This is a genomic window from Paenibacillus favisporus (genome assembly GCF_040545415.1).
Taxonomy (GTDB): Bacteria; Bacillota; Bacilli; order Paenibacillales; family Paenibacillaceae; genus Paenibacillus_AQ; species Paenibacillus_AQ favisporus.
In genome coordinates this window covers 1-57,671 of record NZ_JBEPLV010000007.1, presented here as the reverse complement: position 1 = coordinate 57,671, position 57,671 = coordinate 1, and the positions used below count along the sequence as shown (strand labels likewise).

53 protein-coding genes, 1 rRNA gene and 2 other annotated features (1 of these 56 running past the window's edge) are annotated in these 57,671 nt (G+C 53.7%); all 54 genes read left to right on the top strand.

Annotated features, from left to right (window positions below):
* A protein-coding gene (locus ABID47_RS26575; protein ID WP_354501941.1) for a hypothetical protein crosses the window boundary here: on the top strand, window positions 1-851 show its 3' portion. It extends 91 nt beyond the left edge of the window; 851 of the gene's 942 nt are visible here — the last part of the coding sequence; its start codon lies beyond the left edge, outside the window; its stop codon occupies window positions 849-851.
* A 141-nt stretch (window positions 852-992) separates the two neighbouring features.
* Window positions 993-2,321, top strand: coding sequence for a trigger factor (tig, locus tag ABID47_RS26570; protein WP_354501299.1), 1,329 nt, complete (start codon window positions 993-995; stop codon window positions 2,319-2,321).
* A gap of 334 nt (window positions 2,322-2,655) precedes the next feature.
* Window positions 2,656-3,246 carry an ATP-dependent Clp endopeptidase proteolytic subunit ClpP gene (clpP, locus tag ABID47_RS26565; protein WP_076174335.1) on the top strand — a complete coding sequence of 197 codons (591 nt, stop codon included), beginning with the start codon at window positions 2,656-2,658 and terminating at the stop codon, window positions 3,244-3,246.
* A gap of 12 nt (window positions 3,247-3,258) precedes the next feature.
* A complete protein-coding gene (gene clpX, locus ABID47_RS26560; RefSeq protein ID WP_076174338.1) occupies window positions 3,259-4,515 on the top strand; it encodes an ATP-dependent protease ATP-binding subunit ClpX in 1,257 nt (418 codons plus the stop codon).
* Window positions 4,516-4,631: 116 nt separating this feature from the next.
* On the top strand, window positions 4,632-5,729 hold the full coding sequence (gene ispG, locus ABID47_RS26555; protein ID WP_076174340.1) for a flavodoxin-dependent (E)-4-hydroxy-3-methylbut-2-enyl-diphosphate synthase: 1,098 nt from the start codon (window positions 4,632-4,634) through the stop codon (window positions 5,727-5,729).
* A gap of 235 nt (window positions 5,730-5,964) precedes the next feature.
* The gene (lonB, locus tag ABID47_RS26550) at window positions 5,965-7,719 is read left to right on the top strand and encodes an ATP-dependent protease LonB (protein WP_354501296.1); all 1,755 of its coding nucleotides are present in this window, start codon (window positions 5,965-5,967) and stop codon (window positions 7,717-7,719) included.
* A gap of 90 nt (window positions 7,720-7,809) precedes the next feature.
* Window positions 7,810-10,146: an endopeptidase La gene (gene lon, locus ABID47_RS26545; RefSeq protein WP_354501294.1), complete on the top strand. Its 2,337-nt coding sequence runs from the start codon at window positions 7,810-7,812 to the stop codon at window positions 10,144-10,146.
* A gap of 17 nt (window positions 10,147-10,163) precedes the next feature.
* Window positions 10,164-10,808 carry a ribosome biogenesis GTP-binding protein YihA/YsxC gene (gene yihA / locus ABID47_RS26540; RefSeq protein WP_354501292.1) on the top strand — a complete coding sequence of 215 codons (645 nt, stop codon included), beginning with the start codon at window positions 10,164-10,166 and terminating at the stop codon, window positions 10,806-10,808.
* 334 nt (window positions 10,809-11,142) lie between these two features.
* A complete protein-coding gene (locus ABID47_RS26535) occupies window positions 11,143-11,730 on the top strand; it encodes a non-ribosomal peptide synthetase module (RefSeq protein WP_076174350.1) in 588 nt (195 codons plus the stop codon).
* Window positions 11,731-12,038: 308 nt separating this feature from the next.
* Complete coding sequence (gene speD, locus ABID47_RS26530) at window positions 12,039-12,437, top strand: adenosylmethionine decarboxylase (RefSeq protein WP_089548381.1); 399 nt, start codon at window positions 12,039-12,041, stop codon at window positions 12,435-12,437.
* A gap of 118 nt (window positions 12,438-12,555) precedes the next feature.
* The gene (locus ABID47_RS26525) at window positions 12,556-13,083 is read left to right on the top strand and encodes a hypothetical protein (protein WP_147306314.1); all 528 of its coding nucleotides are present in this window, start codon (window positions 12,556-12,558) and stop codon (window positions 13,081-13,083) included.
* Window positions 13,084-13,383: 300 nt separating this feature from the next.
* Window positions 13,384-14,772: a glutamyl-tRNA reductase gene (gene hemA, locus ABID47_RS26520; RefSeq protein WP_076174358.1), complete on the top strand. Its 1,389-nt coding sequence runs from the start codon at window positions 13,384-13,386 to the stop codon at window positions 14,770-14,772.
* A 119-nt stretch (window positions 14,773-14,891) separates the two neighbouring features.
* Window positions 14,892-15,614, top strand: a complete 723-nt coding sequence (gene ccsA, locus ABID47_RS26515; protein WP_145141996.1) for a cytochrome c biogenesis protein CcsA — start codon at window positions 14,892-14,894, stop codon at window positions 15,612-15,614.
* Between the two features lie 5 nt (window positions 15,615-15,619).
* On the top strand, window positions 15,620-16,270 hold the full coding sequence (locus ABID47_RS26510) for a precorrin-2 dehydrogenase/sirohydrochlorin ferrochelatase family protein (RefSeq protein ID WP_435530671.1): 651 nt from the start codon (window positions 15,620-15,622) through the stop codon (window positions 16,268-16,270).
* Window positions 16,270-17,226 (top strand): hydroxymethylbilane synthase, encoded by a 957-nt coding sequence (hemC, locus tag ABID47_RS26505; RefSeq protein ID WP_354501938.1) that lies wholly within the window; start codon window positions 16,270-16,272, stop codon window positions 17,224-17,226. The genes ABID47_RS26510 and hemC overlap by 1 nt, the downstream gene beginning before the upstream one ends.
* Window positions 17,227-17,237: 11 nt before the next feature.
* Window positions 17,238-18,791, top strand: a complete 1,554-nt coding sequence (gene cobA, locus ABID47_RS26500) for a uroporphyrinogen-III C-methyltransferase (protein WP_354501287.1) — start codon at window positions 17,238-17,240, stop codon at window positions 18,789-18,791.
* Window positions 18,792-18,847: 56 nt separating this feature from the next.
* Window positions 18,848-19,846 (top strand): porphobilinogen synthase, encoded by a 999-nt coding sequence (gene hemB, locus ABID47_RS26495; RefSeq protein ID WP_105446159.1) that lies wholly within the window; start codon window positions 18,848-18,850, stop codon window positions 19,844-19,846.
* Window positions 19,847-19,912: 66 nt separating this feature from the next.
* Window positions 19,913-21,214 carry a glutamate-1-semialdehyde 2,1-aminomutase gene (gene hemL / locus ABID47_RS26490; protein WP_354501285.1) on the top strand — a complete coding sequence of 434 codons (1,302 nt, stop codon included), beginning with the start codon at window positions 19,913-19,915 and terminating at the stop codon, window positions 21,212-21,214.
* Window positions 21,211-22,107: an RluA family pseudouridine synthase gene (locus ABID47_RS26485; RefSeq protein WP_354501283.1), complete on the top strand. Its 897-nt coding sequence runs from the start codon at window positions 21,211-21,213 to the stop codon at window positions 22,105-22,107. The genes hemL and ABID47_RS26485 overlap by 4 nt, the downstream gene beginning before the upstream one ends.
* A gap of 129 nt (window positions 22,108-22,236) precedes the next feature.
* Window positions 22,237-23,685: a LysM peptidoglycan-binding domain-containing protein gene (locus tag ABID47_RS26480; protein ID WP_354501281.1), complete on the top strand. Its 1,449-nt coding sequence runs from the start codon at window positions 22,237-22,239 to the stop codon at window positions 23,683-23,685.
* Window positions 23,686-23,961: 276 nt separating this feature from the next.
* Window positions 23,962-24,219, top strand: a binding site (T-box leader).
* Window positions 24,220-24,277: 58 nt separating this feature from the next.
* Window positions 24,278-26,944 (top strand): valine--tRNA ligase, encoded by a 2,667-nt coding sequence (locus ABID47_RS26475; RefSeq protein WP_354501279.1) that lies wholly within the window; start codon window positions 24,278-24,280, stop codon window positions 26,942-26,944.
* 45 nt (window positions 26,945-26,989) lie between these two features.
* Window positions 26,990-28,366: a bifunctional folylpolyglutamate synthase/dihydrofolate synthase gene (locus ABID47_RS26470; RefSeq protein ID WP_354501277.1), complete on the top strand. Its 1,377-nt coding sequence runs from the start codon at window positions 26,990-26,992 to the stop codon at window positions 28,364-28,366.
* 4 nt (window positions 28,367-28,370) lie between these two features.
* Complete coding sequence (murC, locus tag ABID47_RS26465; protein ID WP_105446197.1) at window positions 28,371-29,735, top strand: UDP-N-acetylmuramate--L-alanine ligase; 1,365 nt, start codon at window positions 28,371-28,373, stop codon at window positions 29,733-29,735.
* Between the two features lie 183 nt (window positions 29,736-29,918).
* Window positions 29,919-31,220 carry an SPOR domain-containing protein gene (locus ABID47_RS26460; RefSeq protein ID WP_354501275.1) on the top strand — a complete coding sequence of 434 codons (1,302 nt, stop codon included), beginning with the start codon at window positions 29,919-29,921 and terminating at the stop codon, window positions 31,218-31,220.
* Window positions 31,221-31,338: 118 nt separating this feature from the next.
* Window positions 31,339-31,581: a DUF4321 domain-containing protein gene (locus tag ABID47_RS26455; RefSeq protein WP_076174380.1), complete on the top strand. Its 243-nt coding sequence runs from the start codon at window positions 31,339-31,341 to the stop codon at window positions 31,579-31,581.
* Window positions 31,582-31,606: 25 nt separating this feature from the next.
* The gene (locus ABID47_RS26450; protein WP_354501273.1) at window positions 31,607-32,209 is read left to right on the top strand and encodes a Maf family protein; all 603 of its coding nucleotides are present in this window, start codon (window positions 31,607-31,609) and stop codon (window positions 32,207-32,209) included.
* Window positions 32,210-32,252: 43 nt separating this feature from the next.
* Window positions 32,253-32,942, top strand: a complete 690-nt coding sequence (radC, locus tag ABID47_RS26445) for a RadC family protein (protein WP_076174385.1) — start codon at window positions 32,253-32,255, stop codon at window positions 32,940-32,942.
* A gap of 39 nt (window positions 32,943-32,981) precedes the next feature.
* A complete protein-coding gene (locus ABID47_RS26440) occupies window positions 32,982-34,016 on the top strand; it encodes a rod shape-determining protein (protein ID WP_076174388.1) in 1,035 nt (344 codons plus the stop codon).
* Between the two features lie 55 nt (window positions 34,017-34,071).
* Entirely contained in the window at window positions 34,072-34,944 is an 873-nt protein-coding gene (gene mreC / locus ABID47_RS26435; RefSeq protein WP_163881402.1) for a rod shape-determining protein MreC, read from the top strand.
* Window positions 34,941-35,471, top strand: coding sequence for a rod shape-determining protein MreD (mreD, locus tag ABID47_RS26430; protein ID WP_435530678.1), 531 nt, complete (start codon window positions 34,941-34,943; stop codon window positions 35,469-35,471). Before mreC ends, mreD begins: the two co-directional genes overlap by 4 nt.
* A gap of 78 nt (window positions 35,472-35,549) precedes the next feature.
* On the top strand, window positions 35,550-36,212 hold the full coding sequence (gene minC / locus ABID47_RS26425; protein WP_076174394.1) for a septum site-determining protein MinC: 663 nt from the start codon (window positions 35,550-35,552) through the stop codon (window positions 36,210-36,212).
* A gap of 3 nt (window positions 36,213-36,215) precedes the next feature.
* A complete protein-coding gene (minD, locus tag ABID47_RS26420; RefSeq protein ID WP_076174396.1) occupies window positions 36,216-37,010 on the top strand; it encodes a septum site-determining protein MinD in 795 nt (264 codons plus the stop codon).
* A 216-nt stretch (window positions 37,011-37,226) separates the two neighbouring features.
* The gene (locus ABID47_RS26415; RefSeq protein WP_076174398.1) at window positions 37,227-37,742 is read left to right on the top strand and encodes a DUF2179 domain-containing protein; all 516 of its coding nucleotides are present in this window, start codon (window positions 37,227-37,229) and stop codon (window positions 37,740-37,742) included.
* 543 nt (window positions 37,743-38,285) lie between these two features.
* A complete protein-coding gene (locus ABID47_RS26410) occupies window positions 38,286-39,455 on the top strand; it encodes an ABC transporter ATP-binding protein (RefSeq protein ID WP_354501267.1) in 1,170 nt (389 codons plus the stop codon).
* Window positions 39,452-40,111 (top strand): ABC transporter permease, encoded by a 660-nt coding sequence (locus tag ABID47_RS26405; protein ID WP_116234231.1) that lies wholly within the window; start codon window positions 39,452-39,454, stop codon window positions 40,109-40,111. The genes ABID47_RS26410 and ABID47_RS26405 overlap by 4 nt, the downstream gene beginning before the upstream one ends.
* 41 nt (window positions 40,112-40,152) lie before the next feature.
* Window positions 40,153-41,055, top strand: coding sequence for a glycine betaine ABC transporter substrate-binding protein (locus ABID47_RS26400; RefSeq protein WP_152398596.1), 903 nt, complete (start codon window positions 40,153-40,155; stop codon window positions 41,053-41,055).
* Window positions 41,056-41,067: 12 nt separating this feature from the next.
* Window positions 41,068-41,766: an ABC transporter permease gene (locus ABID47_RS26395; protein ID WP_354501265.1), complete on the top strand. Its 699-nt coding sequence runs from the start codon at window positions 41,068-41,070 to the stop codon at window positions 41,764-41,766.
* A gap of 213 nt (window positions 41,767-41,979) precedes the next feature.
* On the top strand, window positions 41,980-42,843 hold the full coding sequence (locus ABID47_RS26390; RefSeq protein ID WP_354501934.1) for a M23 family metallopeptidase: 864 nt from the start codon (window positions 41,980-41,982) through the stop codon (window positions 42,841-42,843).
* Window positions 42,836-43,699: a M50 family metallopeptidase gene (locus ABID47_RS26385; RefSeq protein ID WP_089548367.1), complete on the top strand. Its 864-nt coding sequence runs from the start codon at window positions 42,836-42,838 to the stop codon at window positions 43,697-43,699. Before ABID47_RS26390 ends, ABID47_RS26385 begins: the two co-directional genes overlap by 8 nt.
* Window positions 43,700-43,826: 127 nt before the next feature.
* Window positions 43,827-45,071 carry an Rne/Rng family ribonuclease gene (locus ABID47_RS26380; RefSeq protein ID WP_076174413.1) on the top strand — a complete coding sequence of 415 codons (1,245 nt, stop codon included), beginning with the start codon at window positions 43,827-43,829 and terminating at the stop codon, window positions 45,069-45,071.
* A 58-nt stretch (window positions 45,072-45,129) separates the two neighbouring features.
* Window positions 45,130-45,216: a sequence feature (ribosomal protein L21 leader region), on the top strand.
* 13 nt (window positions 45,217-45,229) lie between these two features.
* Entirely contained in the window at window positions 45,230-45,541 is a 312-nt protein-coding gene (gene rplU, locus ABID47_RS26375; RefSeq protein WP_076174416.1) for a 50S ribosomal protein L21, read from the top strand.
* Between the two features lie 13 nt (window positions 45,542-45,554).
* Window positions 45,555-45,887, top strand: coding sequence for a ribosomal-processing cysteine protease Prp (locus ABID47_RS26370; protein ID WP_076174419.1), 333 nt, complete (start codon window positions 45,555-45,557; stop codon window positions 45,885-45,887).
* A 17-nt stretch (window positions 45,888-45,904) separates the two neighbouring features.
* Window positions 45,905-46,216, top strand: a complete 312-nt coding sequence (rpmA, locus tag ABID47_RS26365) for a 50S ribosomal protein L27 (RefSeq protein ID WP_076174421.1) — start codon at window positions 45,905-45,907, stop codon at window positions 46,214-46,216.
* Between the two features lie 246 nt (window positions 46,217-46,462).
* Window positions 46,463-46,714 (top strand): hypothetical protein, encoded by a 252-nt coding sequence (locus tag ABID47_RS26360; protein ID WP_354501261.1) that lies wholly within the window; start codon window positions 46,463-46,465, stop codon window positions 46,712-46,714.
* A gap of 51 nt (window positions 46,715-46,765) precedes the next feature.
* The gene (locus ABID47_RS26355) at window positions 46,766-47,203 is read left to right on the top strand and encodes a hypothetical protein (RefSeq protein WP_354501259.1); all 438 of its coding nucleotides are present in this window, start codon (window positions 46,766-46,768) and stop codon (window positions 47,201-47,203) included.
* A gap of 13 nt (window positions 47,204-47,216) precedes the next feature.
* Complete coding sequence (gene obgE, locus ABID47_RS26350; RefSeq protein WP_354501257.1) at window positions 47,217-48,527, top strand: GTPase ObgE; 1,311 nt, start codon at window positions 47,217-47,219, stop codon at window positions 48,525-48,527.
* Between the two features lie 206 nt (window positions 48,528-48,733).
* A complete protein-coding gene (locus tag ABID47_RS26345; RefSeq protein ID WP_076174428.1) occupies window positions 48,734-49,171 on the top strand; it encodes an ACT domain-containing protein in 438 nt (145 codons plus the stop codon).
* A 62-nt stretch (window positions 49,172-49,233) separates the two neighbouring features.
* A complete protein-coding gene (locus tag ABID47_RS26340) occupies window positions 49,234-50,520 on the top strand; it encodes a homoserine dehydrogenase (RefSeq protein ID WP_076174430.1) in 1,287 nt (428 codons plus the stop codon).
* A gap of 48 nt (window positions 50,521-50,568) precedes the next feature.
* Window positions 50,569-51,639, top strand: coding sequence for a threonine synthase (gene thrC, locus ABID47_RS26335; RefSeq protein ID WP_354501254.1), 1,071 nt, complete (start codon window positions 50,569-50,571; stop codon window positions 51,637-51,639).
* Complete coding sequence (gene thrB, locus ABID47_RS26330) at window positions 51,636-52,595, top strand: homoserine kinase (protein ID WP_354501252.1); 960 nt, start codon at window positions 51,636-51,638, stop codon at window positions 52,593-52,595. Before thrC ends, thrB begins: the two co-directional genes overlap by 4 nt.
* 4 nt (window positions 52,596-52,599) lie before the next feature.
* On the top strand, window positions 52,600-53,496 hold the full coding sequence (gene pheA / locus ABID47_RS26325; RefSeq protein ID WP_145029081.1) for a prephenate dehydratase: 897 nt from the start codon (window positions 52,600-52,602) through the stop codon (window positions 53,494-53,496).
* A gap of 3 nt (window positions 53,497-53,499) precedes the next feature.
* Window positions 53,500-54,384: a branched-chain-amino-acid transaminase gene (gene ilvE / locus ABID47_RS26320; protein WP_354501250.1), complete on the top strand. Its 885-nt coding sequence runs from the start codon at window positions 53,500-53,502 to the stop codon at window positions 54,382-54,384.
* A 168-nt stretch (window positions 54,385-54,552) separates the two neighbouring features.
* On the top strand, window positions 54,553-56,514 hold the full coding sequence (locus ABID47_RS26315; RefSeq protein WP_354501248.1) for a LysM peptidoglycan-binding domain-containing protein: 1,962 nt from the start codon (window positions 54,553-54,555) through the stop codon (window positions 56,512-56,514).
* 593 nt (window positions 56,515-57,107) lie between these two features.
* Window positions 57,108-57,671, top strand: a 16S ribosomal RNA gene (locus ABID47_RS26310); the annotation flags it as partial.

Below are 57,671 nucleotides of genomic sequence, written 5' to 3'. Positions count from 1 at the left end.
TGCTGGAAAATGAACGGTACGGGGAAGCGATGGAGCTTTTGCGTTTCCTGCTGCAGTGCCAAGGGCAGGATGAGAGGCATTATGAAGAATGGCAGGCGCTTCTGGAATGGCTGGAAGCCGCTTTTCCACAATATATGAATCACGGCGGCGGGCAGGGTGCAGGCTTGGACTCTTATGAGCATGAGGAGGAGCCCGACGAGGAAGAAATGAAACGGCAGAACGTGCGGGCCAAGCTGGCCGAAGACCAGCATTACGCAGACAAGCTGTTGCACACCGCCATGGAAGAGCCTTTATCGGAGCAGACCATGCTCGCTCTCGAGCAGCTGTCCTATCTGGAAGGCTCGGATATCGACGACAAGCTGGTGGGGTGGCTGATGCAGGCTCGCCTTCATCCGCTGCTGCAGTTCAGGGTGCTTCAAACGCTGCGCAAGCGCGGTATGCAGGGCACGGTGCAGTTTAAGCGCGGACAGGAGCAGGTAAGCGTCGATATGGAGACGGTGCCTTTGACGCCTGAGGAGTTTCCGCCGCAGGTGGCAATGGTAACGGAGCGCGTGGCTGCGCAGACCGAAGTGCAGGAGCCGACGCTGTATTATTTTGCTCAAGAGCTGTGGTCGCAGTTTATTATGGCGATCTACGGGACGGAGGATTACCGTTCGATCCTTGACGAGGACGACACGACGATCGACATCTGGGCGGCTGCCCTGCATCAGATCGTCACCGAGAGCCTCACAGGCAGCCGCAACGAAGAGGAGTCCCGGGCGATGTACGGGATCACGGACACGATGCGCTTCCGTTTTGAGCAGGCTTATCGAAGCTTCAGGCAGTTCGTGTCGGCCGGTATGCAAGAGTAGGCGATCGGAAACGTTTACCTGAAGAGTTGCCAAGGGCTTGCCCTTGAAAAACACGGCAATGTTGTTTATACTATAATGGTTATTCTGTGCGTGCTGATAACTTAAGTACATGTGAATTATTTTTGGAGGGGAAAGCATAAAATGAAAGCAACCTGGGAAAAAATAGAGAAGAACCTTGGCGTTCTTGAAGTCGAAGTGGAAGCAGACCGTGTAGCTGCAGCCCTCGACAAAGCTTTTAATAAAGTAGCAAAAAAGGCTAACGTGCCTGGTTTCCGTAAAGGTAAAGTGCCTCGGCCGATCTTCGAAGCCCGTTATGGCGTCGAAGCTCTGTATCAAGACGCAATCGACATTTTGCTTCCTGAAGTATACACAGAAGCTGTCGACCAAACTGACATCTTCCCTGTAGACCGTCCTGAAGTGGAAATTGACCAATTCGCGAAAGGCGAAGTGTTCAAATTCAAAGCGAAAGTAACGGTTAAGCCTGAAGTAACTTTGGGCGAATACAAAGGCGTGGAAGTTCCGGTACAAAAGGTTGAAGTTTCGGACGAAGAGCTTGACGCTGAACTGAAGCGTCTGCAAGAACGTCATGCCGAACTGTCGGTTATCGACGAAGGCTCTGCCGAGAACGGAGACATCGCCGTGATCGACTTCGACGGATCTGTTGACGGCGTTCCTTTTGAAGGCGGACAAGCTGAGCGTTATTCTCTGGAACTGGGAAGCGGCACGTTCATTCCTGGATTTGAAGAGCAGGTTGTCGGCATGGCGACTGGCGACTTCAAAGACGTGGAAGTGACTTTCCCTGAGACATATCATGCAGAAGAACTGGCCGGCAAGAAAGCCGTGTTCAAAGTGAAAGTGCATGAAATCAAGCGCAAACAGCTTCCTGAACTGGACGACGAATTCGCCAAAGACGTAAGTGAATTCGAAACGCTCGCCGAGTACAAGGAAGACCTAAAGAAACAGCTTCTCTCCCGTAAGGAACAAGAAGCCAAAGGTAATAAGGAAGCAGCTGTCGTAGACAAAGTTGCTGCCAACGCCGAGGTGGAAATTCCACAAGCGATGATTGACAGCGAAATTCAAAACATGATGCGTGATTTTGACAACCGTCTGCGCAATCAGGGCATGAACCTTGAAATGTTCCTCAGCTTCTCTGGCCAAACGACGGCTGATCTGCAAGAGCAAATGAAGGACGATGCCGAGAAACGCGTTCGCAACAACCTTGTTCTGGAGCAAATCGCCAAAGAAGAGAACATCGAAGTAACTGAGGAAGACATCAACAAAGAGCTGGAAGTGATGGCTGAATCTTACAAGCGCACGCCTGACGAGATCCGCAACATTCTTACAGCAAACGGTTCGCTGGGAAGCCTGCGCGAAGAAATTTCCCTTCGCAAAACGGTGGATCTCCTGGTTGAGAACAGCAAAGAAGTGGAAGCAGCCGAAGAAACTGCTGAAACTGCTGAAGAAAAATAAGAAGGAAACGGACGCGGTCATCTTCATCTGATCTAAGTGCGGAGGCTGACATAAGGGACCTATAGAGAGATAAGGCACGTATATTCATTTGCGTGCCTTATTTTTAACTAAAAGTATCCATTTATATCTAAATCTTGCATGAAAATGGATGCTTTGTTTCCATACATATTCGATTCAACAGTCCGTTTCGGGTTATAATTGTTAGAAGACTCATACACTGTATTAAATGGTGTGGAGTGAAAAAATGACATCGTGCTTTGAACATGTTAGAATAGTGCTGTAAACTTGATTGAAGCACGCATCACATCTTTTACATGGAAAAGAGGTTGGACACATGAGTCTGATACCTATGGTTGTAGAACAAACCAATAGAGGCGAGAGATCGTACGATATTTACTCCAGATTGCTCAAGGACCGCATTATCTTCCTGAGCAGTGCGATTGATGATGATGTTGCCAATCTCGTCATAGCTCAATTATTGTTCCTGGCTGCGGAGGATCCGGAGAAAGATATTCATTTGTATATCAATTCACCGGGTGGTTCTGTCACAGCGGGGATGGGTATATATGATACGATGCAGTTTATCAAGCCTGATGTATCCACGATTTGCGTTGGTATGGCGGCGAGCATGGGATCTCTGCTGTTGACGGCCGGAGCACCCGGCAAGCGTTTTGCGCTGACGAACAGCGAGGTCATGATTCACCAGCCGCTCGGCGGTGTTCAGGGCCAGGCGTCCGACATCCAAATCCATGCGAGCTGGATTATTAAAACCAGGGAAAAGCTCAATCAAATTTACGTGGAGCGCACGGGTCAGCCCCTTGAAAAAATTGAGCGCGATACGGATCGTGACTTTTTCATGAGCGCGGAGGAAGCGAAAGCATACGGCATAATTGACCAGGTTCTCACTTCACCGATTAAATCTTAAAGGGGTGTTTACATGTTTAAATTTAACGATGAAAAAGGGCAGCTGAAGTGCTCTTTTTGCGGGAAATCCCAGGAGCAAGTGCGCAAGCTTGTTGCTGGCCCCGGTGTCTATATATGTGACGAATGTATCGAGCTCTGCACGGAGATCGTGGAGGAAGAGCTCGGACATGAGGAAGAGCTGGATCTGAAGGATATTCCGAAACCGAAGGAAATCTGCGATATTTTGGACCAGTATATCATCGGTCAAGAACAGGCGAAGAAATCGCTGTCCGTTGCCGTGTACAACCATTACAAACGGATCAATACCGGCAGCAAAATTGAAGACGTAGAGCTTCAGAAGAGTAACATCCTGCTTTTGGGTCCAACCGGTTCGGGTAAGACACTGCTTGCCCAAACGATGGCCAAAATTTTGAACGTTCCGTTCGCCATCGCCGACGCGACTTCCCTTACGGAAGCCGGGTATGTGGGCGAGGACGTAGAGAACATCCTGCTGAAGCTGATTCAAGCAGCCGATTACGACGTGGAAAAAGCCGAACGCGGTATCATCTATATCGACGAAATCGACAAGGTGGCGCGTAAATCCGAGAACCCTTCAATTACCCGTGACGTATCGGGAGAAGGGGTACAGCAGGCGCTGCTGAAAATCCTGGAAGGAACGGTCGCTTCGGTTCCGCCACAAGGCGGGCGCAAGCATCCGCACCAGGAGTTTATCCAAATCGATACGACGAACATCCTGTTTATTTGCGGCGGTGCCTTTGACGGCCTGGAGCAAATGATCAAGCGCCGGATCGGTAAGAAAGTTATCGGCTTTAACGCGGGTACCGACAACCAGAAAGATCTGAAACCGGGTGAATACCTCGGTCTGGTTCTGCCGGAAGACCTGCTGAAATTCGGCCTGATCCCTGAATTCGTGGGACGTCTGCCGATCATTTCGACGCTGGAGCCGCTCGATGAGAAGACGCTGGTGCGTATTCTGTCCGAGCCGAAGAACGCGCTGACGAAGCAGTATCAGAAACTGCTCGAAATGGATAACGTAACGCTGAAATTCGAGCCGGAAGCCCTTGAAGCGATTGCCCGCGAAGCGATCAAACGCAATACGGGTGCCCGCGGACTTCGGGCCATCATTGAAGGCATCATGCTGGACGTAATGTATGAGGTTCCTTCCCGCGAGGATATCAAGGACTGCATCATTACGGAGCAGGTGGTCAAAGAGAAGATGATTCCGGAATTGATCAGCAAAAAAGATAAAAAACAAGAGGAAAGTGCGTAATCTGTTTGTAAAACAGATGCCATTTTCCCAAATTTAGGTGCCGATTCTCCACTTCCGCCCTGCCGCTTGCTTCGCGGGGACGGGGTGGAGTCTTGGCGTTATGGGAGAGAACAATCATGTTTTTGAGACAAGACACACGGCCGGTCAAGGTCGGTAATTTGACGATTGGCGGTAACAACGAAGTCATTATCCAAAGCATGTGTACGACGAAGACCGCTAACGTGGAAGCCACGGTGGCGGAAATCCTTCGGCTCGAAGAAGCTGGCTGCCAGATTGTCCGGGTAACGGTCAACAATGTGGAAGCGGCGGAAGCCATTAAAGAGATCAAAAAACGCATTCATATTCCGCTCGTTGCGGATATTCATTTTAACTACCAGCTGGCGCTGAAAGCCATTGAGAACGGCATCGATAAAGTCCGGATCAACCCCGGCAATATCGGAAGCCGCGAGAAGGTGGAAGCGGTCGTCCGGGCTTGTAAAGAGCGCGGGATTCCGATCCGGATCGGCGTCAATGCCGGTTCGCTCGAAGCTCATCTGCTGGAGAAATACGGGTATCCGACGCCTGAAGCTATGGTAGAAAGTGCCCTTTATCACATAGGCATTTTGGAAGAGCTCGACTTCCATGATATTATCGTGTCTCTGAAAGCCTCCGACGTGCCGATGGCCATCGAAGCTTACCGTAAGGCGGCCGAAGTGATTCCTTATCCGCTGCACCTTGGTATTACCGAATCGGGAACGCTGTTCTCCGGTACGATCAAAAGCTCGGCAGGCATCGGCGCCCTGCTCTCGATGGGTATCGGCAGCACGGTGCGTATTTCCCTGAGTGCAGATCCGGTGGAAGAAGTCAAAGTAGCGCGTGAGCTGCTCAAGACCTTCGGTCTGATCTCGAACGCCGCAACGCTCGTGTCCTGTCCGACCTGCGGGCGGCTGGACATCGACTTGTTCTCCATCGCTAACGAAGTGGAAGCCTACATCTCCCAGCTGAAAGTGCCGATTAAAGTGTCCGTGCTTGGCTGCGCGGTCAACGGTCCGGGCGAAGCGCGTGAAGCGGACATCGGCATCGCCGGTGGTCGCGGCGAAGGACTCCTTTTCCGTTACGGAGAGATGATCCGTAAAGTGCCGGAAGCCGAGATGGTGGACGAATTGAAGAAGGAAATCGACAGCATCGTCAAAGTATACGAAGAAACCGGAACGATTCCGGGGCGCAAACACTAATTTTGCCGCAAGAAGCCGCAGTCCTGCTTATGCAGTGCTGCGGCTTCTTTTTTGAATGTGGGCGGACATTTTCCAAAAAAGATGCAAAAATCCCGGCCCATCCCGTTTACTCATGGGTGAAAAGGCTATACTACCATGTATCAGGCTAACGAACCTATTTCCGGCAAGATGATTTATCGATCTAAAACCATGCCGGAGGAGAAGCCACTGAACTGAGAATCGGGAGGGATTTACTATGGATTTAACCATGATTATGATGCTGGTACAATTTTTCTTTGCGATCATCATCGGCGTCTATTTTTGGAATTTGCTCCGCGGGCAGAAGACGAACCGCACCGCGGTGGATCGGGAATCACGCAAAGAGATGGATAAGCTGCGCAAGCTGCGTTCGGTTTCGCTGACCAAGCCGCTGGCCGAAAAAACGAGACCGCAGTCGCTGCAGGATATCGTCGGACAGAAGGACGGGCTTCGTGCGCTGAAGGCCGCGCTGTGCAGCGGGAACCCGCAGCATGTCATTATCTATGGGCCACCGGGAGTCGGGAAAACGGCAGCCGCCCGGGTCGTGATGGAAGAGGCCAAAAAAAATCCGGCCTCGCCATTTAAAGCCGATGCCAAATTCACCGAAATCGATGCGACCACCGCCCGTTTCGACGAGCGGGGGATTGCCGATCCATTAATCGGATCGGTCCATGACCCGATCTATCAGGGGGCGGGCTCCATGGGCGTCGCCGGCATTCCTCAGCCTAAACCGGGTGCGGTTACGAAAGCGCACGGGGGAATTTTGTTTGTCGACGAGATTGGGGAATTGCATCCGATCCAAATGAATAAATTGTTAAAAGTACTGGAGGACCGTAAGGTCCTGCTCGAAAGTGCATACTATAATTCGGAGGACAGCAACACCCCGGCCTACGTGCACGATATTTTCCAGAACGGCCTTCCGGCCGATTTTCGTCTGGTCGGGGCAACGACACGCTCGCCGCAGGAAATTCCGCCGGCGCTGCGTTCGCGCTGTATGGAAATCTTTTTCCGCCCGCTGCTTCCTGAGGAGATCAGCCGCATTGCGGAGGATGCGATTCAGAAGATCGGTCTGAAGCCATGCCCAGAGGCGGTCGAGGTTGTGAAGCAGTATGCGACCAACGGACGCGAGGCGGTCAATATCATTCAGCTGGCAGCAGGTTTGGCGTTGACGGAAAAAAGGGACTCCCTGTCGGCTTCCGACGTCGAATGGGTAGCAAGCAGCAGCCAGCTTCAGCCCCGTCCGGACCGGAAGGTTCCGGAGCGTCCGCAGGTTGGCCTGGTCAACGGCCTTGCCGTGTACGGTCCGAACATGGGAGCGCTGCTTGAAATCGAGGTGACTGCCGTTCCTGTCGCCAAAGGACAAGGTATCTACAATATTACCGGAGTCGTCGAAGAGGAAGAGATCGGCGGGGGCAGCTCCAGAACGCTGCGCCGCAAGAGCATGGCGAAGGGTTCCATCGAAAATGTACTGACCGTTCTGCGCTCCATGGGTCTCTCGCCTGGGAATTACGATCTGCATATCAATTTCCCTGGAGGAACGCCGATTGACGGTCCTTCCGCCGGCGTCGCCATGGCTACCGCCATCGTTTCGGCGATGAAAGGGCTGCCGGTAGACAATCGTCTGGCCATGACGGGCGAAATCAGCATTCACGGTAAAGTGAAGCCGATCGGGGGCGTTATCGCCAAAGTCGAGGCGGCCTTCCAGGCAGGAGCAACGACAGTGATCATTCCGAAGGAAAATTGGCAGACCCTGTTCGAGGATTTGAACGGTCTGCGCGTCATTCCGGTGGAGTCGATCCAGGAAGCGTTCGGGCATATTTTCGGAAGCGAGCTGGATCGTCAGGTCGACAGCAGCGCAGAGGAAACGATCGAACCCAGCGCGGCCCCGGAGACATTCCCGGCAGCTTCAGCTTCCTTCCTGCATGCCAAGCCTGCGCGTAACAGCCAAATAACGGATGCCGGCTCCTGCTGATCAGGCTACAAAGATTGGTGTTTTATGTGAACATTTGCTAAAATAAAATCGAATGTCATAACCCTGAGAACGGCTGGAGGTGCAAAAGCGATGGGGCCCAGTAAATCAAAAGGCCGCCGGTTTCCTTTACTGCCTTTGCGAGGCCTTCTAGTCTACCCGAGCATGGTTCTGCATCTCGATGTAGGCCGGGAGAAATCGGTCAAAGCGCTGGAAAAAGCAATGGTGGAAGATAATTTGATTCTCCTTTGTTCTCAGTCCGAGGTGAACATAGAAGAACCAACGCAGGAAGATATTTTCCGGGTTGGCACAGTCGCCAACGTCAGACAGATGCTGAAGCTTCCGAACGGCACCATCCGGGTGCTGGTGGAAGGGATGGAGCGCGCTGAGATCATTCAGTACACGGACAATGAAGAATATTACGAAGTCATTGCCCGCGAGCTGAAGGAGGAAGACAGCGACGATCCTGAAGTGGATGCGCTGATGCGTACGGTACTCAGTCAATTCGAGCACTATATTAATTTATCGAAAAAGGTAACGCCCGAGACGCTTGCCGCGGTGTCCGATATCGAAGAGCCCGGCAGGTTGGCCGACGTCATTACGAGCCATCTGTCGTTAAAAATCAAGGATAAGCAGGACATTCTGGAGACCGTCGACGTTGGCAAACGGCTCGAGAAGCTCCTCGATATTCTGAATAACGAACGCGAAGTGCTGGAGCTCGAGCGCAAAATTAACCAGCGCGTCAAGAAGCAGATGGAAAAGACGCAGAAGGAATATTATTTGCGCGAACAGATGAAGGCGATTCAGAAGGAGCTGGGCGAGAAAGAAGGCCGCGCCGGAGAAGTCGAAGAGCTGCGTGAGCAGATGAACAAGCAGGAGCTTCCCGAAAGGGTCAAAGAGAAGGTGGAGAAAGAAATCGACCGTCTCGAGAAAATGCCTGCAAGCTCGGCGGAAGGCGGCGTGATCCGCAATTATCTCGATTGGCTGCTTGGCCTTCCGTGGTCGGCTAAGACCGAGGACGATCTGGATATCCATAAGGCGGAGCAGGTACTCAACGAGGATCATTACAGCCTCGACAAGCCGAAGGAGCGCGTACTTGAATACCTGGCGGTTCAGAAGCTGGTGAAGAAGATGAAAGGGCCGATTCTGTGCCTGGTCGGACCTCCGGGTGTTGGTAAAACTTCGCTTGCCCGGTCGATTGCCAAATCGCTGAACCGCAAATTTGTCCGGATATCGCTCGGGGGCGTGCGGGATGAAGCGGAAATCCGCGGTCACCGACGCACCTATGTGGGAGCGATGCCAGGGCGGATTATCCAGGGAATGAAGAACGCGGGTGCACTGAACCCGGTATTCCTGCTGGATGAGATCGACAAGATGGCTTCGGATTTCCGGGGAGACCCGTCTTCGGCACTGCTGGAAGTGCTCGATCCGGAGCAGAACAATACGTTCAGCGACCATTTTATCGAGATTCCGTTCGACTTGTCCCAGGTAATGTTTATTACGACGGCGAATGCCATTCATAATATTCCGCGTCCGCTGCTGGACCGGATGGAAGTGCTCAACATTCCGGGTTATACGGAACTGGAGAAGCTTCAAATCGCCATGCGCTACCTGCTGCCGAAGCAGAAACGGGAGCATGGCCTGAACGAAGACCAGCTGGAGATCGGGGAAGAGGCGCTCATGAAAGTAGTCCGCGAGTACACCCGGGAATCCGGCGTGCGGAACCTGGAGCAGCAGGTCGCGGCATTGTGCCGGAAGGCTGCGAAGATCATCGTATCCGAAGAGATCGATAAGATTACCATTGAGCCGGACGAGGTCAAGGACTATTTAGGCAGCCCGAACTTCAGATATGGCGTGGCCGATCTCGAGGATCAGATTGGTGCGGTAACCGGCCTGGCCTGGACCGAGGTCGGCGGCGTAACATTGATGGTCGAAGTCACGGTCGTGCCGGGATCCGGCAAGCTGACCCTGACTGGCCAATTAGGGGACGTGATGAAGGAATCGGCGCAGGCCGCTTTCAGCTACACGCGTGCCAAAGCCGATGAGCTTGGCATCGACCCCGATTTTCATGAGAAGAATGATATCCATATTCATATCCCTGAAGGGGCGATTCCGAAAGATGGACCTTCGGCAGGCATTACGATTGCCACGGCCCTCGTGTCGGCCCTGACCAAGAAACATGTCTCCAAAGACATCGCCATGACCGGTGAAATCACCCTGCGCGGCCGGGTGCTGCCGATCGGCGGACTGAAGGAGAAATCGCTGGCTGCGCACCGCGCCGGCTACAAAAAAATACTGCTCCCCAAAGACAACGAGCGGGATCTGCGCGAGATTCCGGACAGTGTCAAAGAAGAAGTGGAGTTTGTTCCGGTGTCCCATATGGACCAGGTGCTGAAGCATGCACTGGTGGAGCAGGCGGGAGTGCACTAGAGAGGGTTTTATTTAACATGAAAGTTACGAATGCAGAATTTATTATCAGCGCCGTCGGCCCTGACCAATATCCTGTGGACGCCTTGCCGGAGATTGCTCTGGCAGGGCGTTCCAATGTCGGCAAGTCCTCGCTCATCAACCGGATGATCAATCGGAAGAACCTGGCGAGAACAAGCTCGACCCCGGGCAAAACCCAGCATATGAACTACTATCGTATTAATGAGGCTTTGTATTTTGTGGACTTCCCAGGGTACGGCTACGCCAAAGTGTCCAAGACGCAGCGGGCCGCCTGGGGCAAGATGATTGAGAAATACATGCTGGAGCGGCAGACGCTGAAGCTGGTTCTCATGGTGGTGGATCTTCGCCACCCGCCGACCAAGGATGACATCATGATGTATGACTGGCTTCAGCATTACGACATCCCGATCTGCGTCGTGGCTACGAAAGCAGATAAAATACCGAAGAGCCGCTGGCAGAAACACGTCAAGCAAATGAAGGAGGGGCTCCTTCTCCGCAGCACTGATTTGTTCGTCATGTTTTCTTCGGAGCTGGGCGTGGGTAAAGAAGAGTTATGGGCTGTGATCCAGTCTTTTGTAGAAAGCAGCGATTCTCCACAGTCCGGAGCGGTTCCGCAGGAAGGGCAGCAGCAGGAGAACCTGTAACGCCTCAACCTAACGGAAATGCGATAAATTCGCTGTATACTATAGGGATTCAGACTTTTCGCGGGAGGAAAGTGAGCATCCCATAAGATTTTTCGGCTACAATCCGGTTTAATCCGTTATTTTATGAAATATGAAGGAAATTCATGGTTCGCTCAGCAAGCCAATGCTCGAGGATGTGCTGTATAATAATACTAAAGGTTGTTTAAAGAGGCCTTGAGCTCCTTTAACGATCTTCACCCGCCATGTCCGGCGGAAATTTTTCTTGCGATTATAGAATCGAACCGTGCCGGAGCACATCATTCTGTAATCATAAAAAAGAATTGAGGAGATTTTTATGGCTCAGCGGTTAGCCACAGAGTATGTTCAAACTACTTTACAAATGACGGAGCAGCAATTGAACCAATTTTTGCATTCGGCGGAAAGCTGTCATGTGCATCCTTATGTGAAAGTACTGGATGGCGGAGGACAAGAAATTGTGCTTGAAGACGAAAGCGGCGAGGCGGTTCATCTCCCTCTGGAGCGTAAAGGTTCGTTATACATCTGTGAATTGTCTTGCCGCTTGGTGAACCCTCATCTGACAAACGCGGTCCGCAAACTGTTCGTCGCCTGCAAAGGAGACGGAATCGTCAATCGCATTTATCAAGGATTCACAATGATGTATTATTATGAAAAAGGCTCGGTTCGCAAAATTGCGGAAGTTACGACTTCCCAGAGTAAGCTGGTGTATGAATATAAGCATACGGCCGGAGAACTCCAGCGAATGTTCCAGCTCACCGAGGTCGAACAGGAAATATCCCGTTTATACCAAGATATTAACTTTTGGCTCGATGAACGGAACAAAGCGGTGACCCCTGAACAGATTGCTGTTATTGACCAGAAACTGCGCCTCACCACACATAAATGGTTTGCACTTGAGGCTTGAGATGGCCTCGGAGAAAGAGAACCCTTCGGTAACCGAAGGGTTCTTTTTATGTCTCAAACGCCCGGTAAAACGGGTCGGGTGACGCGGGGATGAGTGGCTAAAAATAAATATTTGCAAAGGATAAAAAAGGGTTGCAATTAGTGCGGATAGATGTTATTTTTAATCTCGTTGAAAAGAATTATATAGGAACCAGGATTCACTCAGGACATTGAATGTTGCGAGAGATTATTCCCTCGGGAAGTGAATGACGTAGGTCCTAGCGGATGAAATTTTCAAACATTTTATTCCTAGGAAGGGGGAACCGAAGGATGGAATATTCAACTTTCGGAAGACACGTTGCTGTTGATACTTGGGGTGTAGATTTTGACATGCTGAATGACGCGGAATTTCTGCAGGCTCAAATGGTTGAGGCAGCCGAAGCATGCGGTGCTACAGTCATGTCGGTACAATCCAAGCAGTTTGAACCACAAGGCGCTACAGTACTCGTATTGTTGTCAGAAAGCCACCTCTCGATCCACACGTATCCTGAGAGAGGATTCGCAGCGATCGACTGCTACACTTGCGGTGAGACGGTAGATCCACAGTTGGCCATTGATTACCTGGTATCCGTATTGAAACCTGAGAAAACTTACGCCAAGAAACTGGTGCGCGGTTTGGGTGAATTGACGGTAGAAACCCCTGAACTGAAACAGACCGAGCTGGTGTAACTTCGCGGCACGAATAACGATATCTAAATCATAACCATGGACATCTCCATGGTTATTTGTTTTTTTGGACCCCCATACAATGAGTAGTAAGCTTGTTAACAGGGAGGTTCGCTTAAGCGTGAGAAGGAGAAAACAGAGGGATTTGCTGTTTGTCGGTCTGCTGCTGGTCCTGCTTGTCAGCCTTGTCTACCAAGGATACCGGATGATGTGGCCTCATACCGAAGGAGAGAATGCCGAAAGGATGCTGTTCGAGGTGGCCCAGTTTCAAATGCAGGTGCTGGGAACGTCCCTGGCGGATGCGGCTGGCAGTTCGCGCACCGATGAGCTGAACGCCCTCAAGCTGGCTGCTTATTCGGCGTCGTATGCTCACGACCGGCTGGCAAAAACATTTGGGGACGGTGCTGTCGATCCGCTTAAACCGGTCGGTGATCTGGTTAATGTAATCACAGAGTGGCAAATCGGCGGCGACCGCCTCCTTACCGACGCGGAGAAGGACATGCTGCTTCGGTACAGCCAGCTGTATGCAGGTGTCATGCCTGTATACGAAAAGCTGCTGAGCGAGGACGGGCACGTGATCGCCTCGCAGGCGGGCCAGCTGAAGAAAATCGGCAAAGAACTCGCCAAGACGCTGGAAGAAACGCAATAAAGAGGGTATAAAGCCCAGTGCTTTGTGACACAATAAATCACATGTAATTTCATAAACATTTCAAAAATAGTTCAGAGAGAGCAGGACATTTGTGATATAATGAACACGTTGTTAATGAACTACCGTAAGAAAAACGTCTATCGACGTACCTTCAAAGAAGACAGACCGCGTTTAAATGTAATTTTTCTTGCAATATCAGGAAGCCATGGCTCTGGAGTTTATACTTTCTGATATTATCAAAAAAAACGTCCTGAACTGGATCTTTTTTTTTGAAATGAAACATAGGCAGGTGAACACGTAATGCACATCGTCGTTGTCGGATTAAACTATCGTACAGCGCCTGTAGAAGTGAGGGAACGTTTTACATTTGATCAAAGCGAACTTCCAAAGGCACTCAGCCAGCTGATGCTGACGAAAAGTGTAATGGAAGGCGTGATTGTGGCTACGTGCAACCGCACTGAAATATACGTGGTGGTAGACCGTCTTCATATGTGCGGATATTTCATCCGCAGTTTTGTGGAGCAATGGTTTGACATCCCAAGAGAAGAATTTACAAAGCATTTATATATATATGAAGACGAGCAGGCCATTTCCCATTTGTTCCGGGTGACCTGCGGCCTGGACTCCATGGTGATCGGGGAGACGCAAATTTTGGGTCAAGTCCGCAGCGCCTTCCTGCAAAGCCAGGAGGAGAAAGCGACGGGCACCTGGTTCAACATGCTGTTCAAGCAGGCTGTGACCCTTGGCAAGAGAGCCCATTCGGAGACTTCCATTGGGGAAAGCGCAGTGTCCGTGAGCTACGCGGCCGTTGAGCTGGGCAAACGGATTTTTGGTATGTTCAACGACAAGAAGGTGCTCATTCTCGGAGCCGGCAAAATGAGCGAGCTGACCGTCAAGCACCTGTACGCGAACGGGGCCGAAGAGGTGATCGTCGCCAACCGGACCCTCGCGCGGGCGGAAGAGCTGGCCAGCAAGTTTCAAGGTACGCCGTGCACGATGGAGCAGGCGATTGCCCGGCTCCACGAAGTGGACATCCTGATCAGCTCGACGGGTGCCAAGGATTACGTGCTTACGCCGGCGCAGGTCAGCGAGAGCATGAAGAAGCGGCAATCCCGGCCGCTGTTTATGATTGATATCGCGGTGCCGCGGGACATTGATCCGGCTATCGCCGAGATTAGCAACGTATTCCTGTATGATATTGACGATCTCGAAGGAATCGTTGAGAGCAACCTCGAAATGCGCCGGGCCGAAGCGGCGAAGATCGAAGTGATGATCGAAGAGGAGAAGACGGCGTTCTATCAATGGCTCAAGACGCTCGGCATCCGGCCGGCGATCCGTGCGCTTCAGGAGAAGTCCACGGCGATTCATGAAGAGACGCTGGAAAGCCTGTTTAACAAGCTGCCTGAACTGAACGACCATCAGCGCAAAGTCATCCGCCGGTTGACCAAGAGCATCGTCAATCAGATGATGCACGATCCGATCAACCGCTTGAAGGAAATGGCCGGCGGCAAGGAAGGCAACGAGGCGCTAGAGTTTTTCACACATATATTTGCTTTGGAAGAGGACATGAATGCGTCCGGTCATGGCAGCAGCGTCATGGAGAAATCCGGCAAGGTTCCGCAAGGGAATAGCAAGAACCCATCGGACATGAAGCTGTCCAAGGTTTCTTTGACTCCTGCAAGCCTGTAAGCCGGTAGGGGGAGTTGACATTGCTCACTGGTTTTTACGATGCCGGCATTTATATCTACGCCCTGAGCCTTCTGTTTTTTATCTCGGATTGCATACGACGCAATCAGGGGGCAAAGCGGATGGGTACAGGGCTTCTTGTTGTAGTTGGCGTTTTGCAGGGAGGCGCGCTTCTGATCAGAGCGTGGCAGGAGAGCATGCTGCCGATCTTTACTCCATTTGATTTTTTGCTCTTATTTTCATTTAGTATCGTCATCGCCGCGCTGATCCTGAACTGGGTGCAGCGGTCGGAGTTTGCCGTCCTGCTGCTCGGCATCATCGGATTCAGCGCCATGGTGCTGAACCGTTTATGGTTTGCGGCGGGGAATAACCCGCTGCGTCATTGGGAGACGGTACACGGCCTGCTCATTCTGCATATCACGCTCGCCAACCTAAGCTTCGCCGTTTACACCATTGCCGCCGTATTTGCCGGCATGTATTTGTTTCTTCATAGAAGGCTGAAAGGGAAAAAATGGAGCGACACCGTCCGCCGGCTTCCGAGTCTTGAGCTGATGGACAAGTATACGTACCTGCTCGCATCGATCGGAACCCCGCTCTTATCCGTTTCGTTCATCGTCGCGGTGCTGTCGCTTATTTCCGAAGGCAAGCTCAGCCTGCTGCTGGATTTGAAAGTAGTGGCTACGCTTGCCGGACTGGCGATTTATTATTTTTTTCTGATTCGTAAACGTTCCAAACAGCATTCCGGTCAAGTGATGGCCCAGTGGATTCTGATCGGATATGCGTTTATTATATTTATTTTCGTACTGAATACGTGGTCCGATTTTCACCGTTGGACAGGAGAGTGAGTCCTTTGTCGGTATATTTGCCCGTAATGCTGGATTGCAAGGGGCGCCGCTGCGCCGTGGTGGGCGGCGGGGCCGTGGCCGAAAGAAAGGTAAACTCCCTGCTTGCGGCTTCGGCCGATGTGACGGTGATCAGTCCGGAAGTGACACAAGGACTGCGGCAGCTTGTAATGGAAGGCCGGATCCGCTGGATTTCCCGCGAGTACGCGGCGGGAGATTTGGCGGGGGCCTTTTTGGTCTATGCGGCAACCTCCTCGCCTGAAGTGAACGGTGCCGTGATCGATGAGGCAGAGCGGATGGGTGCGCTGGCAAACGCAGCCGGCGGCAGTAGGACGGGTTCTTTTATCAGCCCGAGCGTGCTTCGCCGGGGCAGGCTGGTGATCGCCGTGTCCACATCAGGCGCCGGACCGGCGCTGGCTGCGAAGATTTGCGACAGGCTGGAGGAAGAATACGGCCCCGAATACGAGGAATATCTCGAATGGATGTACCGGATGCGCAGCAGCATCAAGAGGCAGGTTACGCGCCCGGAAACCCGGCAAAGATTATTAATGAAAGCGGCAGATCTTGAAGTGCTGGATGAAATCCGCAAGGGCACGTTTGAGCCGTGGGATACGGAACAAATCAAGCAATGGATAGCGAACAACCAGGAGGAATCATGATGCGGACAATCGTAGTAGGCAGCAGACAAAGCGCATTGGCATTAACGCAGACAGGGCAGGTCATAGACCAGCTGAAGCAGCTGTGCGCGGAACACGGGTTTGATTTTCAATTCGAAGTGAAAAAGATCGTGACGAAAGGCGACCGCATTCTGGATGTGACGTTGTCCAAGGTCGGCGGGAAAGGCTTGTTCGTTAAAGAAATCGAGCAGGCTATGCTGGACGGTGAAATCGATATGGCCGTGCACAGTATGAAGGACATGCCTTCGGTTCTTCCCGAGGGTCTGATGAACGGTGCGGTGCCCCGCCGCGTCGATCCGAGGGACTGCCTCATTTCCCTTCATGGGAAAAGCATTGACGAGCTTCCGCAGGGAGCGAAAGTGGGAACGAGCAGCCTGCGCCGCTCCAGCCAGCTGAAGGCTCACCGGCCGGACCTGGAACTGGAGCCGGTTCGCGGGAATATTGACTCGCGTCTGCGCAAGCTCGAGACGGAAGGCTTTCAGGCGATCATTCTCGCCGCTGCCGGGCTGTACCGCATGGGCTGGGAGGATAAAATCAGCTCGTATATTCCGGTGGAGACCTGCCTGCCGGCTGTTGGCCAAGGAGCTCTCGGCATCGAATGCCGCGAAGATGATGCCGATCTGCGCAAACTGCTTGATTTGTATAACGATAAGGAATCGGAGCTGACCGTTGCTGCCGAACGCAAGTTTCTCGCCGTACTGAACGGCGGCTGCCAGGTGCCGATCGGGGCACACGCCGTACTCGTTCCGTCCGATACGGAGCATTCCCAAGAGACTCCGCCCGTTATACAATTAACGGGAATGGTAGGATCTCCCGAAGGGGACGTCATTTTAAAAGAAACGCTGACGGGAACGGATCCACTGAAGCTTGGGGAAGACGTTGCCAATAAGCTGATTGCCCAGGGAGCCGAGACAATTCTGGAACAGACCAGGGAGTAGGGGATGAGAACATGGCGGGAAGAGTATTTTTGGTGGGAGCCGGGCCCGGGCATGCCAAATTAATTACGGTAAAAGGGCTGGAATGCCTGCAAAAGGCGGATGTCGTCGTGTATGACCGCCTGGCGGGGCCGCAGCTGCTGCATTCACTCAAGCCGGGAACGGAAAAAATATACGTCGGCAAGCTCCCGGACCGCCATACGATGAAGCAGGAAGAGATCAACCAGCTGCTGGTGGACCTTGCCCTGCAGGGCAAAACGGTCGTGCGGTTGAAGGGCGGCGATCCGACGATATTCGGACGCGTAGGTGAGGAAGCCGAACTGCTAAGGCGAAACGGCATTCCGTATGAAATCGTGCCCGGCATTACGGCGGCGATCGGGGTACCGGCGTACGCAGGCATTCCGGTGACCCACCGGGATTTGGCCTCTTCCTTGTCCATCATCACCGGGCATGAGAGCCCGGACAAGCTGGACCGGATGATCGAATGGGACAAGGTCACGAACGCGACCGGAACGCTGGTCTTTATGATGGGCGTGGCCAAGATCGGTTATATCGCCGAGCAGCTGATGCGCCATGGACGCAAGCCCGACACGCCGGTGGCCTTGATCCGGTGGGGGACGCGGGCGGAGCAGGCGGTGCTCACCGGGACGCTCGCCGACATCGCGGAGAAAGTGAAGCAGGCGGACTTTCAGCCGCCGGCCGTCATCGTTGTCGGGGACGTCGTGCGGCAGCGCGAGCAGCTCAAATGGGCGGAGTCGCTGCCGCTGTTCGGCAAGCGAATCCTGGTCACCCGCTCCCGGGCCCAGGCAAGCGATCTGGTCAACCGGATCGAGGAGCTCGGCGGGGAGCCCTACGAATTTCCGGTGATCGAGACGGTGTATCCCGAAGCGCCCGAGCTTAAGCAGGGCCTCAAGGACGCCTTCGACCGGCTCGGTGAATACGACTGGGTGTTCTTCACCAGCACCAACGGCGTCGACTACTTCTTCCGCCATTTGAAGGAGCAGGGGAAGGACATCCGGCAGCTGCATACGGCGCGGATTGCGGCGGTCGGCCCGGCCACAGCCGAAGCGCTCGGGCAGCGGGGCATCATCCCCGTGGAGCTGCCGGACCGCTTCCAGCAGGAGGGACTGATCGAGTCGCTGGGCAGTCAGCTGCTCGCCGGCCAGAAGGTTCTCCTTCCGCGCGGGGATCTGGCACGAAACTGGCTGCCTGAGAAGCTCGCCGAGATGGGACTCGAAGTCACCAGCGCCGTGATGTATCAGACGATCGCCGGGCGGGAGGACGATCCCGAATTGATCCGGCTGCTGGAAGAGGGCGGGATTCATGCCGTGACGTTCACCAGCTCGTCGACGGTGAACAATCTGCTCTCGATTTTGCAGCGGATGGGAGTACAGGACCCGGCAGCGCTGCTGCAGGGCGTGGAAGTTGCATGTATTGGAGAAATTACGGCCAAGACAGCCCGTGACGCGGGACTTGAAGTAGGCATCATTGCCGAAGAAGCGACGCTGGACAGCCTTGTCCGGTCGCTGTGCCTGTGGAATGCGGAAGCTGCGGCCGCATCAGAATAGAAGGGTCTGGGATGACCCTGGACTCGTAAATATCTACCAACAGGAGGTTTACAGCTATGAGTTTTCCAATGGTAAGACACCGGCGCCTCCGCCAGTCCGCGGGCATGCGGAACATGGTGCGCGAAACGGTGCTGAACGTGAATGACCTGATCATGCCGATTTTTGTAACCTATGGAGAAAACATAAAAAACGAGATTTCATCCATGCCGGGAGTCTATCATTTTTCGCTGGACCGGCTGAAAGAAGAGGTGGACGAAATTGCCTCCCTCGGTATTCCGGCCGTGCTGTTGTTCGGCATTCCGGAAACGAAGGACAGCATCGGCTCCTCGGCCTTTGCGGAAGACGGCATCGTGCAGGAAGCGACACGCCTGATCAAGTCCTGGTATCCGGACCTGCTCGTCGTAGCCGACACCTGCCTCTGCGAGTTTACGGATCATGGACACTGCGGCATGGTGCATACGTATGAACGGGATGGCCATGTGTGTGGCGACGTCATGAACGATGAATCGCTGGAGCTGCTGGTCAAAACGGCGGTGTCCCAGGCGAAAGCCGGCGCCGATATTATCGCCCCGTCCAACATGATGGACGGCTTCGTGCAGGCGATCCGCGCAGGGCTTGATGAGAACGGATTTGAGCATATTCCGATCATGTCTTATTCGGTCAAATATGCTTCCGCCTTCTACGGCCCATTCCGCGAAGCAGCCGACTCGGCACCCCAGTTCGGCGACCGCAAAACGTACCAGATGGATCCGGCCAACGCACGCGAAGCGCTGCGTGAAGCGGAATCCGACGTGCTTGAAGGGGCCGACATGCTGATGGTCAAGCCTTCTTTGTCTTATATGGACATTATGCGCACGCTGAAGGATCAGTTCGACCTTCCGCTCGTCGCCTACAATGTGAGCGGGGAGTACTCCATGGTCAAAGCGGCGGCCATTCAAGGCTGGATCGACGAAAAAGCCGTAGTGCAGGAAATGCTGACGAGCATGAAGCGCGCCGGCGCGGATATCATTATTACTTATTTTGCCAAAGACGTGGCCCGGTGGATCAAGGGATAACCGAAGCATCGGAGCAAAATCCCCGCTTAGCGGGGTGATTTAAACCGATAGATTGGAGTGAATGACATGAGCAGTATGTCAGGAAAGCGCAAGGAGGAGGCTTCCCGGTCGGCCTTTGAAGAAGCCAAGCAATATATCCCCGGCGGAGTGAACAGCCCGGTCCGCGCCTTTAAATCGGTCGGCCTTACACCGATTTATGTGGACCATGCCGAAGGATCGCGCGTGTACGATATTGACGGCAACAGTTTTATCGACTACGTCGGCTCCTGGGGGCCCCTGATTATGGGACACGCCCATCCGGAAGTGATTGCTGCGGTTCAGGAAACGGCGGCCAAAGGCACGAGCTTTGGCGCGCCTACGCTGATTGAGACGGAGATGGCCAAGCTCGTGTGCGAGCGTGTCCCTTCAATCGACATTGTCCGGATGGTCAATTCCGGTACGGAAGCGACGATGAGCGCGATTCGTCTGGCCCGCGGGTACACGGGACGCAGCAAAATTTTGAAATTCGAAGGCTCCTACCATGGACACGCGGACAGCCTGCTCATCAAAGCCGGCTCCGGGGTGGCGACGCTGGGTCTGCCTGACAGCCCGGGCGTGCCGGAAAGCGTAGCCAGCAACACGATCACGGTTCCATACAACGACTTTGAGTCGGTAATGGTTGCCTTTGAACGTTTTGGCGAGGAGATCGCCTGCGTCATCGTGGAGCCGGTAGCCGGCAACATGGGCGTCGTACCTCCGCTTCCGGGCTTTCTGGAGGGCTTGCGCGAAATTACGACAAAATATGGCAGCCTGCTCATTTTTGATGAGGTCATGACCGGGTTCCGTGTTCATTTGAACTGTGCCCAAGGCCGGTTCGGCATTACGCCTGACCTGACTTGCCTGGGCAAGGTCATCGGCGGCGGACTGCCTGTCGGCGCATACGGCGGCAAACGCGAAATTATGGAGAAAGTGGCGCCGTCCGGTCCGATTTACCAAGCGGGCACACTGAGCGGAAATCCGTTGGCCATGGCGGCTGGATATACGACGCTGAAGCTCCTGACGCCTGCCGTATATGACCAGCTGGAAGAGCGCGCAGCCCGTCTGGAGGCCGGTTTTGTGAAAAATGCCAAAGAGCTTGGCATTCCGGTGACGATTAACCGCGTCGGTTCCATGGTATGTCCTTTCTTCACGGAAGGGCCTGTCGTGAATTACGATACGGCGAAGACGAGCGACATTCCGCGCTTCACCAAATATTTCGGCAATCTGATTGAGGAAGGCGTGAGCGTGGCTCCTTCCCAATTTGAGGGGATGTTTGTATCGGCTGCCCACAGCATCGAAGACATCGATGCGACGATCGAAGCCAATTACAACGCCCTCAAGCAGCTGTGAGCCTGAACCACTGGCTCCGGCGCGGGGAATGGCTGGAGCTGGCTCCGGGCAAAAAAATCGCATCGGCCGAAGACCGCGAAGCGGCGGCCGCAGCGTGGCTGCTGAACGAGGCAGGCATGCCGGAGAAGCTGCTTGGACAGCTTAAGGCATCAAATGGCATCGAGTGGAAAGGGGACCGGCTTCGGCTGGCCCTTTTTGCTTCCCGCAAGGCGGGGATTGAGCCGATCTGGATGGATCTCACCGTGCTGTACGAGGACGACTTCTGCCTGGTCGTTCACAAGCCTGCCGGGATGAAGGTTCACCCGGATGGACACTCCGACGAAATCACGTTGGATCATGCTGTGGCCGCCCATTATCAGATGCAGGGGGAAGAGATTGCGGTCAGGCATATTCATCGGCTCGACCAGCATACCACTGGGCCCGTGCTGTATGCCAAAAATGACTGGGCGCAGCTTGTGCTGGACAAGGAGATGAGCGGCAAGCGGATTTCGCGGATTTACGCCGCCTTTGTCGAGGGGCGGATCCCTGCGGATCTGAAGGTCATCGACCTGCCCATCGGCAAGGACCGCCATCACAAGCAGCGCAGACGGGTGTCTCCGGGAGGGCAATCTGCGGTGACCCGGATTCTCCATGCAGAAGCCGGGAATCAAGCCAGCCTCGTCTACTTGGAGCTGGAAACCGGACGGACGCATCAGATCCGCGTTCATCTCAGTCATGTCGGCCACCCGTTGCTGGGCGATGCCCTGTACGGCGGAAGCATGTCCGCCATCGGCAGGCAGGCGCTTCACGGGGAGCGTCTCTCTTTCGCCCATCCGCTCACACGCGAGCTGATTGAGGTAAGCGATCCGTGGCCTGAGGATATGGAGCGTCTCAAAGCCCTTGTGAGAGCGTAAACCTAAGTATCATATGAAAACTGGCATGCTCCTCTTTTTAAAGCATATAAATAGAACGAGTAACGATTTTGGCTCGTGCTGTGGGGATGGCCCACGGTTAGAAATATGCCGAAAAGGAGGACGTTATTTGTGTTTGACCAGTCCTACGGTTTACGCTTTGACATTTACGAACGCATTCATTTAAACGAAGACGTGGCGGGAATCGAAGAACTCGAGGAAATCGAGCTGCTTCCGCATATTCAAGTGATCAGCCAGGACGAACAAGCCAGTCTGCGCGGGCATCTGCTCCTGTCGGGGCTGTACAGAAGCGAAGGTGAGGAAGAAGGAACGCAGCGGCTGGAGCATTTCATTCCAGTAGAGATTACGGTTCCCTTGAACCGGGTAACCTCGCTGGATGACATTGCGGTGGAAATCGAAAATTTCGACGTCGACCTGCTGTCCAAACGAAGCCTGAATATTACAGGCGTTCTCTCTCTGCGCGGCATCGAGACTCAGGTCGCGGAATCACCCGCCTGGAAAGCGGACGAATTCACGGTGGTTCATGCACCGGATGAGGACATTCTGGAGGAAGCGGCTATCTTCGCGCAAGAGCGGGAGGAAGAACCGGCTTCGGCAGAACCGGAACAGCGCGAATTCACGCCGACGGACGACCCTGCGCCTGTCTGGACGGCACCGGCTCCGTCCTTTGCGCCGCCTCAGTCCCACATTCAGGCAGAGCAGCCGGAACAGGTTCCGGTCGAAGCAGCGGAAGCCGATGACTCGGATGAAGCACGGGAAGCGGCAGCCTGGGAAGCCGTATGGCAAGCGGCTGCTGTTCCTCCGTCCGAGCCGGAGGAAGCGGCTGTGCCTCAGGCGTCCGATTCCCGCGAAACTGCGCCGTCTACCGCATGGGAATTTGCCCGCGAACCTGAGCGGGAAGCGGCAGCGCCTCCGCCGCAGGTGGCCGGATTATCCGCTTTACATACGGACAAGGAACCATCGGAGCGGACAGCAGAGCCCCAGTACCCGAACAAGTGGCATTTTGAGCATGAAGAAGAGTCGGAGCTGCTGCATCCTGAAGCGACGGCGGTTCAGGCGGATGAAGAGCAGGAAGAAGACATCTATTTGAACGCGGCGGGTAAAGACCCGTTCAGCGAGCCTACGTTCCCGTTTGGAGCTTTCCAGGATAAAGTTCAGCAGGAAGAACCGCCTGAAGACCGGGAAATGCGGATTGCGCTCGGAAGCAAGAAGGAGCCCGAGTCCGGCGAGAAGGAAGCGATCGGCTTTTCCTCGATCTTGTCCTCAAGCCGTTCGATCAAGGAGCTTGAGTACCAGCAGGCGCAGGAGGAGCAGCAGGCTGCGGATGCCATCGCCAGCGCGGGTGCTGCTGAAGCCGATGACATCAAATGGAAGAACCTGTTCCTTGGCAGTATCTCCGAGCAGACTCCGTTCCGTAAGGTCCGGCTGTGCATCGTTCAGCGGGAGGAGACGCTCGAGACAATCGCCGACCGTTATCAGCTGACGCCGCGGGAGCTTGTGCTGTACAATCGGCTGGCGGACCAGACCGTGCAGGAAGGTCAAATTCTGTATATCCCATAACGTTTTTGACGTAATCAGAAGAGCCTGGCGCTTTGCGGCGCAAGGCTCTTTTTTTTGTTCCCGGGATGAGGTCTGCCTGAACACGGGAAAATGGTCCTGCACTTTGGGCCAAGGGAAGTTGACTATCGACATGAAGCGCGTTATTATGGAGTATATGTTTTGCAGAAAAACATCAACGAACGTCAAGTACAGATGACATTCAGTATTTGGCGGAAGTTTTTCTTGCGATATGAAACGCTTCAGCTTCACTGAAAATGAATCCATTTTACCATCTTCACAAAAACGATGAACGGGAAGAGTAGGCGGTATTGCCCTTCAGAGAGCGGAATTGCAGCGCTGGAAGATTCCGCAGGATGCAGCTGTCCGAAGTCGCCCGGAAGTTGTCGGTTTGAGCACTTGCGTCCGAAGGCGCGGGAGGTAGAGCCGGCCGGCTGCAGCCGTTATCTGTACGAAGTGTTGCGAAGGCATGCGTGTTTGTGCTTGCTGTCGCAAAACAAAGGTGGTACCGCGAAAGAACAGCCTTTCGTCCTTTGAGGACGAAAGGTTTTTTGTATTTTTGGCAAAGCTGATCTTGTGATGGAGGATGAACAATATGACAGACCAGGAAAACCAAGCAACAACCGGGATGCCGACGACGTATGACCCGAAATCGGCCGAGAAGAAATGGTACAAATACTGGATCGACGGCCAGTATTTCAAAGCCGGGCAGAAGCCCGAGGCGGAGCCGTATACGATCGTGATTCCGCCGCCAAACGTAACGGGGATGCTCCATATCGGGCACGCCCTCGACTTTACCCTGCAGGATATTCTGATTCGCACGAAGCGGATGCAGGGGTACGACGCCTTGTGGCTTCCGGGCTCGGACCATGCGGGCATCGCGACGCAGACCAAGGTGGAGCAGAAGCTGCGTGAGCAGAATATCAGCCGCCACGACCTGGGGCGCGAGAAGTTCCTGGAGAAAGTGTGGGAATGGAAGGACCAATACGCGGAAACGATTCATGAACAGTGGGCCAAAATGGGCTTTTCGCTGGATTACTCCAGAGAGCGGTTTACGCTTGACGAAGGTCTATCGAAGGCGGTTCGCGAAGTTTTCGTGAAACTCTATGAAAAAGGGCTGATCTACCGCGGCAAAAAGATCATCAACTGGGATCCGGCCGCCAGAACAGCCTTGTCCGATATTGAGGTTGAATATAAAGAAGTCAACGGCCATCTGTATCATTTGCAGTATCCGCTGAAGGACGGAAGCGGCCACATTACGGTAGCGACCACACGTCCTGAGACGATGCTTGGCGATACGGCAGTAGCGGTTCATCCGAAAGACGAGCGCTACAAGGACATGATCGGCAAGATGCTCGTGCTCCCGATTGTCGGACGCGAGATTCCGATTATTGCCGACGAGTACGTGGAACGCGAATTCGGCAGCGGCGCCGTAAAAATTACCCCGGCACACGATCCGAACGATTTTGAGGTGGGATTGCGCCACGATCTGCCGCAAATCATCGTGATGGACGAGACCGGCACGATGAATGACCAGGCCGCGAAGTACGAAGGCATGGACCGGGCCGATTGCCGGAAGCAGATCGTTCAGGATTTGAAGGACCTCGGCGTGCTGATCAAAATCGAAGACCATGTGCACCAGGTAGGGCACAGCGAGCGCACAGGCGCCGTAGTCGAGCCTTACTTGTCGACGCAGTGGTTCGTTAAAATGCAGCCGCTCGCGGAAAGAGCCATTGAGGCGCAAAAGGCGGGCAATGGGGTACGCTTTGTTCCGGAGCGTTTCGAGAAAACATACCTGAACTGGATCGAAAACGTGCGGGATTGGTGTATTTCCCGTCAGTTGTGGTGGGGACACCGGATTCCGGCTTGGTACTGTGAATCCTGCGGTGAGATCCACGTAGCGCATGAGGATGTAACCCAATGCTCCAAATGCGGAAGCACCGAGCTTACGCAGGACAACGACGTTCTGGACACCTGGTTCAGTTCGGCGCTGTGGCCGTTCTCTACCCTCGGCTGGCCGGAGCAGACTCCGGATCTGGAGCGTTATTATCCGACGAATGTACTCGTTACGGGCTATGACATCATCTATTTCTGGGTAGCCCGGATGATCTTTACCGCGCTGGAATTTACGGGCGAAATTCCGTTCAAGGACGTGCTGATGCACGGTCTGGTCCGGGATTCCGAAGGACGGAAAATGTCCAAGTCGCTCGGCAACGGCGTCGATCCGCTCGACGTCATCGAACGGTACGGCGCAGATGCGATGCGCTACATGATCTCCACGAGCAGCACGCCGGGGCAGGATCTGCGCTTCCGCTGGGAACGCGTGGAGCAGGCGCGCAACTTTGCCAATAAAATCTGGAACGCTTCCCGATTCGCTCTGATGAATCTGGAAGGATTCACATATGACGACATTGACATAAGCGGAGAGCTCAGCACGGCGGACCGCTGGATTCTCCACCGCCTGAACGAAACTTCCCGTGACATTACGCGTCTAATAGATGCCTACGAATTTGGTGAAACGGGCCGGCTCCTGTATAACTTCATTTGGGATGACCTCTGTGACTGGTACATTGAGTTTGCCAAACTCTCTTTGTACGGAGACAATGTGAGCGCCAAGAAAACGACGCAGTCGGTGCTTAGCTATGTGCTGGACCGCACGCTGCGGATGATTCATCCGTTTATGCCGTTCATCTCCGAAGAAATTTGGCAGCATCTGCCTCACGAAGGGGAAACGATCACGCTTGCGGCATGGCCGGAGTATGATCCAGCCTTCGAGGATGTCGAAGCTGCAGCCGAGATGTCGCTGCTGATGGATGCCATTCGTGCCGTTCGCAACATCCGCGCAGAGGTTAATGTTCCGATGAGCAAGAAGATCGAGCTGATGCTGAAGGCGGGCGACGAACAAGTGCTGCAGATCGTGAACCGGAACGAAGTATACGTTCAGCGCTTCTGCAACACCTCGAGCTTTGCGGCAGGTCTGGACCTGACGACGCCGGACAAGGCGATGACCGCCGTGATTACCGGTGCCGAGCTGTACCTGCCGCTTGCCGGTCTGATCGACATTGACCAGGAGATTGCGCGGCTGGAGAAAGAGCTGCAGCATCTGAACAGCGAAGTGCAGCGGGTGGAGAAAAAGCTGGCCAATGAAGGCTTCGTGGCTAAAGCGCCGGCAAAAGTCATAGAAGAGGAGAAGGCCAAGATGGCCGACTATTCCGATAAACGCAGCAAAGTCATCGCACGGATCGAAGAGCTGAGAGGCTGATCACGACGCAGCAGAAACTTAACTAAAATTCAGAAGGTGAATGGTATGGGGGATCAAATGGAAGCCGGACGGGAGGCTTCTCTGCGCACTTATGAAGAGGCGGCGAATTGGATTAACGGTCTGATTCCGTTTGGGATCAGACCGGGGATGCAGCGGATCGAAACCTTAATGGAGAAGTTCGGGAACCCGCACCGGAGGCTGAAATTCATTCATGTCGCCGGTACGAACGGGAAAGGGTCGACATGCGCTTACTTGACCCGTGTACTTCTGCAAAGCGGTTATTCGGTGGGCACGTTTACTTCGCCGTATATCACCAAATTCACGAACCGCTTTCAGTACAACGGGGAAGACATTCCGGAGGAGGTGCTGCTCTCCCTGGCGAACCGCCTGTACCCTGCAGTGCAGGAGATTGCGGCCACGGAGCTCGGATCGCCGACGATGTTCGAAGTGTCCACGGCTCTGGCGATTCTGTATTATGCCGAGGAATGCTACCCTGACGTGGTTGTATGGGAGACCGGGCTCGGGGGAAGGCTGGATGTAACGAACATCGTTCACCCCATCGTCTCCATCATCACCAATGTCGGGATGGACCACACCGATATTCTTGGCGATACGCTTGTGGAAATCGCTACGGAAAAGGCCGGTATTATCAAACCAGGCGTTCCGGTGGTCAGCTGCGTGAACCAGCCGGAAGTCATTGAGGTGCTGAAGCAAAAAGCCGAAGAGTGCCGCACGACGCTGTATTTGGCGGGAGAGCAGTTCACCTACGAATATACCGGTCTGGAAGGTTCCTTGCAGACGTTCCATTTCAAAGGTCCTTTCCGCGAGCTGGATCTGAGCATCGGGATGAAGGGCGAGCACCAGATTGCCAATGCCGCCGGCGCGATGATGGCGCTGGAAGTGCTGCGGCAGTACATGGCTTTTGTCATGGACGATGAGGATCTGCTGAAGGGGTTCCGGGATACGAAGTGGGCCGGCCGACTCGAAGAAGTGGGCGATTCTCCGCGAATTGTTCTGGACGGGGCGCATAATCCGGAGGGGCTGGAGAGCCTCAGCAAGAGCCTGCAAAGGCATTATCACTTTAAACAGTTAAATTTGATGATGGGAATGCTGTCAAATAAGCATCATGAGTCCTCATTGAAGCATATACTTCCAATAGTGGATACGCTTATCCTGACCGAGCCGGATTTCCGGAAAAAAATGGACGCTGATGCTTTGCTGGACATTGTGGAGCGGCTGAAGCATTCTCACGGCAAACCAGGTTTGCAGATCATCGTAGAACCGGATTGGAAACACGCGCTAGACATACTTAAGTCACGGACAGAACCGGGGGATTTGGCAGTGGTGTCCGGCACGCTGTATTTGATTTCTGATGTGCGGGCAGCCCTGCTGGGTCAGACCGATTCTGAAAAAGGTTGGTGAAAATCTGTTGAATTCTGAACATGTTCATTTTATCGGTATTGGTGGCTACGGGATGAGCGCCATCGCACGGGTTATGCTGGAAATGGGATACACGGTCACGGGTTCGGACGTGGCTGCCCAGGAATTAACGGAAAAACTGGCTGCCAAGGGAGCCAAAATTTATATAGGCCATACGGCCGAGCAGGTTCACGGAGCGGATTTGGTCGTCTATTCGACGGCGCTTCCCAAAGACAACGTGGAACGAAGAGAGGCGGAGCATCTGAACATTCCGATCCTTCACCGCTCGCAAATGCTGGCCAGATTGCTGAATGAGCGCAAGGGCATCGCCGTTGCGGGAGCACACGGCAAGACAACTACGTCGTCCATGATTGCACTCGCCATGGAGGAATGCGGCGCAGATCCGACGTTTATTATCGGCGGGGAAATTATGAACGTCGGCACGAACGCCAAGGCCGGCAAAGGGGACTACGTGGTGGCTGAGGCGGATGAGAGCGACGGCTCCTTTTTGCAGTACCATCCGTGGCTCGGCATCGTGACGAACATTGAAGCGGATCATCTTGAAAACTACGACGGCGATTTCGAGAAGCTGAAGAGCGCTTATGTGCAGTTTTTGAGCCAGATCAAGGAAGACGGCACGGCTGTCGTCTGCGCTGATGACGCGAATATCCGCGCGATCCTTCCTTCGATCCGCTGCAATGTGGCCACCTACGGGATCGATTCCGATGCGGAATATACCGCCGAGGATCTGGTCCTGGGCGACCGTCACGTATCCTTCACGATGAAGCATAACGGACAGACGCTGGGAACCGTCGAGCTTTCGGTTCCTGGACGGCACAACGTCTATAACGCCATGGCCACGGTGATCGCCTGCCTGAAGGCCGGGATTCCGTTCGAATCCATCGCTGCGGGCGTTTCGAAGTTCCACGGCGCCAAACGCCGTTTCCAGGTGCTCGGTGAGAAGAACGATATTCTGATCATCGACGATTACGCGCATCACCCGACGGAGATCGAAGCTACCATCAGCGCCGCCAAGGCTACGGGCAAAAAGATTATCGCCGTGTTCCAGCCGCAGCGCTATACACGGACCTTCTTCCTGCTCGATGCATTCAGCCGGGCTTTCGGGGGAGCCGATGAAGTGATCATTACCGACATTTATTCGCCAGCCGGAGAGAAGCAGATCGAGGGCGTGAGCTCTTCAAAGCTGGTTGATTTGATCGTCAAAAACAGCAATGCGGGTGCCCGTTATTTGCCGACGAAGGAAGATGTCCTGAACGATCTGAAGCCGCGGCTTCAGCCAGGGGTGCTTGTCCTGACCATGGGGGCAGGCGACATTTGGAAAGTCGGGGCGGAAATCGCCAAGACAATGTAAGGAATGCCTCTGCCGGATGGGCAAGGCTGCATATGATCATGACCGAAGAAACCGTAATTCCCTGATTCTGAAGGGGGATTACGGTTTTTTTGCTCTTGTCATTTTCGTGGGACAATCAAACATAACTTCTGGAAATCTATCATATATACATAGTAGATACGGACAAGGGTGAGGTGTTTGGGTGTGAACAAGGCGAGAATGACGTTCCGGTTTGATGAAGAACAAGGGCGCCAGCTTGAAGATAAGAAGGACCGCGGACAGCTGACGGTTGCGGGATCGGCTGCACAGAACCCTGCATGGGCGGATGATCGTAATTCCGGTAGCAACCGCCGCGATGTTGAAACAAAGCGTACCCCGATATCGGCTGTGCCTGCGTCGATGCAGGGATGGAGTGATCCGTTCAACAGGGAGGACAGCTGGGAGCGTCTGGAGGAGAGGATGGGTTACGGAATCCAGGAGCGGGCAGACGATACTCCTGAGCATGATTCCGTTGCGGACGGGCCAGATCATCGCTATCCGGACAGCTCAGAAGACTGGGACCTGGATCGTGCCAATAATAGGTACACGGTCAGGGAGGGCTATGATGCCTACGATAACATCGAGAACAGACCCGATGAAGCGGGGCCCGGGCCCATCATCGAGGAATATTCCTACCGGCCTCACCGGCCGGGGTCGATATGGAAAGTCGTCGGAACGGTAACTGGAGCCATCGTCACCGGGGCGTTGTTCGGTTTGGTGGTCCTCTCCTTTTTCAAGGACGGATCTTCGGGGATGGACCCGGGCGGCAGCACAGGAAACCCGAGTGCTTTAAGCACCTCTGCGCAGTCCGGTGAGGATCAAGCTTCCGTCCCGGCGGTCGCCGTCGAGGTGGGTCCTCAAACCTACTACATGCTGCAGTATGGCGTCTTCAGCACCGCCGACCGGGTTCAGCAGGCGAAGGACGAGCTGGAGCAGTACGGCATTGCCGCAGGGAACGACCCGGATGAGGAAAACCGGGTGTATGCGGGCCTGTCCACAGACCGCGAACAGGCCAAGCTGCTCAGCAATCAGCTGAAGGCGGAAGGGGTTGATCTGTATGTGCGGGAGGTGGATCTCCCGGCCGCAACCTCCCTGCATTTTAACGGAGACGCGGAGGCCGTTAACCAATACTTTCAGGTGAGCGCGGACCTGGTTGCGCTGCTGAGCCAAACCTCGGCGAGCCTCCTGGGCAAGGATCTTCCAGGGAAAATCGGTGACGAGGATATGAACCGTTTGACCGATCTGCACCGGCAGTGGACGGAGGCGGCCAAGCCGTTCCAGGCCGGCCTGGGCGCGGATCAGCAAGAGATGGGCAAGCAGCTGGAGCAGGCGATGAACAGCTCGCTTTCGTCCGTCGAGGAATACAACAAAAATACGGCGAAGGGGCATCTATGGGAAATCCAGTCCAGGATGATGGAATTCATCATGCTGCAGAAGCAGCTTGTCGCTTCCCTGGAAAAAGCATAAAACACAAAGATCCGGCGTGGAAATGGAAATACTTCCCCATGCCGGATTTGTGTTTGTATTGACGTCCAAATAACCGTATAATAATGTGGGTGTCAAATTATGGCGAGGGAAGAGAAGAATGAAGAAGAATGTTGGAATATTACTGCTGTTTCTGCTGCTTGGCTGGCTGGCGGGAGCATGGATAGCCAAAGCGCTGGAGCCTGTACAAGCTCTTTCTTTTCTGACCGCATCCACGATGATCAAATGGTCACCGCAAGCTAATTTGGACATTATCAGTTACGACATTACCATTCAAATGAAACTAAGCCTGCTGAGTTTGATCGGCATCATTGTCTCCGTGTGGCTGTATCGCAGGCTTTAACTACCGGACAAAGGAGATCCTTTCATTGAAATCAAACCATTCACGCCGCATTATTCTGGCATCAACTTCACCGAGAAGGCAGGAGCTGATCGCTTCTCTACATATTCCGTTTGAGATCCGTCCCAGTCACGCTGAAGAACATACACCCGAAGATTGGACACCGCAGCAGGTCGTGGAAGGACTGGCCTTACGCAAAGCGGAAGCCGTTCATGCCTCGCTTCATGATGATAAGGAGGATGCCGTGATCGTCGGCAGTGATACGGTTGTTGTGCTGGACAATCAGGTGCTGGGCAAGCCGGTCGACAAGCAGGATGCGGTTCGCATGCTGACATCGCTGCAAGGCCGGACCCACGAGGTATATACGGGAGTCGCCGTCATCGATGTCATGAACGGCAAGACGATAGTGCGCCATCGTGTGACGTCGGTGACGATGAAGCCGCTCACCGGGCGCCAGGTAGAGGCTTACGCCATGAGCGGAGAGCCTGATGACAAAGCGGGCGCCTATGCGATCCAGGGACTCGGGTCAACGATCGTCGAACGGATCGAAGGATGCTATTTTAACGTGGTCGGACTGCCGCTGTCCCTGCTTTCGGACATGCTGGGCGAGTTCGGAATCGACGTTTTGTAAAACTTGCGGATGTTATTTGAATGAAGGGAAAGAAGGGGAACTTATGGAGTCGCAAACTTATCTGCTGCGCGACATCCCCCATGAAGAACGCCCGAGAGAACGCATGCTTGAATATGGGGCGAGTGCTTTAAGCCATGCCGAACTGCTTGCTATTTTGCTTCGGACGGGAACCCGCCAGGAGTCAGCCGTACATTTGGCTCAGCGGATACTGAAGCAAGTCGGCAGTTTGCGAAATCTGGTCGACCTGAGCGTCGAGGAGCTGATGTCCATTCGGGGCATCGGCAGCGCGAAGGCGCTGCAGCTCAAAGCCGGAATCGAGCTTGGACAGCGTTTGTCCAGAGCTCGCAAAGAGGAGCCCGTTACGATACGGAGCCCGAAGGATGCCGCAAACGTGCTCTCAGAGCAGCTGCGGTATTTGCAAAAAGAACATTTTGTCTGTTTGTTTTTGAATACGAAAAATCACATTATTGCTCAAGAGACGCTTTCGATCGGCAGTCTGAACGCCTCCATCGTGCACCCCCGCGAGGTGTTTCGCGCAGCCATTAAATGCAGCAGCGCATCCGTCGTTTGTGCACACAATCATCCCAGTGGAGATCCCACCCCTAGTCCAGAAGATATTTCCCTGACCGCCCGGTTGAAGGAGGCAGGGGACATTGTGGGCATAGAGGTGTTGGATCATTTGATTATCGGTGATGGAGGATACGTCAGTTTGAAGGAGCAAGGCTTGATGTAATATAATAGTTGAGATTGACGAAGAAAGGGAGATTACAGCATGTTAGGGAGCTTCACGAAAGATTTGGGTATTGACTTGGGGACGGCGAATACACTCGTTTATGTCCGTGGAAAAGGAATTGTCGTAAGAGAGCCCTCGGTAGTCGCTTTGCGCACCGATACGAAGAGCATTGAAGCCGTTGGTGAATCCGCCAAGAAAATGATCGGCCGCACGCCGGGGAATATCCGTGCCATCCGTCCGATGAAGGATGGGGTCATCGCAGATTTTGACACGACGGCCACTATGATTAAATATTTTATCCGTCAGGCGCAAAAGCAGCGCTCTATGTTCCAGCGCCATCCGAACGTGATGGTTTGTGTACCTTCGGGCATCACTGCGGTAGAGCAGCGGGCGGTTGAAGATGCCACCAAGCAGGCGGGTGCGCGTGAGGCTTACACCATCGAAGAGCCGTTTGCGGCAGCCATCGGTGCAGACCTTCCGGTATGGGAGCCGACAGGCAGCATGGTCGTTGACATCGGCGGGGGTACAACTGAAGTTGCGGTTATTTCCCTGGGCGGTATCGTTACGAGCCGTTCGGTCAGAGTGGCCGGCGACGAAATGGACGAATCTATCATTCAATATATTAAACGGCAATACAATTTAATGATCGGGGAACGGACTTCGGAGCAGCTGAAAATGGAAGTGGGCTCTGCGCTGCCGCTGGAACAGGTGGAAACGAGCGAAATCCGCGGGCGTGACCTCGTAACCGGCCTGCCGAAGACGATTACCATCACATCCGACGAAATCAGTGAAGCTCTGTCTGACACGGTCAATGCGATCGTTGAAGCGGTGAAGGTGACGCTGGAGAAATGTCCGCCGGAGCTTGCCGCCGACATTATGGACCGCGGTATCGTCCTGACCGGAGGCGGAGCCCTGCTGCGCAACTTGGACAAGCTGCTGGCACAAGAAACCGGCATGCCGGTCATCGTGGCGGACAATCCGCTGGACTGTGTCGCCATCGGTACAGGGAAAGCGCTGGAGAACATTCATCTATTCAAATCCCGCAGCAGTTCGGCCGTGCGTTCCAAACGCTAGGCAGTTATATAGCGGGTCACCCCTGATCATGGGAGAGAAATCAGTAAGTTAGAGGGTGTTAGAACTGTTTAAACTGCTCGGTAATAAGCGATTGTTTGTCATACTGATTGGTTTGGTTATGTTTATTGCGCTCATGGGATTTACGTTGGGGCCCCGGGCCTCGTTATCCTGGCCCGAGAAGTTTCTGAGGGATACGGTCGGATTTGCCCAAAATATCTTTTATAAGCCCGCTGGTTACATAGCGGGCTTGTTTAAAGATATTGCCAATATGCGGGACATCTACAAAGAAAACGAGGAGCTTAAGATTGCTCTTGCCCATTATACGCGCGATAAGGTCAAATATAATCGCATGGAAGATACCAATAAGAAACTGGAAGAAGCGCTGCATTTTACGAATGCCCAGAAAGAGCAGAACAATTATACTTATCATATTACCCAGGTCGTTAGCGTCAACTCGGATACGGTAAACCGCTCCCTGGTCATTGATTTGGGCGAGCGGGACGGCATCAAGGTCGGCCAGTCCGTCATTTCGATCGACGGTCTTGTCGGGGTCATCAGCCATGTCAGCAATTTCACGTCGACCGTCAAGCTGATTACGACGATGGATGCGAAGGACCCGAATTCCAACGGCATTTCTGCGACGTCAATGAACAATCATAATGTGTTCGGAATTATCGAAAGTTACGACGAGGTCAGCAAGACCCTGCAGATGACCCAGATCAAAGAGAACGATCCGATCAAGGCAGGGGATATGATCGTTTCCGCAGGAGATCCGAGCAAGTATCCACAAGGTCTGATCATCGGAAAAGTCACCAAGGTACAGGTCAGCCCGTTTGGGAAGACGAAGACGGCGACGATTGAGCCAGCGGCGAAATTTCAAGATTGGAAGCTGTTGTTCGTCGTATCGCAGCCGGAGGTACAGCAATAATGGTCCGCAAGCAAGTGCTGATCCTGCTGCTGTTCGTCCTTTTTCTTCTCGAAGGGACGGTCGTCCCCTGGCTGCTGCCGGGCTCCTGGCAGAACGTCATTTCGCCGAATCTGGTCTTTATCGTCCTGTTATTCGTTTCGGTATACCATCACCGTCATACCGCGCTCGTTCTCGGGATTATATTCGGCATGCTGCATGACGTCGTCTTTTACGGGGATATGATCGGCACATACTCCTTTGTTATGGGAGTCTCAGCCTACCTTATGGGCTTCATTTTTCAGATGCCGCGCGCCCAAATGCCGGTCATGATGACGGTCATCATTTTGGGTAGCCTGCTGTTTGACAGCCTGCTGTACGGGATCTACCGGGTGTTCTCGCTCACGGCCGTTCCGTATAACTGGAACCTGCTGCACCATATTCTGCCCGATCTGGTCGTTCATTTCGTTTTCGGGTTAATCATTTATGTTCCGCTGCGCAAGCAGCTCGAGAAGCTTGGTAAACGCGCAAAAGTGGAAAAGGCGGCGTAAACCGCCCTTACAATTTGCATAATCAGGCAGGAACTTATGCATCCGGGAACGAAATGTATAGAGATGGGAGGGACAGGCATGGCAGTCAAATCGAATCATGTGACGATTAAGGGCATCAAAGATGGCCTGGTTTTCCTGCTCGATGACGAATGTGAATTTGAGGAACTGCTGGGTGAGCTGAGGTACAAGCTGGAGCATACTCATCAAAATATTTTGACCGGACCGATTATTCATGTAGACGTAAAGCTTGGGTCAAGGCGTATATCGGAAGACCAGAAACAATCCATGCTGGACATCTTGAAGCAAAAGGGGAATTTGCTGATCCGTTCCGTGGAGATGCCTGAGGGGGAAAACGAACCCGGGAAAGAGCCGGCTTATGCGGTCATGAGCGGAATGGTCCGATCGGGCCAGGTGCTGCATCATCACGGGGACCTGCTTTTCCTGGGCGACGTGAACCCGGGCGGAAGCATTCTGTGCACGGGTGATATTTATATATTGGGGGCTTTGCGTGGAATGGCCCATGCAGGCGTTGAGGGAAATGAGGAAGCGATCATTGCAGCCTCCTATTTTGCCCCCACCCAGCTCCGGATTGCCGAAAGAATCAGCCGGCCTCCGGACGAATGGAACATTCGGGAGACGAGCATGGAGTTTGCGTTTTTGCGCGACGGAGCCATGCAAATCGATAAAATTAGCAATATTGTCCGGATACGGCGGGATTTTAACGTGTTTAAAGGGGTGTAACACATGGGAGAAGCTATCGTCGTTACTTCCGGTAAAGGCGGTGTGGGCAAAACGACCACATCGGCGAACATCGGAACCGCGCTTGCGCTGCTTGGCAAAAAAGTGTGCCTGGTCGATACCGACATCGGCCTGCGCAATTTGGACGTCGTGATGGGCCTGGAGAACCGGATCATTTACGATTTATGCGATGTGGCGGAAGGGCGCTGCCGATTGAACCAGGCGCTGGTGAAAGATAAGCGCTTTGACGAGCTGTATATGCTTCCGGCCGCCCAGACCAAGGACAAAAACGCGGTGTCGCCGGAACAGGTCAAGGATATTATTCTTGAGCTGAAGAAAGAGTACGAATATGTTATTATCGACTGTCCTGCCGGCATCGAGCAGGGATTTAAGAACGCGATTGCCGGAGCGGACAAGGCGATCGTCGTTACCACTCCGGAGAACGCCGCGGTTCGCGACGCCGACCGTATTATCGGGCTCCTGGAGAGCTCTGCCGTGGAGTCGCCCAAGCTGGTCGTGAACCGGATTCGGCCGAATATGGTCAAATCCGGAGACATGCTCGACATAGAGGATGTGCTCCAGGTGCTCAACATCGATCTGATCGGGATCGTGCCGGATGACGAGTACGTCATCAAGGCAGCCAACAGCGGGGAACCTACGGTGATGAACCCGGAATCGCGGGCCGCGATCGCGTACCGCAACATTGCGCGGCGCATCCTGGGCGATACGGTGCCGCTGATGCAGCTGGACCAGAAGAAAAGCATGTTCACCCGTTTCAAAAAGCTGTTCGGAATGGGATGACCGGATTCTTTTATACGATGATTATTCTATAGAGAAGGGATGGAGCCAAGTGGCTTCATCTCTTTTTTGCGTTCGAGCTCCGCAGCATTTCCTCCAAATCCCCTTGATGTATAGGCCATTTCCTTTCAATCATCCATCCCGGGCGTGAATAGAGGCTTGGCGAATTGGGTTAAGTTACTACAAAGACAACCTGAGAATAGACAAGGGGTGCTTATTATGCTCGGAATACTGATTTTTATTTTCGTCATCCAAATCGTATACGTCTCTTTCTTTACGCTGCGCATGATCCTGACGTTGAAAGGCCAAAAGTATTTGGCCGCGGTGCTCAGCATGTTTGAAATTACGATTTATGTGCTCGGGCTCAGCATTGTGCTGAAGTATGTCAATCAGCCGCTGTCCCTGATCGTGTATGCCGTGGGCTACGGCCTTGGTGTTCTGGTGGGCTCGTGGATCGAAAACCGGATTGCGCTCGGCTATATTACGATGAAGGTCATCGTCAATGATCCCGGGAGCGATATGGCCAACACGCTGCGCAACATCGGGTATGGCGTCACCTCCTGGATCGGCAGCGGCCGCGACGGCCATCGTCTGGTCTTCGAAGTGCTGGCCAAACGGAAAAACCAGAAGAAGCTCTACAACTCCATACTGGAGCTTGACCCAAAGGCATTCATTGTCGTCACCGAGCCTGTCATGCTGCATGGGGGATTCTGGACCCGGGGAACGAAAAAATAGTACCGGCGGACGTTTCATGCGGGATCGGGAGACGGTGCTGTAGAGACTGCATTTTCTTTTTATAAAAAAAGCCCCCTGCCTGTTTCATTTTGCAGCAGAATGGGTAATAAACTAAAACCTGCTGTGAGCCAGCCAGGCAGGAGGTCCCGAATTTGTTGCTTGGAACCGGATCCACAGTCGCATTTCGCCAATCTTCCGTCCAGGTCCAAAAGAGTTAGGCTTGTCTATTTGCAATTTGGTATGTCTGTTGAACGCGAGAATCGAAGGATGCAAGGATGCTTAGCTTCATCCATTCGTTGCATATGGCAACGTTCACGCCGTATATGGATGATTCCTTTAACTCCCCGTAAGGAAAACCGCTTTTCCACTACATAACAGGCCCGTGAAGCCTATCTATGAAACAAGCTCGGATACTTGAAGATTGAAGCCATGTTTGATGGACCCGCTCCCTTTTGCGGACGGACCATGTCTTTGCGCCGGATGGCGGATGATATGCGAAATGCTCCACATACTATGAATACAGCTGGCTAAAGGAGCGATTGAATGATTGTACTGGATCATGTAAACAAAGTGTATGATGACGGGTTTCACGCCCTCAAAGACATCAACCTGGAGTTTAAGAAGGGTGAAATTACAGTCTTGATCGGCCCAAGCGGCTGCGGCAAATCGACGACCATGAAGCTGATCAATGCCCTGAACACCCCTTCCTCCGGAAAAGTACTGATCGACGGAAAAGACATCTCCGGGCTTAACCCGGTGGAACTGCGCCGGAATATCGGATATGTCATTCAGAGTGTAGGCTTGTTCCCCCATATGAATATCGCCAAAAACGTGGCGGTCGTCCCTCATTTGAAAAAGTGGGATAAAGAGAAAACCGACCGGAAAGTGAACGAACTGCTCGACCTGGTTGGTCTCGACCATACCATATACCGGAACCGTTATCCTTCCGAGCTCAGCGGCGGGCAGCAGCAGCGGGTCGGGGTTATCCGGGCGCTGGCGGCCGACCAGGATATTATCCTGATGGACGAGCCGTTTTCGGCGCTCGACCCGATCAGCCGGGAGCAGCTGCAGGATGAGCTTATCCGGCTGCAGCAGGAGCTGAGCAAGACGATCATTTTCGTGACGCATGATATGGACGAAGCGATCAAAATCGCGGACACGATCGTGCTGATGAAGGACGGGCAAATCGTGCAAACCGGGAAGCCCGAGGCGATTCTGCGCCATCCTGCGAATGACTTCGTCCGCAACTTTATCGGCTCGAAACGGCTGCAGAGCGAAAACGAGCCTTCCTATGAAATTCCGCTCGTCGACGACGTTATGATTACGAATCCCGTGACGGCATTCCCGAATCGAGGCTTGGCTGAAGCGATCAAAATGATGGAGTCCAAGCGTGTAGATTCCCTATTTATCGTGGACCGGAACAAGCAGCTGCAGGGTGCGGTCTCGATTTACCGGGTGCTCGACATGTACGGGGAAGAGGGCAAAACGGTTGCCGACGTCATGGTCCCTGTCCGCTTCTCGGTAGCTTCGGGGAGTACGCTGCCCCAGGCCATTGAGCTCATGGACAGCCACCAGCTGAGCAATATCCCGGTGGTCGACGGAAATAACCGGTTCCTGGGACTGGTAACCCGGGGCAGTGTCGTCAAGCATCTGGCCGAGGTATATCCGAACCTGGCCCCTCCGCAGCCTGCCGGAGAGGGGGAGCCGGTGTGAATGAATTTTGGAGCTTTATCACCGAAAGGTACCCGGATATCCTGCTGGCCCTCCGGCAGCATCTGACCATCTCCTTTTCCGCGGTGATCCTCGGGACGATCGTGGCGGTCCCTATCGGCATTTTGCTGGTATACAACCGGGTCGGCTGGATCAACAGCGCCGTATTTTTTATCGCCAACCTGTTCCAGACGATCCCGAGCCTGGCGCTGCTGGCCATTCTGATTCCGCTGCTTGGCATCGGCGTGAAGCCGGCGATTTTGGCGCTGCTGCTGTATTCCCTCATGCCGATTCTGCGGAACACGTACGACGGATTTCAGTCGGTGGATAAAGGCGTGCTGAATTCCGCCAAAGGCATGGGATACAGTGCAGCCCAGACGATTCTGAAAATCCAGCTTCCCTTATCGCTTCCTTATATTATGTCTGGCATACGGATCACGACGGTGTATATCATCAGCTGGGCGACGCTTGCTTCCCTGATCGGGGCCGGCGGACTCGGGCAGCTGATCGTTTCGGGGCTTGGCGTCAACAAGCCGGAAATGATCTTTATCGGCGGCATCGGCGCAGTTGTTCTGGCTCTGGTGGCCGACGGACTGCTGGGGCTGCTGGAAGGCTGGCTGACCCGGCGCTACCGTCAAACCCGGAGTGCTGCCGTATGACAAGGCTGATGAAGCCCTTTAGACTGATCCGAGGAGGCGTGATGAAACTGAAAACGTTCAAATTGTCGTTATTTTTGTGCTGTGCCATCCTTCTAACAGGCATCACTTCGGCCTGCGGGATCCAGCAGGATGTGGTCATCGGAACCCAAACCTACACCGAAACGAAAATTTTGGCCGAAATGTACAAGGCCTTGATTGAAGATAAAACCAATGTCAGCGTCGACATCATTCCCGACCTGGCTTCAAGCTCGATCGTCATCAATTCGATGAAAAGAAACGACATCCAAATGTCCACGCTCTATACGGGCGAAATTTTCAACAACCATTTTCCGATCAGCGAAACCAAGGACCGGGCGAAGGTGCTCGAAGAAGCCAAGGCTGGGTTTGACAAGTACTTTCATTTTACCTGGCTGGATCCCTTAGGCTTTGAAAATACGTATGCCTTTACGGTTCGTAAGGATCTCGCCGATTCGAAGGGCTACCAGAAGATTTCGGATGTCAAAAAAGATATGGCGTCCATGAAGCTCGGCGTGGATACGACGTGGCTGGAACGGGAAGCGGACGGTTACCCGGCCTTTTCCAAGGCTTATGGCATCAATTTCGGGCAGGTGTTCCCGATGGAGATCAGCCTCGTGTACAGCGCGGTGGCGAACCGTCAAGTCGATATCGTGCTTGCCTATTCCACGGATTCCCGCTTGAAAGCCTATCAGCTGCAGACGCTGAAGGATGACAAGCAGTTCTTCCCTCCGTACGACGCGAGTCCGGTGATCCGGACGGACATCCTCCAAAAGCATCCTGAAATCAAAGACGCCATTGCTCCGTTGATCGGGCATATCGATGCCGACACGATGATTTCGCTGAACTATCAGGTGGATATCGAGAAGAAAAGCGAGCGGGAAGTCGCGATTGCCTATTTGAAGGAGAAAGGTTTGATCAAGAGCTAGAGGGGGGTTAGCATGGACGAGAAAAAGCTAACGTTTATGGATTTCGTATCGTATGTCTCGCGGAACAGCGGGCTATTATGGGAGTATTTCATCCAGCATATTTTGATGGTGGTGATCGGACTGGGGCTTGCGATCGTCATCGGGGTACCTCTCGGTATTTTGTGCTCCAGAAGCCGCTGGGCGGCGAAGGTCATTTTGTTCATCACCAACATTCTGCAGGTCATCCCCAGCCTGGCGATGCTCGTCATCCTGATGCTGTGGCTCGGCCTGGGTATGAAGACGGTGATGGTCGGTTTGTTCCTGTATTCACTCAATCCGATCGTCCGCAATACGTACGTCGGGCTCAGGCAGGTGGACCCGAGCTATATGGAATCCGGCAGAGGCATCGGCATGAGTCCGTTTCAGCTGCTCTATAAAGTCCGGTTCCCTTTGGCGCTGACCTACCTGATGTCAGGGATCCGCATCGCCGCGGTCATTGCGATCGGTGTCGTGACGATTGCGCCATTGGTCGGCGGCAGCGGTCTGGGGCGGGAAATTTATGCGGGCCTGAACAGCAACAACTCGCTGCGGATTTTTGCCGGGGCCATCCCTGCGGCACTGCTGGCGATTGTGGCGGACATCGTGCTGGGCTACCTGCAGAAGAAGCTGGACCTGAGCAAACGGAAGTCGTCAGGCGCCGCCCCGGTCCCGCCTAAAATTCAGAAGGTGTGAGGAATGGAAGCAAAAGCAGCTTCGGGAATGTCCCGGGGCTGCTTTTTTGCGTTCCGTAACTGGGTGAATAGGCATTGGATCACCGAGGGCCCTGAAACTCCAATAGCCAATGCTATGGAATCATATGGTGGAACAGGCTTGTTCTAAAAACGGGACTTTCCCACATAAACTGGTATAAAACAAGCCTCGAAAAGGGGATGAGCACAAGTGGACATGAAATCTTCCATCAAACAGCGGAGAGAAGAACGGATCCGCGATCTGCTGACCAGAGACGATTTGTCAAAAACGATGCCGATCCAACCGCCCTCGCAGCCTTCACCATTGACTGTACAGGACGAGCCAAGGCTGTGGAGCCGGGGCAAACTGCCCGAAAGCTACGTGCCCGAGCCCGATCCGGAGAAGCAGTGGAAAAAGGAACGTTATCAGGCCGGCGGCCCCTTTCATAGAAAGCACCACTTTGTTTCCGGCTTCATGTGGCGCCTGTTTTTCAGCGCCATCGTGTTTGCGGGAGTGTGGGGCGTGTTCCACTTTCCGATCAACCAGCCGTGGAGCGGCAAAGTGCAGAGCTTTGTCGTTCAGTCGCTGAACCGGGAAATGGATTTTCAGGCTGCGGAAGCCTGGTATGAAACATACTTCGGGAAAGCTCCCTCTTTTATCCCTATTTTCAAACAGGATCCGGTGTCCCCATTGAAAGTCGATGCATCCAAATCGATGGTGCCCCCGATCGAAGGGAAAATCGTACAGGCCTTCGCCGTCAACCTGAAAGGAGTGGAAATTGCTCCGGATGAGGTTTCAAGCACGGCGCTTCAGGTGAAAAGTGTAGAAACGGGACGTGTCATGGAAGTGTCGGATTCGCCGGAAACCGGAGTCTCGGTGACCATCCAGCACTCCGGCGGCCTGGTAGCGACATACAGCCATTTGCAGGAGACGCAGCTGCAGAAGAACGATTGGGTCGAGGCCGGAGACCCGGTCGGGTCGCTCGGACAGGGGAGTGACGGTGAGACGCCGACTCTGTTTTTTGCGGTCAAAGAAGGGGGCCATTATGTGGATCCGGCAGATGTGATCCCGATTGATTAACGTTCGCGGAATGACCCTGTCGCTGCACCCGTTTTTCGTGATCCTGATGCTGTTTTCGGTCGTTACCGGGCATTTCCTCGAGCTAATTACGCTGTTCGTCATCGTATTCATTCATGAGCTGGGACATGCCGGGGCTGCGCTGATGTACGGCGTGCGCATTCGTTCGATTCAGTTTCTCCCGTTCGGCGGGGTGGTGGAAATCGAAGATCAGGGCCGGCTGACCGCGTGGAAGGAAATCGTCATCGCGGCAGCGGGGCCTTTGCAAAACGGAATGATGATCCTGTTCGCGCTGCTCCTCCGTCTGGCCGGCTGGGGAGATGGCGCCTTTCTGTCTTATGTAATTTATGGCAACGCGATGATTGCATTGTTTAATCTGCTGCCGATTTTACCCCTTGATGGCGGGAAAATATTACAGTCGGCTGCCAGCTTGTTTTTCCCTTATCACCGTACGCTTCTGTGGTCCTCGAGGATCAGCGTTGGGGCGAGCGTGATCGTCATTATATGCGCGCTGGCACCGCTATTTCAAGGGAAGGGCAGCGTTCAGCTCAACCTGCTGTTAATCGGTATATTTCTGCTGTACTCGAACTGGGTCGACTACCGGAACCTGCCCTACCGATTTACAAGATTTCTCATGCACCGTGAATCGATGTACACCCGCTCCAGAGCGGACGGGGAACTCGCGCAGCCCATCGTTGCCGATCCGGCGAAACATTTGGACAGTATCCTGCGTCTATTAAAAAGAGAGAAATACCATCTTATTTATGTGATGAACGAGCGCGGAAAAATCATTGCCGTGCTTCCCGAGCAGCGCATTATTTCTGCTTATTTTGCGACAGATCGTACTTCGTGGATATAAATACGCAAGGAACAACGAACGTGAAAAAGGTGTGAATGCGGGCTGCTCCTAACTCAGGGATGGAGCTAATTTAAAGGAGATTTCATGGTACAATGAAAAAGATATGTCTTCTGGCAGGGGTGAAGCCATGAAACAAATGATCGTTCACATCGAACCGAAGCTGACCCAGATGGCGCTCTTGGAGGAAGGCAAGCTGGTGGAATTCGCTGCCGAGCGGAGCCAGGGGCACAGTCTGGTCGGGAGCTTTTACAAAGGGCGGGTCGTCAACGTATTGCCCGGCATGCAGGCCGCGTTTGTGGATATCGGCCAGAAAAAAAACGCCTTTTTATACGTGGACGACGTGCTGCATCCGCATTTGGAGAAGCAGCCGAAGGACAAGCCGAATATCGAATCGCTGCTGCGCGTCGGGCAGGAAATCGTCGTCCAGGTGATGAAGGAGCCGCTTGGCGGCAAAGGCCCGAGGGTGACGACGCACTATTCGCTTCCAGGCAGATGGATCGTGTATATGCCGCATGCGGATTATGTGGCCGTCTCCAAGAAGGTTTACCGGGAGCATGATCGGAACCGGCTGAAGGTGCTGGGCGATTCCCTCCGGAGGAGCGGAGAGGGCGTCATCATGCGGACCGTCTCCGAGGATGAGCATCCCGATGCCATCGAAGGGGATTTGAACGCGCTGCGGGAGCGGTGGCTAAGCATTCAGGAGAAGGCTGACGCCTGCGCGGCACCGTGCCTGCTGCACCGGGATCTCAGCATCGTGCAGCGGTTTATCCGCGACGTGTTCGATCCGGAGCAGGACGAGCTCTGGATTGACAGCAGACCGGAAGCGAGAGAAGCCGAGCTGTTTCTGGAGGAGATCGCCCACGGTGGACACCGGCCCGTCCGAATGCACCAGGGCCACGAGCACATTTTTAGGGCCCATGGCGTTCAAGAGCAGCTGGAGCGGGATTTTGCGCGCAGGGTGACGCTGGAGAGCGGAGGCACGATCGTGCTGGACCAGACGGAGGCGCTGACGGTGGTCGACGTCAATACGGCGAAATATACCGGCGGCGGCAATTTGGAAGAGACGGTCACGAAGACCAATCTGCAGGCGGCTGAAGAAATCGCCCGGCTGATCCGTCTCCGCGACATCGGCGGCATCATTATCGTCGATTTTATCGATATGGAAGAGGAGAAGAACCGGCAGGAGGTTGTCAACCGGCTGGAGGCTGGCATGAGTCGGGACCGGACCAAAAGCCATGTCGTCGGCTGGAGCAAGCTTGGTTTGCTGGAGCTTACGCGGAAGAAAGTAAGAGAGGACACGGCTGTCATGTTTTCCAAATCATGCGAAGTATGCGGCGGAACGGGGAAAATAAACCTTCTGAGCGCGCATTGACTTATGATGGACGGTTATGTTAATATCTATGAGTATGTGTCCAGTATTTATTGCTTGTCACATGCTGTAACCGCTCCGGTCGGGTTTACAAGTGCCGCTGTTGAAGACAGCAGGCCACCTGGATTAGGCGAGTCTGAGACATGAGGAGGTGCAAGCAAATGTACGCAATTATCGAGACAGGCGGTAAACAATACAAAGTTCAAGAGGGCGACGTATTGTTCATCGAGAAGCTGAACGCAGCTGATGGCGAAAGTGTAACTTTCGACCGTGTATTGGCTGTATCCGGTGACAACGGTCTGGTGGCAGGAACTCCAGTCGTAGCCGGCGCATCCGTAACCGCTAAAGTTGAGAAGCATGGTAAGGGCCAGAAAGTTGTTGTATACAAATACAAACCTAAGAAGAACTACCACAAGAAGCAAGGTCATCGTCAGCCATACACAAAAGTTACGATCGAGAAGATCCAAGCGTAAGAAGGTGCGCTAATTGATTAACGTACGGATATTACGCCGGGAAGACGGCAAGATTCGTGGCTTTGAAGTGAAGGGGCATGCGAACTACGCGAAGGCCGGAGAAGACATCGTATGCGCCGGAGTATCGGCGGTCACGGTGGGGACGGTCAATTCGGTGGAAGCATTAACCGGAACGGTCATGGACAGCAGAATGAACAACGGTTTTCTGAGCGCGGACGTTCCTTCGATGGAGGAATCAGGCGTGCACGAACAGGTTCAGTTGCTGCTGGAATCGATGGTGGTTATGCTGAATTCCATAGCAGAATCATACGGGAAGTATATTCAAATACAAGAAGTACATTACTAACAGAAGGAGGAGACAACATGTTAAAGCTGAATCTTCAATTGTTCGCTTCGAAAAAAGGTGTTGGTTCCACAAAGAACGGACGCGACAGCCAAGCGAAACGTCTCGGCGTTAAGCGTGCTGACGGCCAAACCGTTACTGGCGGAAGCATCTTGGTTCGCCAACGCGGAACGAAAATTCATCCTGGTACGAACGTGGGCATCGGCAAAGACGACACTCTGTTTGCTAAAGTGGACGGCGTTGTGAAATTCGAACGTTGGGGCCGCGACCGCAAGAAAGTGAGCGTTTATCCTGTGGATGTCGCTCCTGTAGCGGCAGCAGTAGAAGCTTAATTGTCTGCGAACGCAGAATGAACAAGAAGCCTCCGGCAATGCTTGCCGGGGGCTCTTTTTGAATTAAAGCATATTCTTGGGAGTCCCCCCCCTGCAAATCTGCTGAATATGCGTTGGAGCAAAAGCCCCACTTGGTGGGGTTATTTTGTAGGCTGCGTATTATTGATATGAACATAACTGGACAATTATGGTATACTGGGCAATGATGTTAACTATCTCATGTGTGGGACGGGGACGGGGAGTGCTATGAAATTTGGGAAGAGCATAATGGCCGCTGCGGTCATTTCAATCGTGATTCCGTTAGTATTTATATACCGTGGCGGCTCGTGGATTTGGTACATGATCCTTCCGCTGTGGATATTAGCGGTGCTTTTTCTCGGATATGCGCAGATTCGCCGGAGTACTTCGCGTCATCATGATGCTGTAGTCCGCAGTCTGGAGCAGACGGCCATCCGGACGCTCAACCATCACCGCCATGACTGGATGAACGATTTGTAAATTTTGTATGGTTATATCAAGCTCGGAAAAAGTGATAAAGCGGTTCAATGTGTGGAAAGAATAAAGGAACAGATGGCTGTCGAAAGCAAAATAGCCAAGCTGGGCATTCCTTCGCTTATTTTCTACCTTCAGTCTTTTCGCAGTACCAGCAGCAATTTGGAGCTGGACGTTCACGTGGATGACCAGATGACGCTGATCAACAACCTCAGCCAGGAAGAAGGGGCAAACCTGGCTTTGGCCGTCATCCAAACGATCCGGGCATATCAATACAGCAGCAAGTCTTCGCGGGGCGAGTCCCGCAAACTGTTCCTAAGTCTTTATGAGGAAGGCTCGGAGCTGATCGTAAGGTTTGAGGAAGAAGGTTCCCTTGGGGACCCGGAACTGCTTCGGCAGCAAATATATAATGTGGTACAAGGCAAGAAAATGAAAGCAGAGCAGATCGATCCGACTCAGGCTTCATTTGAATTGCGCGTGCCGTGTGGAGCATGAGGAAGGTGAAGTCATGTTTGTAGATAAAGCGAAAGTCTATGTCAAAGGCGGCGACGGTGGTGACGGCCTGGTGGCTTTCCGCCGGGAGAAATACGTGCCGGAAGGCGGGCCTGCCGGCGGTGACGGCGGCAAGGGCGGAGATGTCATTTTCCGTGTGGACGAAGGTCTGCGCACGCTGATGGATTTCAGATACCAGCGCCATTTCAAAGCCAAACGCGGCGAGAAGGGCCGCAATAAGAGCCAGCATGGCGCAGGGGCGGAGGACATGATCGTCCGCATTCCGCCGGGTACCGTGCTGATTGACGATGATACGGGCGAAGTCATTGCCGACTTGACGCGTCATGGACAGCAGGTGGTTGTTGCCAAAGGCGGCCGCGGCGGTAGAGGCAACATCCGTTTTGCCACCCCGAACAACCCGGCTCCCGAGCTCGCCGAGCACGGGGAGGAAGGCCAGGAACGGTATGTGGTGATGGAGCTGAAAGTGATGGCCGACGTCGGTCTGGTCGGCTTCCCGAGCGTAGGGAAGTCCACGCTCTTGTCGGTCGTTTCCGGTGCGAGACCGAAAATCGGGGCGTACCACTTTACGACGATTACGCCGAACCTCGGCGTCGTGGAAGTCGCGGAAGGCCGGAGCTTCGTCATGGCCGATCTGCCGGGATTGATCGAGGGTGCTCATGAAGGGGTCGGCCTCGGGCATGAGTTTCTCCGCCACGTGGAACGGACCCGCGTCATTATCCATGTAGTGGATATGGCGGGGTCCGAAGGCCGGGATCCATACGAGGACTGGGTCAAAATTAACGACGAGCTGAAGCTGTACAACGCCACCCTGGCCGAGCGGCCGCAGATCGTAGCAGCGAACAAAATGGATATGCCGGAAGCGGAGGACAACCTGGCCGAATTCCGTGAAAAGGTCGGCAAAGACCGGCCTGACCTGGAGATCATGCCGATCTCCTCGCTGACCCGGCAGGGCGTTCAGGAGCTGCTCTACCGTGCGGCGGATCTGCTGGACCAGATTCCTGTGGAAGCCGCGCTGGAAGAAGTACCCGAAATCACCGAAAGAAAAGTGTACAAGCTGGATAAAACCGAGGACAACTCGTTCACAATTACGAGAGACAACGAGGCTTATGTAGTCCACAGCGTCAAGATTGAGCGCCTGCTCAAACGCATGCAGATGAACTCGCATGAAGCGATTCTGAAGCTTGCGCGGACGATGCGCCATATGGGGATCGACGATGAGCTTCGCAAACGCGGTGCCGTTGAGGGCACCATTGTGAGAATCGGCGATTTTGAATTCGAGTTTGTAGAAGGCAGCAGCTACTATTAAACATACAAGAACCGGACACCGTATATTTCGTATACGGCGTCCGGTTTTTTGTTGCTGCCCCTTTTGTTTCTGACATTTTACGTTACATGGCGGGCATTTTTTTGTATGATGGAGATTAAAAAGGCGTCGGACTATTGACCGTCAGGCAAGGGTTCCTATATAATGTCCACTATATGAATACATCAGTCTTTGAGGAGAGGACGTTCGTGAAAGAACGCTATTATTTGGTCCGGGAAGACATTTTACCGGAAGCCGTTGTCAAGACGATGCAGGTGAAACAGCTGCTAGCGGCCGGGGACGCGAAGACGGTTCATGAAGCCGTGGAACAAGTCGGGCTGAGCCGCAGCGCTTTTTATAAATACAAAGACGGAATCCACCTGATCAACCAGCTGGAGCGCGAGCGGATCGTGACGATTTCCATCGATATGGAGCACCGGGCGGGCATGCTGTCGAAAGTGCTGAGCACGGTGGCCGGTTATGGCGGAAACGTGCTGACGATCCACCAGAGTATTCCTTTGCAGGGGATGGCGAACGTGGTGATATCCGTCGAAGTGACGCGGCTTGGCGACGAGCTTGGGGACATGCTGGAAGGCATGCGCGACGTAGCGGGAGTCAAGCGGGCGAATTTGATCGGACAGGGGTAAGTCCGTGCCTGGTGTCACAGAAGACAAAGAATGTTATTTGGAGATTCACGGGAGGTATGAGAATGAAGCCGGTTAAAGTTGGATTGTTGGGTCTGGGCACGGTCGGTACGGGGGTCGTCAGGATCGTGGAAGGCCATCAGGAGGATTTGAGCAGCCAGGTAGGCTCTCCGGTCGTCATCGAAAGGATCGCGGTGAAGAACTCCGGGAAAACGCGCAGCGTGGCCGTTGATCAAGGCAAATTGACAGAAGATCCGTGGGATGTCATCCGTGACCCGGAAATCGACGTCATCGTCGAGGTGATGGGCGGTATTGATGAGACAAAGTCCTACATTTTGGAGGCGCTGGAGCGCGGCAAGCATATCGTTACGGCCAACAAGGACCTGATGGCGCTGCACGGAGCGGAGATTTTGGCCAAGGCTCAGGAGAAGCAGTGCGACGTTTTTTATGAGGCGAGTGTGGCGGGAGGCATTCCGATTATCCGGACGCTGATCGAAGGATTTTCTTCGGACCGCATCTTAAAGATCATGGGGATCGTGAACGGCACGACCAACTATATTTTGAGCAAAATGAGCCAGGAAGGCGCGTCCTATGAGGATGTGCTGGAGGAAGCGCAAAAACTGGGCTATGCCGAAGCCGATCCGACCTCCGATGTCGAAGGCTTGGACGCCGCCCGCAAGATGGCGATTCTGGGCACGCTCGGCTTTCGCTCCAACATCGAGCTGAAGGACGTCAGCGTGCGCGGCATCTCGCAGGTCACCAAGGAAGACATTACGTATGCCAAACGCCTTGGCTACGAAATGAAGCTGCTTGGCATTGCGGACCGGCAGGACGATCATTTCAGCATCAGCGTGCAGCCGACAATGGTGCGCAAAGGGCACCCGATTGCCGCTGTGAACGGTGTCTTCAATGCCGTATACGTGTACGGGGAAGCGGTCGGCGAGACGATGTTCTACGGCGCCGGCGCCGGCGAAATGCCGACGGCTACCTCCGTTGTGGCCGACCTGATGGCCGTCATCAAAAACCTTAGACTGGGCGTCAACGGCCTGAAAGCGATCGTTCCTTACAAGCCGAAGAAGCTGAAGACCGATGAACAGATCAGTTACAAGAACTTTATCCTGCTTCACGTTGACGACAAAGCCGGTGTTCTCGCCAAAATTACGCAGGTGTTCGCCGAATTCGGAGTCAGCCTGGAATCGGTCGTACAGCAGCCGAACGAGCACAATCCCGAAGCGGAGATCATCATCGTGACGCATCAAGCCAACAAAGCGAGCATGGATAAAGTGCTTCAGCATTTTGAAGGGCTGGACGTCATCCGCAGAATCAAGAGCGTATACCGGGTTGAGGGGTAACCCCGCCCATTCAAATAACTACCTCGAATACAGAAAAGGAGTTTTACGATGCCATACCAAGGTTTACTGCAAACATACAAGGAATATTTACCCGTGAACGACAATACGCCTCTCCTGACGCTGAAGGAAGGCAACACCCCGCTGATCCGTGCCGAAAATTTGTCAAAGGAGCTTGGACTCGATCTTTATTTCAAATATGAAGGGCTGAATCCGACCGGTTCGTTCAAAGACCGCGGCATGGTCATGGCCGTTGCCAAGGCTATGGAGGAAGGCAGCCGCACGATCATGTGTGCTTCCACGGGCAACACCTCGGCTGCAGCGGCGGCCTACGCGGCGCGCGGCGGCTTGAACTGCATCGTTCTCATTCCGAACAACAACATTGCGCTCGGCAAGCTGGCACAAGCCATGATTTACGGTGCCAAGGTCATTGCCATTGAAGGCAACTTTGACCGTGCCCTGGAGATCGTGCGCGACATTACGGCCAAGCATCCGATCACACTCGTAAACTCCGTCAACCCTTTCCGCATTGAAGGGCAAAAGACGGCCGCATTCGAAGTGGTGGACCAGCTGGGCAAAGCGCCGGACGTACTGGCCATTCCTGTAGGCAACGCAGGCAATATCTCCGCGTACTGGAAAGGCTTCAAGGAATACCACGCAGCCGGCAAAGCCTCCTCGCTGCCGCGCATGGTCGGCTTCGAAGCCGAAGGCGCGATGGCTATCGTGAAGGGCGAGCCGATTCTCGAGCCGGAAACGGTCGCAACCGCCATCCGGATCGGCAATCCGGCCAGCTGGAAGACCGCTGTAGCTGCGGCGGAGGAATCCAACGGTCAGATCAATTACGTCACTGACGATGAGATTCTGAGCGCATACCGCACCATTGCCGCACGTGAAGGCGTCTTTGCCGAGCCGGCTTCCGCCGCATCGGTAGCAGGGGTGTACAAGCTGAAGCGCGAAGGATTTTTCAAAGGTGGAGAGACGGTTGTCTGCGTCCTGACCGGGAACGGACTGAAGGACCCGAACGTAGCGCTGAAAACGGTCAACGCTGAGCCTATCGTCGTTCCGGATACGGAGGAAGCCGTTATGGAGGCGATCGCGAAGCTGGAAGAGGAGCGGGTATGATTCAGCCTGACGGGGTACGGGTGAAAATTCCTGCCAGTACCGCGAATCTCGGGCCGGGCTTTGACACGCTGGGCATGGCCTTGTCGCTGTATGCCTGGATCGAGATGAAGGAAGCGGAGCAGACCGTATTTCATTTATACGGAGACGAAATGCAGGGAATTCCCCGGGATAAAAGTAATCTATTGTATCAAGTTGCGCAGCAGGTGTTCGAGCGTGCGGGAGTTCAAGTGCCCGAGCTCGAAATATCCATGTATTCCGACATCCCCTTGACCCGTGGGCTGGGAAGCAGCGCCACGGCGATTGTCGGGGCATTGGCTGCGGCCAACGCACTCATCGGGTCACCGCTGAGCAAAGCGGAGTTGTTTGATATGGCCACAGGGATTGAGGACCATCCCGATAATGTCGGGGCTTCTTTATATGGCGGCATCATTACGGCGATTTGGGACGGTGTTCATGCCGAATGCATCCGCTTCGATCCGCCTGAAGATCTGGAAGTGCTGGTCGTCGTCCCGGATTTTGAGCTGCAGACTTCGGAAGCCAGGAAAGTTTTGCCAGATTACATCAGCCGTAAGGATGCGGTGTATAATGTAAGTCGGGCCTCCTTTTTGGTCGGAGCGCTGGCCAGCGGCCGGATGGACCTCATCGGCAATGCGATGTCGGACCGTCTGCATCAGCCGTACCGGGCTCCCCTCATTCCGGGCATGACCCGGATTTTGGAGGAAGCGGGGAATCACGGCGCGCTTGGCGTGGCGCTGAGCGGTGCGGGTCCTACGCTGCTCGCTTTGGTGGACCGCCAACAATCCAGAAAGAACGAACTGGAAGCCTTCCTCCTGAATACGATGAGGGCTGAGGGCATCAACGCATCCGCCAAATGGCTGCTTCCCGACGTGGAAGGAGTCGTTGAGATTTCCGGGATGCCGTCCCGTTCATTTATGGATATGGTAAAGGGGAAGTAAGCGCATGAAACGAATTGCATTATTGCCGGAAGGGTCGGTGTCGCACGAGGCCGTCGCGTATTTGCTCGGGGATGAGCCGGTGGAGCTGGTCTATCATAAGCTGATTTCCGATGTATTTTTGTCGACGGCTCAGGGAAAAACCGATTATAGCGTCATCCCGATCGAGAACACGATTGAAGGCTCGGTAAGCCTGCATATGGACTGGTTGGTGAATGAAGTCGACATTCCGATGCGGGTGGAGTGGGTCTATCCGTCGATCCAGAATTTGATCGGTGACCGCCAGGAGTTTATGTCCGAGGCAGGGGAGATCGATTACAGCCGGATTGAGAAAATTTTGTCTCATCCTGTAGCCACGGCCCAGTGCCAGCAGTTTATCCGCCAGCATGCTCCGCAGGCCGAGCTGATCAACGCAGGCAGCACAACCGAAGCCGTAGGCATCGTCAAAGCCAATCCGGGCAAAGGCTGGGCCGCCATCGGCACAACACTCGGAGCGGCTACTCACGGGCTCGACGTGCTGGCCAAACGCATTACCGATCATGACAACAATTTTACCCGGTTCGTACTGATCGGCCATGAGGAACTTCCGCCGCTCAACCGGCCGGTTGAACAGCAAAAAACGAGCGTGCTGGTGACGCTGCCCGAGGATTTTGCGGGAGCGCTGCATCAGGTGCTTGCAGCCTTTGCTTGGAGGCGTTTGAATTTGTCGCGGATTGAATCCAGACCAACCAAGAAAAAGCTGGGAAGCTATTACTTTTATATCGATGTGCTCGAATCCGTGGACTCGGTGCTGCTGACGGCGGCCTTCGGCGAGATCGAAGCGCTGGGCTGCCAGGTACGCGTGCTGGGATCTTACCCGAGCTTTACTTATCAGGATCAGGAACAAAATTCGGAGGTGCGGTAACAGATGTCAGAACAGTGGATTTACTTAGATGGAGAATTTGTAACGAAAGAAAACGCGAAAGTTTCGGTGTTTGATCACGGCTTCCTGTATGGGGACGGCATTTTTGAAGGAATCCGAATCTATGAGGGCAACATTTTCAAATGCAAAGAGCACTTGGACCGCCTGTATGATTCCGCCAAATCGATCGATTTGGTCATCCCGCTGTCCCTCGAGGAAATGCGCGACGCCATGGCGGAAACGATTCGCCGGAATGATATGCGCAACGGGTATATCCGTTTGATCGTATCGCGCGGTGTGGGGAACCTGGGCCTGGATCCGAGACGCTGCCCGAAGCCAACCGTTCTTATTATTGTGGAGCAGCTGGCGATTTATTCGGAGGAAGCCTATTTGAACGGACTGAGAGCGGTATCGGTATCGCAGCGCCGCAACCTGCCTGATGCACTGAATCCGAAGATTAAGTCCCTGAACTACCTGAACAACATTTTGGTCAAAATCCAGTCGAATTTCGCGGAAGCAGACGAGGCGATCATGCTGAACGCGCAGGGATATGTGACCGAAGGCTCGGGCGACAACATTTTCCTCGTTAAAAACGGTGTCGTCTACACTCCTCCTTGCTACCTTGGAGCGCTGGAAGGCATTACGCGCATGGCGATTATCGAGCTCTGTGAGAAGCTGGGCTACAAGCTGAAGGAAGAACCGTTCAGCATGCACGACGTGTACATTGCCGACGAAGTATTCTTTACCGGAACCGCTGCCGAAGTCATCGCCGCCCGCGAAATCGACGGACGCGTTATCGGACAGGGACAGGCTGGGCCGGTCACTTTGAAGCTTCTTGAAGAATTCCGGAAAATCGTTACGCAGGACGGCTACAAAGTTTGGGAATCCTGATTCCGACAGCCTTTTTATGACCTGTTTTTCTCTACAATCCTTTCACGATCTTCTTCGTGGAAGGATTTTTTTGTCTAAAGGGATGTCATCCGCCTATCCCCTGCATAAGATGTAGTAACGAATGGAGGCGAACCCACGCCTACAAGAAGTTTAGGAGGTATTTGCCGCGTGAAAATACACATGGTTAAAAGTGGCGACACATTATATGAGCTTTCGAAAAAATACGGTGTTCCTTTGCAAAAAATTATCGACGCCAACCCGCAAATCTCCGATCCAAACCAGCTGACGGTCGGACAGAAAGTCAAAATCCCTGCGGAACCGATACAGGTTCCAAACAACGATCAAATCATCCATAAGCATGTCGTCAAGCAGGGAGACAGCCTTTGGAAATTGTCCAAAGCCTGGGGTGTGACGCTCAAGGATATGATCGACGCCAACCCGCAGCTCAAAAATCCGAACGCGCTCCTTGTGGGGGAAGTGGTCAACATTCCTAAAGTCGGTGGCGTCACAGCCGAGAGTGTAGACGGGAATGCGAATGCCAAAACGATCCCCGGCAACAAAACATATACCGGTCCCAAAGAAGAACTGACGGCACCGATTGAGGAGAATGTGGAGCCGGAAGAGGCGGAAAAACCGAATAAAGAAGAGCTTACAGCGCCTATGGAAGAAAATAAGGAAGAAAACAATGCCCAGGTGCTGCCGCAGCAGCTTCCCGAGCTGCCGAACATACCGTCTCCACCCCCGCTCCCCAACCTGTCGATGAACCAGGAAATGCCGGAAATGACCTCGCCGAATTACACCTTTCCAAACGTGATGCCCATAGCGGAAAACCAACCTAACGTCATGCCTGCTGCCGAAAACAAGCCCAATGTGATGCCTATCATGGAGAACAAACCCAATATCATGCCTGCGGTGGAAAATCAACCGAACGTGATGCCGGCAGCCGGGAAAAAGCCGACCTACAGCAAAGAGACCATTTACAGCGAAGTTACGCATAACCTCTTTATTCAGTACCCGGGTCCCGTGCACGAAGTGGCTTCCTATCACGACATGCCGAATGCCGAGAACGCAAACCTGCAGCACGCCATGCAAGAAAACATGCAGAAAACACCTTATTATCCGGGAATCGTTCAGGGTACCGAGTATGAACCGGGCCCCAACGCTTATCCGACAGGTGTGTCCCCTGCCTATGCGCCGCATTGGGAAAATCACGAGCATCCGGTCGTTTATGAGCCCATCCATGTGGGGCCGGCCCATTACCAGCCGAATGAGGCGTTTCCGCACAGTGTAGAGCCGGCGTTTTATCATCCGGTACACGCTGGAATTGCGCCGTATAGTCCATGTGGGTGCCAAGGAGCGGTATCCCCGTATTCGGGAGTGGATCCATTCTACGCTCATCCTTATAGTGAGCCGATAGCAGCATATCCAAACGCGAATGCCATGTTTCCGAATACTCAAGTAAGTCCGGAAGCAGCCTATCCGAATCAAATGCCAATGGTATCCCCGGCCGAAGCTTATCCGAATCAAATGCCAATGGTATCTCCGGCGGAAGCTTATCCAAATCAAATGCCGATGGTATCTCCGGCAGCGGCTTATCCAAACCAAATGCCGATGGTGTCCCCGGCAGCCGCCTATCCGAATCAAATGCCGATGGTATCTCCAGCGGAAGCTTATCCGAATTACGCACCGATGACTCATTACCCGGAAGTGGATCCAGCATACGCCTATCCGCATCATGCTTATCCCACTCCATATGATTGGTGTTACCCGTCACCTTATGGAATGGGGTATCCCTCGACGCTGGGAGCCTATGAGCAGGCAGGGCCCAACGCCCCTTTTGTAGGGGCCGCCGAGAACGCGGCGTACTGGGACCGTAACCCGGCGCCTGCCTACCCAGCCCCGATTGGGGAAGAGGTGGCCCAAGCGACAGCTACCATCAATGAGGCGGCGGTCCATGAGACATCCGAGGTAGAGGAGTCTGAGCCTGCGGCTGATGAGACTGCATCCAAAAAGATCAGCGACCCGAAGGATAAAGCAAAGGTAAATAAATCGAAAGCTCCCGCCGCTAAAAAGGAAAGAAAAAGCACAGCTGCTGACAGACCGCGTAAAAACCCATGGATTAATGGATGATAGCAGGTCAATTTGAGCAGAAGCAGGCATTTCGAGGTGAACGCCGGAATGCCTGCTTTTAATTGAGTTCAAGGTTCGTGTCATTGTAACCATTCTTCAGCAAGAGCATTTCCGCTTAATGGCGGTTTGAACTCTATGAATGCAGTATTAACTTTCATAAAAGAACTAGTATGAATATATGAAAAAGATGCTTGAAATATGCTAGAATTTATTTTGTTGTGGGTATAAGAATAGTATGAATATTTGATGGAATATTTTGTGTGTTGCGGCAGTGGTGAGAACTGTGATAAATTATAAGTCCGGCCGAGTTAACGAGTTAGCAGGTCGGGGAAAATGAGATTTGATAGAAAAAACTTCTTCAAAAAAAGTCTTGCAAATCTATCGAATATGTGATATATTATAAGAGTTGCTGCTGAAACGCTGAGCGGTAACGAAACGAAGTTTGATCTTTGAAAACTGAACAACGAGTGAGTATAAACGCGATGGTCGTATGACCGGAGCGATTGAGATTAAATCAATCTCGTCAGATTCAAAATGAGCTACAAACTTTCGTTGGAAAGCTACTCCCTTCGGGTGAGCAGATTCTTCCAACTTTCTTGGAGAGTTTGATCCTGGCTCAGGACGAACGCTGGCGGCGTGCCTAATACATGCAAGTCGAGCGGACTTGATGGAGAGCTTGCTCTCCTGATAGTTAGCGGCGGACGGGTGAGTAACACGTAGGCAACCTGCCTGCAAGACCGGGATAACCCACGGAAACGTGAGCTAATACCGGATATCTCATTTCCTCTCCTGAGGGGATGATGAAAGACGGAGCAATCTGTCACTTGCGGATGGGCCTGCGGCGCATTAGCTAGTTGGTGAGGTAACGGCTCACCAAGGCGACGATGCGTAGCCGACCTGAGAGGGTGAACGGCCACACTGGGACTGAGACACGGCCCAGACTCCTACGGGAGGCAGCAGTAGGGAATCTTCCGCAATGGGCGAAAGCCTGACGGAGCAACGCCGCGTGAGTGATGAAGGTTTTCGGATCGTAAAGCTCTGTTGCCAGGGAAGAACGTCCGGTAGAGTAACTGCTATCGGAGTGACGGTACCTGAGAAGAAAGCCCCGGCTAACTACGTGCCAGCAGCCGCGGTAATACGTAGGGGGCAAGCGTTGT

What these genes read in the sequence shown, in the direction of transcription:
- ABID47_RS26410 (WP_354501267.1), top strand. Translation starts at nt 38,286, where the DNA reads ATGATTGTACTGGATCATGTAAACAAAGTGTATGATGACGGGTTTCAC.
- lon (WP_354501294.1), top strand. Translation starts at nt 7,810, where the DNA reads ATGGGGCCCAGTAAATCAAAAGGCCGCCGGTTTCCTTTACTGCCTTTG.
- ABID47_RS26390 (WP_354501934.1), top strand. Translation starts at nt 41,980, where the DNA reads ATGAAATCTTCCATCAAACAGCGGAGAGAAGAACGGATCCGCGATCTG.
- ABID47_RS26470 (WP_354501277.1), top strand. Translation starts at nt 26,990, where the DNA reads ATGGGGGATCAAATGGAAGCCGGACGGGAGGCTTCTCTGCGCACTTAT.
- ABID47_RS26360 (WP_354501261.1), top strand. Translation starts at nt 46,463, where the DNA reads ATGAAATTTGGGAAGAGCATAATGGCCGCTGCGGTCATTTCAATCGTG.
- obgE (WP_354501257.1), top strand. Translation starts at nt 47,217, where the DNA reads ATGTTTGTAGATAAAGCGAAAGTCTATGTCAAAGGCGGCGACGGTGGT.
- ABID47_RS26455 (WP_076174380.1), top strand. Translation starts at nt 31,339, where the DNA reads ATGAAGAAGAATGTTGGAATATTACTGCTGTTTCTGCTGCTTGGCTGG.
- radC (WP_076174385.1), top strand. Translation starts at nt 32,253, where the DNA reads ATGGAGTCGCAAACTTATCTGCTGCGCGACATCCCCCATGAAGAACGC.
- ccsA (WP_145141996.1), top strand. Translation starts at nt 14,892, where the DNA reads ATGGGTACAGGGCTTCTTGTTGTAGTTGGCGTTTTGCAGGGAGGCGCG.
- ABID47_RS26440 (WP_076174388.1), top strand. Translation starts at nt 32,982, where the DNA reads ATGTTAGGGAGCTTCACGAAAGATTTGGGTATTGACTTGGGGACGGCG.
- clpP (WP_076174335.1), top strand. Translation starts at nt 2,656, where the DNA reads ATGAGTCTGATACCTATGGTTGTAGAACAAACCAATAGAGGCGAGAGA.
- ABID47_RS26380 (WP_076174413.1), top strand. Translation starts at nt 43,827, where the DNA reads ATGAAACAAATGATCGTTCACATCGAACCGAAGCTGACCCAGATGGCG.
- speD (WP_089548381.1), top strand. Translation starts at nt 12,039, where the DNA reads ATGGAATATTCAACTTTCGGAAGACACGTTGCTGTTGATACTTGGGGT.
- tig (WP_354501299.1), top strand. Translation starts at nt 993, where the DNA reads ATGAAAGCAACCTGGGAAAAAATAGAGAAGAACCTTGGCGTTCTTGAA.
- ispG (WP_076174340.1), top strand. Translation starts at nt 4,632, where the DNA reads ATGTTTTTGAGACAAGACACACGGCCGGTCAAGGTCGGTAATTTGACG.
- clpX (WP_076174338.1), top strand. Translation starts at nt 3,259, where the DNA reads ATGTTTAAATTTAACGATGAAAAAGGGCAGCTGAAGTGCTCTTTTTGC.
- rpmA (WP_076174421.1), top strand. Translation starts at nt 45,905, where the DNA reads ATGTTAAAGCTGAATCTTCAATTGTTCGCTTCGAAAAAAGGTGTTGGT.
- yihA (WP_354501292.1), top strand. Translation starts at nt 10,164, where the DNA reads ATGAAAGTTACGAATGCAGAATTTATTATCAGCGCCGTCGGCCCTGAC.
- pheA (WP_145029081.1), top strand. Translation starts at nt 52,600, where the DNA reads ATGAAACGAATTGCATTATTGCCGGAAGGGTCGGTGTCGCACGAGGCC.
- ilvE (WP_354501250.1), top strand. Translation starts at nt 53,500, where the DNA reads ATGTCAGAACAGTGGATTTACTTAGATGGAGAATTTGTAACGAAAGAA.
- ABID47_RS26475 (WP_354501279.1), top strand. Translation starts at nt 24,278, where the DNA reads ATGACAGACCAGGAAAACCAAGCAACAACCGGGATGCCGACGACGTAT.
- ABID47_RS26415 (WP_076174398.1), top strand. Translation starts at nt 37,227, where the DNA reads ATGCTCGGAATACTGATTTTTATTTTCGTCATCCAAATCGTATACGTC.
- thrB (WP_354501252.1), top strand. Translation starts at nt 51,636, where the DNA reads ATGATTCAGCCTGACGGGGTACGGGTGAAAATTCCTGCCAGTACCGCG.
- minD (WP_076174396.1), top strand. Translation starts at nt 36,216, where the DNA reads ATGGGAGAAGCTATCGTCGTTACTTCCGGTAAAGGCGGTGTGGGCAAA.
- hemA (WP_076174358.1), top strand. Translation starts at nt 13,384, where the DNA reads ATGCACATCGTCGTTGTCGGATTAAACTATCGTACAGCGCCTGTAGAA.
- lonB (WP_354501296.1), top strand. Translation starts at nt 5,965, where the DNA reads ATGGATTTAACCATGATTATGATGCTGGTACAATTTTTCTTTGCGATC.
- ABID47_RS26395 (WP_354501265.1), top strand. Translation starts at nt 41,068, where the DNA reads ATGGACGAGAAAAAGCTAACGTTTATGGATTTCGTATCGTATGTCTCG.
- ABID47_RS26340 (WP_076174430.1), top strand. Translation starts at nt 49,234, where the DNA reads ATGAAGCCGGTTAAAGTTGGATTGTTGGGTCTGGGCACGGTCGGTACG.
- hemC (WP_354501938.1), top strand. Translation starts at nt 16,270, where the DNA reads ATGCGGACAATCGTAGTAGGCAGCAGACAAAGCGCATTGGCATTAACG.
- rplU (WP_076174416.1), top strand. Translation starts at nt 45,230, where the DNA reads ATGTACGCAATTATCGAGACAGGCGGTAAACAATACAAAGTTCAAGAG.
- thrC (WP_354501254.1), top strand. Translation starts at nt 50,569, where the DNA reads ATGCCATACCAAGGTTTACTGCAAACATACAAGGAATATTTACCCGTG.
- ABID47_RS26400 (WP_152398596.1), top strand. Translation starts at nt 40,153, where the DNA reads ATGAAACTGAAAACGTTCAAATTGTCGTTATTTTTGTGCTGTGCCATC.
- cobA (WP_354501287.1), top strand. Translation starts at nt 17,238, where the DNA reads ATGGCGGGAAGAGTATTTTTGGTGGGAGCCGGGCCCGGGCATGCCAAA.
- ABID47_RS26535 (WP_076174350.1), top strand. Translation starts at nt 11,143, where the DNA reads ATGGCTCAGCGGTTAGCCACAGAGTATGTTCAAACTACTTTACAAATG.
- hemL (WP_354501285.1), top strand. Translation starts at nt 19,913, where the DNA reads ATGAGCAGTATGTCAGGAAAGCGCAAGGAGGAGGCTTCCCGGTCGGCC.
- minC (WP_076174394.1), top strand. Translation starts at nt 35,550, where the DNA reads ATGGCAGTCAAATCGAATCATGTGACGATTAAGGGCATCAAAGATGGC.
- hemB (WP_105446159.1), top strand. Translation starts at nt 18,848, where the DNA reads ATGAGTTTTCCAATGGTAAGACACCGGCGCCTCCGCCAGTCCGCGGGC.